We start from the raw sequence: 57,671 nt of genomic DNA, 5'->3' as shown, positions 1-57,671 counted from the left end.
GGCGTGCTCGACAGCGTCAACGACCTGCCCGGTGCGCTCGCGCTGATCCGCCGCGTGCTGCGACCCGACGGGCTGTTCCTGGGCGCGTTCACCGGCGCGGGATCGCTGCCCGCATTGCGCGCCGCGCTGCGCGCCGCCGAACCCGATCGCCCGGCGCCGCGCCTACATCCGCAGGTTGAGGTGCGCGCGGCGGGCGACTTGCTGATGCGCGCGGGCTTTGCGCTGCCGGTCGCCGATGTCGAGCCGCTGGCGGTGCGCTATCGCGACCTCGGCCGCCTGCTCGAAGATCTGCGCGCGATGGCCGCGACCAACATCCTGCGCGATCGGCGCGCGCTGGCGCCAGCCGCGTTGGCCCGCGCCGCAGCCGCCTTTGCCCAGGCGGCCGACGCGGACGGGCGGACGACCGAAACCTTCAACCTCGTCTATCTGACCGGCTGGGCACCCGATCCCTCGCAACCGCGTCCGGCGCGCCGGGGCAGCGCGTCGCGCTCGCTCGCCGATGCGCTGCGCCCGCCCGGAGCACCGACCGAATGAACCCGATCTATGCCGCTATGCCGACGACCGTGTTCGAGGCGATGTCCGCCCGCGCGCGTGCCGCCGGCGCGATCAATTTGGGCCAGGGCTTTCCCGACGGAAACGGGCCGGACGCGGTGCGCGCCGCCGCCGCACGCGCGCTCGACCACCGGTCGAACCAGTATCCGCCGATGGCCGGCATCCCCGAACTGCGCCAGGCAGTCGCCGACTTCTATCGCGACACGCAACAGCTCGACCTCGACCCCGGCGAAGTCATCGTTACTTCGGGGGCGACCGAGGCGCTGGCGGCGGCGCTGCTCGCGCTGATCGCGCCGGGCGACGAGGTGCTGATGTGCCAGCCGCTCTACGATGCCTACCTGCCGCTGGTGCGGCGCGCCGGCGGCGTGGCACGGCTGGTGCGGCTGACGCCCCCCGACTGGCGGATCGACCCTGCCGCCCTGGCCGCTGCCGCCGGGCCGCGCACGCGGCTCCTGCTGCTCAACAACCCGCTCAATCCGTCCGGATCAATGCTGGGGACAGACGCGCTGGCGGCGATTGCGCGCTTCTGTGTCGAACGCGACGTCGTCGCGATCTGCGACGAGGTGTGGGAGCAGGTGGTGTTCGACGGTGCGGTGCATGTTCCGCTGATGGCGCTGCCGGGGATGCGCGACCGGACGATCAAGATCGGATCGGCGGGCAAGATGTTCGCACTCACGGGCTGGAAGGTCGGATGGATGTGCGCGGCGCCGCCGATTGCATCCGTGCTGGCCAAGGCGCATCAGTTCCTGACCTTCACCACCCCGCCCAACCTGCAATATGCGGTGGCGGAGGGGCTGGCGACGCAGCGCGACTGGATCAGCGCCCAGAGCGCGGCGTTCGAGCGATCGCGCGACCGGCTCGCCAGCGGGCTGAACGCGATCGGGCTTGCCACCGTGCCGAGCGCAGCAACCTATTTCCTGTCGGTCGATCTCGAACGATCGGGGATCGCGATCGACGATGTGGCCTTCTGCGACTGGATCATCGACCATGCCGGGGTCGCCGCCATCCCGATTTCCGCCTTCTACGCCGAAGATCCGGTGCGGCACCTGGTGCGATTCTGCTTTGCCAAGGTCGACGCGACGCTGGATGAAGCGGTCGCGCGGCTTGGCCGCGCCGTGCCCGCACTGAAGGCTACAGCCGGCTGAGCACGCCCCGCTCGGTGATGTAACCGGTCACGAGCCGTGCGGGCGTGACGTCGAACGCGGGGTTGTACGCCGGTGAATCGGTCACCCGCACCGTCGCCATGCCATCGCCCGTCGGGCCGGTCAGCAGGCGCAGCTCGTCGGGATCGCGGTCCTCGATCGGGATCGATGCGCCATCAGCGGTGACGGGATCGAACGTCGTGTAGGGAAGCGCGACATAGAAGGGTACCGCGTTGTCCGCCGCCGCCAGCGCCTTCAGATAGGTGCCGATCTTGTTGCAGACATCGCCATTGGCGGTCACCCGGTCGGTGCCGACGATCACCGCGTCGACCTGACCCCGCGCCATAAGCAGCCCGCCGGCATTGTCGGCGATGACGGTATGCGGCACGCCATGATTGGCAAGCTCGAACGCGGTCAGCAGCGCCCCCTGATTGCGTGGCCGGGTCTCGTCCACCCAGACGTGCAGCGCGATGCCGGCATCATGCGCGAGATAGATCGGTGCGGTCGCGGTGCCGTAGTCGACGGTCGCGAGCCACCCGGCGTTGCAATGCGTCAGGAGGTTGAGCGGCGCACCGCCCTTCGCCACCGCCAGCTCGCGCAGCAGCGCCAGGCCATGCTCGCCGATCGCGCGGCACAGCGCGACATCCTCGTCACAGATCGCGTCGGAGCGTGCGAAGGCGGCCGCCGCACGATCGGCAGGGGCGAGCGGCGCGACAGCCTCGCGTACCCGATCGAGCGCCCAGCGCAGATTGACCGCGGTCGGCCGCGTCTCGAGCAGCATTGCATAGGCAGCGGCGAGCCCGTCGTCGCTCGCGTCGACCGCCAGCGCCATGGCGAGGCCATAGGCGGCGGTCGCCCCGATCATCGGCGCGCCGCGCGTCCACATCTCGCGGATCGCCCGCGCGGCGGTGTCGGCGTCGCGCAGCTCCACCCAGCGAATTTCCCAGGGCAGCAGCCGCTGGTCGAGGATGCGCGCGCCGCGCCCATCGGCGGTACGCTGGATCGACCGGGTCGCTTCGCCGGCGAGAATCATGTCGCGAGTACCTCGTCCAGGCTGGCGATGTCGGCGTCGGTGCCGCCCTCGCGGTCGATCCGCAGCGCCGAAAGCCCGGCGGCGCGTGCGGCGTCGATCTCCGCGGCAATGTCGGAAATGAACAGGATATCGGACGGATGGGCATCGATCGCGCGGGCGATCGCCGCATAGGAGGCCGCGTCGCGCTTGGCCCCGATCCGGGTGTCGAAATGCCCGGCGAGAAAGGGCGTCAGGTCGCCCGCGAGGCTGTGCGCGAACAACAGCCGCTGGGCTTCCTCCGACCCGGAGGAATAGATGAATATGCGCCGGCCCTGCGCCTGCCAGCGGGCAAGCGCGCGCGGCGTATCGGGGTAGACATGCCCCGACAGGCTGCCATCGGCATAACCCTCGGCCCAGATCATTCCCTGCAGCGTCTTGAGCGGGGTCGCCTTGCGATCCTCGTCGATCCACTGGATCAGGGTGGCGACCGGATCCCCCGGTGCGACCGCGGCGACCTCCGCCAGGATCGGTGCGCACCGCGCGGCGTTGGCGGCAACGAACGCGCGAAGGCGCGCGCGGGCATAGGGGAACAGCGTCTCGGCGACGAACGCGATGCTGCTCGTCGTGCCCTCGATATCGAGCAGGATGGGGCCGGCGTTCGGCATGAAGGGCAGCGTCAGGCCGCGGCCGGCTCGTGGCGGGGAAAGCGCGACGCAATCGGATCGCCGGTGAATTTCGCCACCCAGCCGTCGGGATTGGTGAAGAGACGTATCGCGGTAAAGCGCGGCGCGGGCCCCATGTCGAACCAGTGGCGCATCCCCGCGGGCACCGAAACCAGATCGCCAGCGGTGCACAGCAGCGCATGAACGCGGTCGTCGGTGCGCAGGCAGAACAGCCCCTCGCCCGCGACGAAGAAACGCACTTCGTCCTCGGCATGCCGGTGCTCGTCCAGAAACTTGGCACGCAGCGCGACCCGATCGGGATGGTCGGGGGTCAGCGCGACGATGTCGACCGATCGATAGCCGCCCTGTGCCTTGAGCCGGTCGATCTCGGGTGCGTAGGCGGCGAGGATGGCATCCGCCGGCATGTCTGCGACGTCGCGCAACGGCCATTGCTCGAACCGCACGCCGATCCCGGCCAAATCTTCGGCAATCCGGACCGGATCGACCGTCTCGACGATCAGTGCGCCATCGGCGGCACCGCGAATGGTCAGGCGCGTCATGATCCTTGCGCCTCCCGCGTTGCGTGCCACTGGCGTTCGGCAATCTCCGCGGCGACCAGCCACTCGACGGCCTCGCTCACCCGCTCAGCCTCGGCGACGTCGACGCCCCAGGCATAGGCCCCATGGCCGCGGATCAGGAACACGGGCGCGCGTTCCGATCCGTGCAGCCGGGGGCGGATCGCCGCGTCGATCACCGCCATGTCCTGGCTGTTGTCGACGATCGGGACGATCCGTCGCGTCGCGTGGGTATCGACGCCCGGAAAGGCTTTCAGCATCTCATGCCCCTCGATCACCCACTCTTCCGAGTCGACGGCGCGCGACAGCGCGACCGCTGACGGCGAGTGCCAGTGAAGGATCGCCCCTGCGTGCGGGAAATGCTCGTAGAGCATGAGGTGCAGCGCGGCCTCTGCCGAGGGTCGTCCCGCCTCTAGCGCCACGCCCTCGGGCGACAGCGCCATGAAATCCGAACGGGTCAGCCGCCCCTTGTGCCGCCCCGATCGCGTAACCAGCACATTGCCGTCGGCCAGCCGCGCCGAATAATTACCCGACGTCGCCGCCGCCAAGCCGCGCGCATCCAGCCGCGCCCCGGCAGCGATCAGCATATCGACGACCAGCACCGTGGGATCGCCATGGACGGGCGGCGGGGAAATGGGGGCGATATGCATCGTCACAGTTTAACCAATTCGCACGATATGGCCATCGGGTTGCAGGCAGATGACCCGGCGCGATCAGCCGCGTCCGCCGGTCATCCGCTGGAGCACCCCGTCGCGAAGCAGGAAGCCGTGACGCAGCGCGGCAACGATGTGGCCCGCAGCCAGGATGGCAATGGCGATCCCCAGCACTTCATGCCCCTCGTGCATCAGGTCGGCCAGCGCGCTTTCCCGCTCGATCGGGAGTTTCGGCACAGTGACCAGGCCGAACCAGGACAGCGGATATTTGCCCGCCGAACTCATCGCATAACCCGTAAACGGCACCAGGATCATCAGCGCATAGAGCACGCCGTGCATGATCGCGGCGAGACGCCGTTCGTTGCGGCCGGTATGTGCGGGCAGCGGCGGCGGCGGATTGGCGATGCGCCAGCCGAGGCGCAGCAACGAAAGCACCAGCACGGTCAGACCGATCGACTTGTGCAGCGGGAACGGGCTGCTTCCCACCGCTTCCTCGATCGCGTCACCAAGCAGACCGATTGCGACATTGGCGATGATCAGGATGGCGATCACCCAATGCAGCGTACGCGCAATTGCGTTGTATCTGAGGGCCCCGCCCAGATCGCTCGTCACGCTCGTCTCCTCGTCCCAGTGCCGTCACGCCGGTGTCAGGCGCAATCGGCGCCCCGCCCGTTGCCGGGCGAGGCGCCCGTCGCTTATTTCAGCGTCTTGAGATAAGCGATGATCGCCTTGCGCTTCGCCGGGTCGGGCTGGCCGGGATAGGCCATCTTGGTGCCCTTAACATAGGCCTGCGGCTTGGTCAGGTAGGTGTCGAGTGCAGCTTCGGTCCACACGCCACCCTTGGCCTTCATCGCCGGGGAATAGGTGTAGCCGGGATAGGTGCCGACCTTGCGGCCGACGATCTGGTGCAGGCTCGGCCCGATCTTGTTCGTCTTGGGCGTCACCGCATGGCAGACGGAGCAGGGTGCGAACGCGGCCTTGTTCGGCGCGCCCTGGCCCGACGCCTGCGACGCGATCGCCGTCAGCCCGATCACGACTGCTGCACTCAAACTCGTCTTCACGACCTTCAGCATCTTGAACCACTCCTTGCGCTTCTCGTGGGCATCCACTGCCGCCGATTAGCCTGTTGCGGGGCGGGCAGACAAGGTGGTCCGGAAGGCCAGGTGCCGATATTGCTGCGGCATGTGCCCTGGCCGCCCCGATTGCCTTCAAACGCGCATGATTTCGGGCAGTGCGGCGGCGTATCGCTGCACGTCCTCGATCCGGCCGGTGCTGACGCGCGACCATTGCGTCCATTTGCCGTAACTGCCGCGAATCATCACGCTGCGCGCGGCCATCGCCTTTTGCACGGTATTCGCGTCAGGCACGTTCACGAACACGAAATTGGTCTGGCTGGGGAGCGCGGTGAGCCCCGCCGCCTTGACCGCATCCATGATCATGCCGCGCCCCTCGACGATCCGCGCCTTGGAATAATTGAGGAACGCCATATCGTCATAGGAACCGATCGCCGCCGCCAGCCCGGCGCTGTTGCCGCCGAAGCTCATCAGGTGATCGCTCACCCGCTTCGCAACCTCCGGCCGCGCCAGCGCATAGCCGACGCGCAGGCCCGCCATGCCGTAGATCTTCGAGAAGGTCCGGCAGACGACGACATTCTCGCCCGCCTTGACGAGATCGGCGACCGAATGGTGCTCGGGCCGGTCGGTCAGCTCGTTATAGGCTTCGTCGACCAGCACGGTTGCCTTCGGCCCGACCTTGCGGACAAAGGCGCGGACCTGGTCGCCGTCGATCAGCATGCCGGTCGGGTTGTTGGGATTGCACAGATGGACGAGCGCGATGTCCGGCGTGACCGCTGCCGCCATCGCGTCGAGGTCGACGCCCATGTCGGCGGCGAGCGGAACGCGCAGCACCTTAGCGCCCTGGCGCTCGGCATATTGGACCGTCGTGTCCCAGAACAGGTCCGCACCCAGGATCGCGCCCTTGTCCTTGTATGCGAGCGCGATGGCGGAAAGCACTTCGGTCGATCCGTTGCCGATGACGACGTGATCGCGCGACACCGCGAATCGCTCGGCGATCATGTCGGTCAGGCGACGCAGCCCGCCATCGGAATAATAGCACCCCTTCCCCGCCGCGTCGGCCATGGCGCGGATGGCGCTGGGCGCCGGGCCGAACGGATTTTCGTTGCGCGACAGCAGCGCGACGCCGGGCGCGGGACCGAACACCGGCGGTTCGGCCGACGGAAAGGCATAGGCGCTGCGCGTGGCGGCGATCGCCCCACCCCCGGCGACGGCGGCGGCGCCCAGCCAGGCGCGTCTGGAAAGCTCGATCGACATGGCGGTTTCTCCCCTTGGTTGCAGTCTCAGTCTCTCATCCGATGATCCCGTTGCGGATCATCACGACGCCCACGAACAACAGGTAGATGCCAAAGGCGCGACGGAGCAGCGCCGGGCTCAACCGATGCGCCGCCGCCACCCCCCAGGGTGCCGTGACGATCGACATCGATGTGACGATCAGCGCGCTCGGCACGTTGACGAAGCCGAGCGATCCCCAGGGCAGGTCGGGCACGCCAAGGCCGATCGCGACGAAGCCGATCATGCCGGGCAGCGCGATGATCACGCCGATCCCCGATGCGGTCGCGACCGCACGATGGATCGACTTGCCGCACAATGTCATCACGATGATTGCGATCGTGCCGCCGCCGATGCCGAGCAGCGACGAAAAAGCGCCCAGCCCGCCGGCAATCCCGGCACGGGTCAGGCCGCCGGGCATGTCCGTCGCCAGGTGCCGGTCGGCCAGCAGCGGGAACAGGAAATGCAGCGACATCAGCGCCACGCCCGCGCCGAAAATCAATGCCAGCCCATCGCTGCTCAGCCGCGCGGCGAGCACCACGCCGATGCCGACACCCAACACGATCCATGGCGCCCACGCCCTGAGCATGTCGAAGTCGACGGCACCGCGGCGCGCGTGCGCCTGAACCGAGCGCAGCGATGTCGTGACGATCGTCGCCAGCGACGTGCCGATCGCGACGTGCGCCAGCTCGGCCGGATTGCCGCCGAGCAGCGGCAGCAGCACGAAGAGCGCGGGCACGACGACGAACCCGCCCCCTATTCCGAACAGCCCGCCCGCAAAGCCGGCGAACAGCCCCGCGGCGAGCATCGCCAGCAGCGGCAGCAGCCAGTGCACGGCGCCCGCCGCGCTCAATGGCCTTCGGAGGGCGCGGCCGCCCTCGCATCCGGTGCGGCGGCCGCCTCGGCGGCGCGCAGCACGCGCAGCAGGTTGCCCGACCAGATCTTGGCGATGTCGCGCTCGCTATAGCCGGCCTTCAGCAGCGCGTCGGTGATCCGGGGCAAGGCGGTGATGTCGCGCATTCCGACCGTGCCGCCGCCGCCGTCCCAGTCGAGCCCGATCCCGACATGGTCGGGGCCAACGACCTTGAGCGCATGGAGCAGGTGCGCCATGAAATCCTCGAACGTCGCCGGGTCGGTTTCGGGATACAGGCGATCGATTTCGCGCCGCTTGGCCAGCATCGCCTCGCGCTGCGCGGCGGTCATCGCGCCCGCAGGCCGATCGGCATTCAGCGCGCGGAGCGCCTGTTCGCGCGCCGGGTTGGGCTTGAGCGCGCGCAGATAGCCGCCATAGGCGTTCATCTGGATGACACCGCCCTTCGCCGCAAGCGCGCGCAGCCGGGCGTCATCGACATTGCGCGGGTGGTCATAGATCGCCTTGCACCCCGAATGGGTGAGCACCAGCGGCGTCTTGGACAGCGCCAGCGCGTCGTCGAGCGCCGCATCCGAACTGTGCGACAGGTCGGGGACGATGCCCAGCCGGTTCATTTCGACCAGCAGGTCGCGTCCCAGCGGGCTCAGCCCCTGCCAGCGCGGCGTCTTCGACGGGTCGGTCGAGCTGTCGGCGAACTGGTTGTGGGCAAAGTGGGTAAAGCCGATCATCCGCACGCCCATGCGATGAAAGAGCGTGATCAGCCCGATATCCTCGCCCAGCGGATAGGCGTTTTCCATCGACAGATAGACGATGCGCTTGCCCGTCGCAGCGATGCGGGCGGCGTCCGCGGCGGTCAGCGCCAATTCGAACTGGTCGGGCGCGGCGGCGATCATCTTGTGGATGGACACGCCGCGCATCACCGCGAAATCGCGCGCCGCACGATAACCTGCGGGATCGAGCGGTCCCTGCGCCGTGTAGATCGCCCACATGCCGCCATCGAGCCCGCCGGCCTTCATCCGGGGCAGGTCGACCTGGGTATAGTCTTGCGTGGCGTCGTGACGTTCGAGGATCGACCAGCCGGGCAAGTCGAGCGACGCCGGGGTGTCGAGGTGCGAGTCGAGCGTGATCAGCCGGTCATGAAGGCGCTTGGTCGCCGCAGGGACGGCCGGCACATCCTGCGCCACGGACGGTCCCGTCGCCACGGCGAGCAACGCCGCGCCGAGCAGGTAGCCCATCGCACGCGACCGGCGCGACGATTTTCTGGAAGATGTGAACGGACCGGCATGGTTCATCGACACGGAAAGCCCCCGCTTTTGCGATCGCTGTTCGGGCCTCCCCCGGTCGTTCGCGTTCAGACGCGCGCGCCGGTTTCCGGCTGTCAGCGCAACTGGGCGACCTGGATCGACACCCGCACGGGCAATGTCGTTACCAGCGCACGGGCCACGACGACACAACCCGCAACCACCAAGCTAGCGTCGCGAACGAAAGAAATGCAAGCAGCTTCGTGCCGTCCCGTCATGAACATGAAAAGGGCCGCGCAATCCGGGCGATCACGCGGCCTTGATCCCGTGGAGCTGTGACGTGGCCTAGAGCGCGCCCTGCAGCCACGCCTTGAGCGCGCTTTTCGGCTCGGCACCGACCTTGACCGCGCTCGGCTCGCCGTTCTTGAACAGGATCATCGTCGGGATCCCGCGCACGCCGTAGCGCCCGGGCGCGTCGGGATTGTCGTCGATGTTGAGCTTGGCGATCGTCACCTGCTCGCCCAGTTCGTCGGAAATTTCCTCCAGCGACGGGCCGATGATCTTGCACGGGCCGCACCATTCCGCCCAGAAATCGACGAGCACGGGCTTTTCGGCTTCGAGCACGTCGCTCTGGAAGCTGGCATCGGTCACGGCTTTGGTCGCCATATTCTGTCTCCTTGACTGTGCCCAACAATCTAGGCGGTGCGCCCGCGCGCCTCAAGCGTCGCCGCTCAACCTTAACTGCGCGGGGTCATAGCCGGGCTTGTGCCGAGCCAGCAGCGCAGCGGGCAGCGTGTGCAGGACGGGTCCGGACGTGTAGAGCAACGACGCCTCGATCGTGCGGCCGGGAAAGATCACCGCGAGTGCGGCGGCATAGGAGGCCATCTGGCGCAGATGATATTCGGGCACGTCGGCCAGGGTCGCCGGTGCGATGCGCCCGGTCTTGAAATCGACGACCTGCACCCGATCCTCCTCGACGCGCAACCGATCGACCGTACCGGAAATGACGAGGCCGTCGACGACCGCCGCGATCGGCGCCTCGGCGAGCGCGTCGATGCCGAACAGTCCGGCGAAGCGCGGGTCGTCGATTACCCTGAGTGCGTCATCGACCAGCGCGGTCGCCAGCGCCATGTCAGTCACCCCGGCGGCCTGCATCAGCCAGCGCAACGCCGCATCGCGCCGTTCAGCGGGGGCCACGGCCGGCAGCCGCTCGAACAGCCGATGGAGCAGCTGACCGCGAACCGCCGCCGCGCGCGCTTTCGGGGGAAGCGGGGGGTCGGCGATCGCGTCGTCGCCGATTGCCGAGGGCGCGAGCGGACGGGGTGGACGCGCTTCGGCGGGCGCGGGCGCGCGCAGCCAGTCGGGCAGATCGACCGCGTCATGCTGCGGTGGCCGCTCGGCCCGTGCAGCGCCCCCGCCAGCATGCGTCACGCCGACCCCGGTAAAGTCCCGATCACCGCCGGCATCGGCTTCGGCGACGCCGAGTCGGTCGAAAGCGCGGGCGGCGGCGGCATACCAGCTTTGTTCAGGCGGGCTGCCATTTGCCCTGGGTCCTAGCGCACCGCCGATCACCAGCCAGCGTTCGGCGCGTGTCGCGGCCACGTAGAACAGCCGCCAATGCTCCTCCATCTCGCGCGCGTCGCTCGCATCGAGCAACGCCTCCAGCGCGGCGCTGCGTTCGTCACGGCGCGGCCGGATCAGGGGCAGCGCCGGTTCGCGATCGCCGAACACCGGCCAGTCGAGCAGGTCGCGCCGGTTGCGCGTCGGGTCGACCGTCGCGTCGGCCAGGATGACCAGCGGCGCCTGCAGCCCCTTGGCACCGTGTGCGGTCATCACGCGGACCGCGCTCGCCGCCTGCGACGGGTCGCGCTTGATGTCGACATCGCCGCGATCGAACCAGTCGATGAAGCGTTGCAGCGACGGCGTCGCCAGCCGTTCGAAACCCAGCGCCGCGGTAAGGAGTTCCTCGATCGGGTCGCGCGCCTCCGCACCGAGCCGCCGGATCAGCTTGCGCCGCCCGTCGAGCGCGCCGCTCAGCAGGTCCTCCAGAAAACGATAGGGCGTGGTGAAATCGGCCTGCGCCAGCATCGCATAGAGCGGCGCCAGCCGGTCGTCCGGCTGCGTCGCGCGCAGGTGACGCCACAGGCTGCCGCGCTCGCGCACCGCGGCGGCCATCAGCTCGTCCTGGCTCCACCCGATCAGCGGCGAGACGAGCAGGCTGGCGAGCGACAGGTCGTCGTCGGGCTGGAGTGCGAAGCGGATCGCGGCGAGCAGGTCCTGCACCGCCAGCGGTGCGTTGAGGCGCAGCCGGTCGACACCGGCGACCGGCACCCCGGCCGCATAGAGGCGCGCGACGATCAGCGCCGCCAGCTCGCCGCGCCGCTTGACCAGAATCATCACCTCCCCCGGCGTGATCCGACCCTGATCGATCCACGCGGCGACCTCGGTCGCGATCCGGGTCGCCATGCCGCGCGCGGCATCGTCGGCCCAGCCCTCGGCGTCCTCGTCGCTGCCGCCTTCGATCACCGGTGCCCACAGGGTCACCCGCCCCGGCCCCGGCACGTTGCTGCCATGCGGCTCGACCGTGCTGTGCGCGCCCAGCGCATCGTCGGGCAGCGCCGCGATCGCGGCATCGACAAAGGTCAGGATTGGCTCGGTCGACCGGAAGCTGTCGGTGAGCGAAAGCGTCGTGAACGGCTGATCGGGCCCGGCGAGCTGTTCGAACATCCGGTGCGCGAGCGCGAAATTATAGGGGTCTGTGCCCTGAAAGCCGAAAATCGCCTGTTTATAGTCGCCGACGGTGAACAGCGTGCGCAGCCGGTCGCCTTTCGCGCCTTCACCGGCAAAGAACTCGTCGGCGATGCGGCGGACGATTTCCCATTGCGGCCAGTTGGTGTCCTGCGCCTCGTCGATCAGGATATGCTCGGTCACCTGGTCCAGCTTGTAGCGCACCCAGTCGCCGATGCCGGGCAGCGCAAGGAGCCTGGCGGTCTCGCGGATCAGGTCGTTGAAATCGACCGCGCCGATGCGCCGCTTCGACGCCGCATAGGTTTCGGCATAAGCGCGTCCGGCGGTCAGCCCCTGCGCAAGCAGGTCGGCAAAGCCGGCACGGGCGCGCAGCCCGACCAGCTCGCCGCACCAGCCGTGAAAGCGCGTCGCCAGATCGGCATAGTCGGCGACCAGTGGCGCCTGACCTTTGGCGAACGATCGGAGGTCCCCGTCCGCCTTTGCCCAGACAAGGTGCAGTTCGCCCAGTCCCGCGGCGCGCCCGCCCGGATCGCGGCTGAGCCAATGCGCGATCGCATCCGCCCGCGCCAGGCCGTTCTTGGTCCCCCACCCCGCGTTCATCGCCGCGACGGCGCGCAGCCCGGCAATGTCGCACGCATCATCCGCGCACGCCGCAGCGATCGCCGCCTCGACATCGCCAGGGGGCAGATCGAGACAGTCGCGGACGAAGGGCTGTATCAGTCCGGGCAGCCGCGCCATTGCGTCGGGGCGGGCGGCACAGGCGCGCAGAAAGGCCTCCGCCCGCCCCTCGCCCATGCGCAGGCTGAGCGCCCGTACCGCATCGAGCACGTCGGAACCGTGCAGCGATTCCTGCGCAACCAGCAGTTCCGCCAGCGCCTCGCGCGCCAGCACCTGTTCCTCACGCCCCTCAAGCGGGCGGAAGCCGGGAAGCAGGCCGGCCTCGAGCGGAAACGCGGCGAGCAGGCTCTGGCAAAAGCTGTGGATCGTCTGAATGCGGATGCCGCCGCCGGGCGCGTCGAGCACCCGCGCAAAGAGCGTGCGCGCGCGCGCCACCACAGCGGGATCGAGATGATTCTCGCCAAGCGCAAACAGCTCCTTGCGCAGATCGGGCTCGGGCATCCGCACCCAGCGCGCGAGCCGGCCATTGATCCGTCCGGCCATCTCGCTCGCACCCGCCTTCGTAAAGGTGAGGCACAAGACCGCAGCGGGGTCGACTCCGCGCAGCAACAGGCGATAGACGCGCGCGGTCAGCACCTGTGTCTTGCCGGTCCCCGCCGACGCCGACAGCCAGACATGGCCTTCCGGGTCGCTCGCGCGCGCCTGATCGCCCTTCAGCCTGGGCAGGAGGCTGCCGGCCTTACTCACGGCCCCACCATTCGTCGCGGCGCATCAGCTGGTCATAGTCGCCATAGGGCGCGTAGAGCGGGTTTAGCTTGGCGGTGAAGGGCGCGTCGCCGGTGAGCCATGCTGCGGTGGCCTCCATGAAATTGTGCGCAGCAATTTCGACAAAGCGGTTGGCAGGTATTGGATCCTTCCTCTTGGGATCGACGGGTGAGGCGACGAAGCCGAAACCGCCCTGGCGGTTGCGCGCCAGCGACCAGTATTCGAACGCGGTCGCGGTGCCCTGGATCCCCTCGAACCCGCCGCGCTCGGCGATCAGTCCGAGCAGTCCCAGCTGCAGGCTGAACCCCTCACGCACCGCGCGTGTCGAGGGCGGCTGGCCGGACTTGTAGTCCACGATCGCTAGCGTTTCGTCCGCATTGCGGTCGATCCGGTCATATTTGCCCTTGAGCGTGACGCCGGCGATCTCGATCCGCCCCTCCCGCTCGACATCGATCAGCTGCCTGCCGCCTGCGCGCAACTCGACCAGCTGGCTCGCAATCCAGTCGACCGCCTCCATCAGTCGCGGCTGCCACAGCGCGCGCATCAGCGGATGGGTGCGATCATCGCGCATCAGCGCCAGCGCGTGATCGGCCAGCCGCTCGGGACGATCGCGATCCTCCCGCGCCCAGCGTTCAAACACGGCGTGGATCGCGGTGCCGCGCCATGCCGCACTCGCGTCCGCATCGACCGGGTCGAGGGGGGTCAGCTTGAGCATTCGCCGCGCATAGAAGGCGAAGGGGTCGGCCTTGAGCCGATCGACCTCCGTCACCGAAATGATGCGCGGCCGCGCAGTGACGGGCGGACGGGGCGCGGGCTGCGCCGACGGCGCGTGCTCGCGCGGATTGTCGATGTCGGCGCACCACCGCGCCAGGTCATCGGCGGCGTGCAGTTGCTCGCCCGCCAGCGCCTGCAGGCGCAGCCAGAAGCGCGAAGCGATCGTCGGCGCGCTCGCGTCGCGCTCGGCCCTCGTCATCAACACGTCGCGCGCGCCCATTGCCCCGGCCAGGTCATGCGCCGACAGCCCGATCCGCCGTTCAAGCCCCGGCAGGCCGAGTTCGCTGCGGATGCGCGGCGCCAGCCACGGGTCGGGGGCGGGCAATCCCGGCCAGACGCCCTCGTTCAATCCGCCCAGCACCATCAGGTCGGCGGTCTGCAGCCGCGCCTCCAGCAAGCCGTAAATCGCGAGGCGCGGATGCCCGCCCTGCGGCGGCCGGATTGCAATTTCATCCATCAGCGTGCGCAGCATCACGGGCAATGCCGCCGGAGCGATCCGGGCCGGGCCGGGCGCCGCGTTCGCCTCCAGCCCCGCGAGCAGGTCCGCCGCCGCCCGCCCCTCCTGTCGCGCCCAGGCGGCGTCGCCGGCCAACGCATCCGCCGACTCGCGCAGCACCGCGACCAGATCGACGAGCGGTGCGGCATCGCGTCCGAAGATCGCGGCGATCGGCCGTAGCAACGCCTGGGCATGCTTCCAGAACGCGATGGCGGGTCGACGACGATGCGCATCCGCGGCGTCGGAATCGGACAAATGCCGCGCGATGCCCTCAAGTCCCGCAGCCGGACGTGGCCCGCGCAGCGCCAGGTCGAGCGACCGCACGCCGTCCAACCATTCGATGCGCGCATCGCCCGATCGCACCAGCGGATGCTTGAGCAGCGCGAGCAACGGCACCGGCGCGAATCCGGCGGCGGCGGCTTCCGCGATGGCGAGCAGCAAGGTGCCGGGCGCAAGCGTCGACAGCGGCGCGCCCGCGCTGTCGTCGATCGCGATCCCCCAGCGGCGGCAATGCGCGGCGACGCGGATGGCGAGTGCGCGGTCCGGGGTCACCAGCGCGGCGGTCCGCCCCGGCGCCTCGAGCGCCTCGCGCAGCGCGATCGCGATCGCCTGCGCTTCTTCGGCTGGGGTCGCGACGGCGAGCATCGCGACGCCGGTCAACCGACGCTCGCGCGCCGGTACCTCGTTCCAGCCATAAGTGAACTGGGCGGGTGCCAGAGCGGTGGCGATCGCCTTGCCGCGCGCGGGTGCGGCATCATGGTCGCTGCCGTGCCGCCACGCCATCACCTCGCCGCGCGCCACCCCCATGCGATCGAGAAGGAGCTTCAGGTGAAATTGCGGGTGCGTTTCAATCGATGGCGGGCGCTTCCCGGTCACGGCGTCGCGCGGGTGCGGCCCGAGCGCATCCCACTGGTCGTCGGGCATGTCGGTCGCGACGCCCGGCAACACCACCAGCCCCTGCGGGAGTTCGGCGACGCGGCGGAGCAGCCGCGCGACGCTGGGGGCCGCGCTCGTCACGCCGGCGGCGCAGATGAAGCCCGCGGATGTCCCCGTGCGCCATTGGTCCGCAGCACGACGCATCAGCCGCGACCGTCGTTCGGCGAGGTCGATGCACCCCAGCCGCGCAAGCTCCGCCGGCCAGCGATCGAGCAGGATGCGAAACACCTCCAGCGCCCGCTGCCAATGCTCGGACGGCTGCTCCGCAAGCTCGAGCGCGGCGAGCGCGCGCGGCGTGACATCCTCGACCAGCAACTGGTCCAGGGTACGCGCAAGGTCGCCCGCCAGCCGCAGCGCCTCCGCGGCATCGACCGGTGCACCGGCTGCTGCGCGCTCGGCCTCGATCAGGCGCGACAGGATCAATCGGCGCGCGAGTGGATCGACCGCCGGCGGTACCGGGTCGGCGGCATCCGCGGGATCGAACATCGCGCCGGCGGCCTCGTCCAGCTCCGGATCGCCGATCGCAACGATGCGCGGCAGCAGCAGCCCGCTTCCGCTCGCGCGGACGAACGCATCCGTGATCGCCCGACGGGCGCGATGGTTGGGAACCAGGATGGTGCCGCGGGCCAGGGCGAGTGGCTCGCCGCCATGCTGGCGGATCAACCCTGTCGCCAGCGCGTCGGCGAACGCGCGATGAACCGGGATGGTGTAGACGCGCAGGCGGGCGCGATCAGGCATCCGCGAGCAAGGCTTCGGTTTCGACGATTGCGCGCGGCGTGCCGACGTCGAACCACAATCCCTGATGCGGCAGGCCCCAGGCACGCCCGGCCTCGATCGCGCGCTGCCAGAACAGGTTGGTCGAAAACGGTCCATCCGGCCAGTCCGCGATCACGCGCGGCGACAGGATCTGGACGCCGGTGAAGACGAACGGCGCGACGCGTCCCGGCGCACGGCGCCCCGTGATCCGGCCGAAGCTGTCGAGATGGAAATCGCCGCGCCCGCCATGGCTGTTGGCGCGAGCCAGCGGCACCATCAGCAGCAACGCGTCCATGCGGGCATCGTCCCAGTGCTGGGCCAGCAGCCGGATCGCGTCGATCGGCCCGTCGATCCACAGATTGTCGCTGTTGACGCACAGGAACGGGCGATCGCCGAGCAGCGCGCGCGCCTGAACCAGCCCGCCCCCGGTTTCCATCAGCTGCCGCCGCTCGTCCGAGATGACGATATCGATGCCCTTCACCCGGTGGTGCAGATGCGCTTCGAGCGTGTCGGCGAGATAATGGACGTTGACGACCGCCCTGCGCACGCCAGCCGCGCGCAGGCGGTCGAACACATGATCGATCAGCGCGCGACCGCCCACCTCGACCAGCGGCTTGGGGCGGGTCGCGGTGAGCGGGCGCATCCGCTTGCCCAGGCCCGCCGCCATCACCATCGCGATTTCAGGCACCGGCGCGTCCGGATTGGGGCGCAGCGCCAGCGTGTGCGCGGTCGTCATTCGCCGGCGATCACGATCGGGTCGCCGCGCCGGGCCGCGGGGATATTGGCATCGAACCAGGCGCGCACCGGTGCCAGTGCCGGATGCGCCAGATCGCGCTCCAGATAACGCCAGACGCGTGGGCAAAGCCCGGGATAACGCGGCTTGCCGTCACGTTTCCACAGCCGCGTGAAGATGCCGATGATCTTCGCATTCCGCTGCGCGCCCAGCACATGATAGGCGGCGTCGAACCCTTCATCCGCGCCCGTCGTGCGCCGATAGCGGTCGAGCATCTGCGCCTCGAGCTCGGGGGCGACGTCACGCCGCGCGTCCTGAAGCAGCGAGACGAGGTCATATGCGGCGTGGCCGGTCAGCGCGTCCTGGAAATCGAGCAGGCCCAGCGTCTCGCGACCCTCGATCAGCATGATGTTCTCGGCATGATAGTCGCGCAGCACCGTGACCGGAGGCGCGGGCTCGACATGATCGAGCACCGCGTCCCACGCGGCGCGATAGGCCACGACATCGGGTTCGATCCCCACCGCCGGACAATACCATTCGGTGAGCAGCCCGGCCTCGCGCTGATATTCTGCACGATCATAGCCGCGCAACGGTGCCGCATCCTCGCGATGGAGCCGTACCAGCAGGTCGACCGCCTCGCCATAGAGCCGAAGCTCGCTCTCCGGCGCTGCATCGACGGTCTCGCGCATGCGGGCGTCGCCGAAATCCTCGATCAGCACCAGGCCGGCGACCGCGTCCTCGCCCAGGATCGCCGGCGCGGCGAACCCGCGATCGCCCAGCCAGCGCGCGATGGCCAGGAACGGGCGCGCGTCCTCATGCGGCGGCGGCGCATCCATCAGCACCGCGGAGCGCCCCGGCGCGACCGCGCGGAAATAGCGGCGAAACGACGCGTCGCCCGCCAGCGGCAGCAATTCGGCATCGCCCCAGCCATTTGCCGCCAGAAATTCCGCGGCGGCGGGGGGTGGATTCATATCAGCGACCATCGCTGCCTCCATGCCTCCGGCACCATCGCTGTCAAGCGCCGCACGCCATCGCTTTCGATCAACAGGGTCAGCCGCAGGGCGTCCACCCAGGTCAGCTCGGGCAGGCGTTCGGGCCATTCGACGACCAGCAGCGAATCGTGGCGTGCCTCCCACAAGCCGAGCTCGACCGCTTCCTCTGCGTCCTCGATCCGGTACAGGTCGACATGCAGCACCGGAAACTGCACCTCGGGCGGCGCATAAGGCTGGACGATGGCGTAGCTCGGCGACGGTGCCTCGCCCTCTAGCCCGAGTTCGTTCAGCAGGCCGCGCGCGATGCTGGTCTTGCCCGCGCCCAGCGGTCCGCTGAGCGTGACGACGTCGCCCGGACGCGCGACACGCGCGATCCGCGCGCCAAGCGCCAGCGAGTCGTCGATCGACCAGAGCAGGTTGGCGCTCATTTTCGCGGCAGCGTGGCGGTCAGGATGGTGCCGTGGCCCAGCTCGGACACCAGCGACAATTCCCCGCCATGAACTTCGATGAATTGCTTCGCGAGCGGCAGGTCGAGCCCGAGATGGCGATCGCCGGGCCGCGCCACCGCGGGCTGTGCGAAGCGATCGAATGCACGCGCCTGCGCGCTCGGGCTCATCCCCGCCCCGTCGTCGGACACAACCACGCGCGCCGCTTCACGCGTCCCGTCGACGTGCAGCAGCACGCGATTGCCCTCGTCCAGCGTGCAGAGCGCGTGGCGCAGCATATGCTCGATCGCCTGGCGCAGGCGGCGCGGATCGCCCTGGACCGTGCCTGACGACCGCTGGACGTCGATGGCGAGTTCGATCCCGCGCTCCCGGGCCAGAGACACCAGATGCTCGGCCGCGGCGCGTGCGGTCGCATCCAGATCGACCGGCTGGACATCGAGCGCCGCCGCTTCGGTCGCAGTCAGGTCGAGCACATCGTCGACCAGGCCACCCAGGCGTTCGACCGATTCCAAAATGGCGCCGACATAGCTGCTCCCGGAATCGCTCAATTCGCCTGCATATCCGGCGTGCAGCATCTCCGCGAAACCCTTGATCGACGTGAGCGGGGTGCGCAGCTCATAGCTCATGTTCGCGACGAACGCGGTCTTCACCCGGTCCGCCGCCTCCAGCGCATCGTTGCGGTCGCGCAGCGCCTGTTCGATGCGCCGGCTGTCGGAAATGTCGATCATGGTCAGCAATGCGTTGCCGTCGGGCAGCGGCACGGCACCGAATTCATAGTGCCGGCCATCGGCAAAGGCGACGCGGCCGCCGCGCTGCTGGCGCTCGTTGGCGGCGGAGCGGACGAGGTCGGGGATCAGCGACGAGCGCGCCGGATTGGCGAGACGCGGCGCCACTTCCTCTGCCAACAGATCGACGCGGGGATGCGTGCTGAGGAAACTCTCTTCGAGCGCCCAGACCTGCCGGAACTTGGCGTTCCAGATCTGCAACCGGCCATCGGCGGAAAACACGCCGAGCGCCTCGAACAGATTGTCGAAGGTCGCGGTGCGCACCCGCAGCAGCGTGTCGCGCGCGCTCGCCAGCTGGACCTGTTCGGTGCGATCCTCGAAGATCATCAGCAAGCCGCCTTCGGGCAGCGGCTGCGCCACGACGCGCAAATGGACCGAACCCGGCAGGTGCCAATTTTCCTCGATCTCGTCCTGCGTCGCGTGGAACCATGCGCGGCGCTCGGCTTTCCAGCCCGGAAAGTCACGGACTTCGGGCAGGCGGTTGGCCTCGCGCATCCGCTCCAGCACCCGGTCGAACTCCGGCCGGTCGGCGAGCCATTCGGGCCGCATCGCAAAGATACGCTGGAAGGGCTGATTGCAGAAGACGAGCGTGCGGTCGGCACCGAACTGGGCGACCGCGGACGACAGCCGGTCGAGCATCGACCGCTGCGCATCGGCAAAACGCTTGATCCCCGCGCGCGCCTGTTCGAGCTCCTCGATATCGATCGCGTAGCCGGCGGTCCCGCCGTCGGGCATGGGCACGTCGTGAAAGCGCAGCATCCGGCGTGCCCCGCCGATCGTCGCGGGCAGCGCGGTCACCTGCGCGCGGCCGCTGTCGCGCGCTTCGGCCGCGTTGACGATCGGACCCAGATGTCCGGCGGTTTCGACCAGCTCGACCTGGCGCGCGATGACCCCGGCCGCGTCGGACATTTCGACCGCCTGGACATAGGCGCTGTTGACCATCGCGAGCCTGAGGTCGGGGCCGCGATACCACATCGGCATCGGCGCGGCTTCGATCAGCCCGGTCAGCGATTCGAACGCGGCACGCAGCCGGTCGGCCTCACTTTCGGCGCGGTCGAGCTCGGTCTGGATGTCGGTTGCGTCAAAGAACCAGACGATGACGGTGCCGGCCGGTCCCAGCGTTTCGGGCGCGCGATCGCCGATCGCAATCAACCGCCGTGCCGAACCCGGCGGGCGCAGCGCGAGGCGAAACGGCCGCGCGGCGCTTTGCGCCTCGATGATCGCGGCCACCAGCCGCGCACCGTCGGGAAATTCGGTTTCAGCGACCACGCCCGGTTCGTTGCGCAATTCCTCAAGCCGCTCCGGCGCACGGCCGAAGCCCAGCCGGTCGACGAGCGCGAGGGGCAAGGATACGCGCTGATCCGGATCGACGCGCATCGCCATCGCCGGCGAATGGCCGATCAGGGCGTGCGCGCGCTCGGCCTCGGCACGCTGAACCCGCGCGATGCGCGCGCCCTGGACGCTCCGGTAGAAGGCATAGGCCGCCAGCGCGACAAGGATCGCCAGGACCGCGCCGAGGACAAGGAGTGCAATCGGCTCAGCGATCGTCATTGAGGATGGGCCAGATACGCACGCATGGCCAACGGGTAGCCATCACTGCGCCCAAGCGAAACCCCCTTGATGCCGCGGGGCACCAAGGGGGCTGAAGCCACGCTGAGCGACCCGCCCGCTTGCGCGAGCGGATCACCTCAGCTTTCGCGAGCCGCGATCAAAACCGCGCCTGCGCGCCGATGAACGCGACGCGACCAATGCCGCTGACCGGATAGGCCGAGCTCGACAGATAGGGACGCGCATCGGTCAGGTTGTTGACACCGGCGTTGAGCGAGAACGACTCCGTCACGTCGTAATTGACCGCGACGTTATGGACGAAATACTCCCGCGCCAGACCCGCCGGACCGAATTCCCGGTCCACCCGTTCGATCTGCACAGCCGACGCCACGGCTTGCTCGCCGATATACTGGACGGTGTAATTGAAGCCGAGGCCCTTATAGCCATAGGTGAACGTGCCGAGCCCCGACCATTCCGGCGCGCCCGTTTCGCGCAGGCCCGGATTGACCAGCGTGGTGTCAATCGGATCGAAGAAACGATCGACCTTTTCGGTCCAGTTGCCGCTGACCCGCAAACCGAAATCATGGTCGCCGATGTCGAATTGATAGGCGGCGGTGAAGTCGATGCCCGAAGTCTCGATGCGTCCGAAGTTGATCTGGGTCTGGCGCAGGAAATTAAAGCCGAACGTCGTCGGCCCCGATCCGGGACCATTGCGACTGATCAGATCGCAGAACTGGTTCGGAAAGGTCGTGTTGTCATAGCACGTATTAACGATGTCCTGCGATGTCACCGCGGCGATCGCATCCTCGATTTCGATCGAGTAATAGTCCGCGGTCAGGGTCAGCCCGGGAATGAATCGCGGCTGGATCACGCCGCCCACCGTCCATGTGGTCGCGGTTTCCTCGGACAGGTTGGGGTTGCCGCCACTCGTGCCCGAAAAACGCGCGGTCAGCGGATCGCTGTAGCTTGCAATAAAGCTCGCAGCATTGGGGATGTTGAGCGCGGTTGCCGCGGCGATACAGTTGGCAAGGCGGTTCGGTGTCGCGTTCTGGTTGAGCACATCGCACGGATCCGAAGGACGGAACGTCGCGCCCTGCGCGGGTTCAAACAGTTCCGCGATGTTCGGGGCACGGATTGCGCGCGCATACGTGCCACGGAACCGGATATCCTGGACCGGCGCCCACACGCCGTTGACGTTCCAGGTGAACGCGCCACCGACCGTGGAGTAATCGGCATAGCGCCCGGCGGCGCCGAGTGTCAGCTCGTAGAAAAAGGGCGTGTCCTTGAGGATCGGCAGCGAGATTTCGCCGAACACTTCCTTCACGTCGAACGACCCGCCGGTGTTGAACGTGCGGGTCTGTGCGTCGAAAACCAGCTGCTGGTTGTCCGAGACGTCGCCGATGAAGGTGCCGGCGGGACCGGCGGGCGACCCCTCCGGCAGCAGGCCGAGCTCGAGATCGCTGAACCGCGAGCTCGAACGCTCCTCGCGATACTCGCCGCCGACCGCGAATTTGACCGCGCCGCCGGGCAGATTGAAGAACCCGCCGGTATCGCCCGTGATGATCCCGTTGACGACGAACTGCTGGAGCACGAACCGATTGGTGGTCGGCGTCGTAATGAACGCGACCGCTTCGGGGCTCAGCGAGTTTTCCCCCGCCAGGATGTTGCCCGGGCGGCACTGGCCGTCACCGGGGCGGAAGGTGAAGAAGCCGGGCGCGATCACGGGAAACACTTCGCTGCCCGGATGCGGCACGGAGCTGATGTCCGAACGGCAGATCGGCTGCCCATTGGGACCGGTGACCACGTCGATCGATGCGAACAGGCGGTCATAACGCACGCGGTTGGACTGGGTGACCGAACTCTCGGTCCGGCCGTAATTGCCCGAAACCTCATAGTTCAAATGGCTGTCGATCGCGCCGCGCACGCCGCCGACGATGCGATAGGTATCGCGATTGGCCTCCTGCGTGTTCGGGCCAAGGTCGAGGAAGTCGCGGCTGACCCGCAGACCGCCTGCGTCATCCGCATCGGCCTGAAGCACATCCGGGATGAAGGGATTGTCGGGGAAGATCAGCAGGCTGTCATAGAAGGTGTTGTAATTGTTGCGCGACAGCGTGTTGTTGCGGGCATATTTCGCGTCGACGAAGACTTCTGCGGCGGGCGAAAATTCGTAGTTCGCGCGCAGATTGGCATAGATGCGCTCGCTCCGCGGAATGAGCGACGTCTGGTTCGTCCGCTCCACCGCGCCATCGCCGCCGAACTGGTTCTGGCTGGTCGAAATGACGCCGTCCTCGAAAATCTTGACGCCGCCACCCGGCGTCGAGATGTAGCAGCCGCCGCCGCCGAAGCCGGTCAGGCCGATATAGCTTTCTTCGCAGTCGTTGACGCCGTTATTGTTGATGTCCGCGTTGAAGAACCCAAAATCATTGCGGAAGATCAACCCCGAGCCGGAGCTGATCGCGAACCGGGGATCGGCACCGATCACGAACAGTGGCGCGTTGGCCGCACGGTCGATCAGGGCCTGTTCGGCCGCGGTTGGCGTACGTCCAGGGAAGAAGGTCGAAAATTGCTGGGCGGTCGGAATCGCGAAACCGATCGGGAAACGGCCGGCAGCGTTCGAGAACCGCTGGGCGAAGTTCGGCGTTGCGGCCGCGCTGATGTCCCCGCGCTGGAAACGGCGCAGCGGATTGGCGTAGGTGGTGCTGTTGTTGCCACGTCCGTTGTCACGCGTGAACGGACGATCGCCCAGCAGCACTTCCTGATCATTGGTGTAGCCTGCGGACAAGGTGATGTTGCCGCGGCCGCCGCCGAAGTTGCGCCCGTAAGTCCCATCGATCGATTGCGACGAGCCATTGCCCGACGTCGCAATGCTCGACCGGCCATTGAGCTGAAAACCCTCGAAATCCTTGCGCAGGATATAGTTGACCACGCCGGTAACGGCGTCGGCACCATAGACGGCCGACGCGCCGCCCGTCAGCACTTCGACGCTCTGGATCAGCGCGGTCGGAATGGTCGACACGTCGACCGTCTGCGCGCCCGCAACGCCCGACACGTGGCGATACCCATCGACCAGAACCAGCGTGCGGTTGGATCCGAGCTGGCGGAGATTGAGGGTTGCCTGGCCAATACCGACATCCGCATCGCCGCGTTCGATCGAGTCCGCCACCGTCGTGGACGCCAAAAGGGCCGGAATCTGGCGAAGCGCCTGGCTCGCGTCAGTCGCACCGGTCGCCAAAATGTCAGCCGACGACACGGCGCTTACCGGCGCGGGTCCGGTGGCATTCGGATCGCGAGTCAGGCGCGATCCGGTGACGACGATGTCTTCTCCGCTCGCTTCCGCTTGACCGGTGGGCGCATCGACCGGCGCCGAATCCTGGGCGAACGCCGCCGTCGACAGGACAAGCGAAAGGCCGCTGCCGATCATCAGACCAGCGCGCCCGGCAATGTGATTGAAACGCATTAGGAAATCCCCGCTTAACAATAAGTTGCCTGTCATCAGGATCAGGCGACCAGCCGGGGCTCCTCCAACCCCGGACTTATTGCGCGGGTCGAGCCTATCCAGGCTCGTCCGCCGCGCAAGTTGTGCAGCGCGGAAATGATGCCTCAGGATCAGCCAATGTCAACTTAGTGTTACGAAAAAACCGGCTCCGGCGTAATGTTGTGACAAAAATGGTGCGCAAAGGCAGCCGCCGGTCACGGCAAGGCATCGCAAGCCCGTTCGCCGCATACAAAAAGAGAGCGCCGCGAACGGCGCTCTCCCGAAACGTCACTGGCAACAAATCCCGATCAATAGCGGTAATGATCCGGCTTGAACGGGCCCTCGACCGGCACGCCGATGTAGCTCGCCTGCTTCTCGGTCAGCTTGGACAGCTTGACGCCCAGCTTTTCGAGGTGGAGCGCGGCGACCTTCTCATCGAGATGCTTGGGCAGGACGTACACCTCGTTCTGGTACGCGCTGGTGTTGGTCCACAGCTCGATCTGCGCCAGCACCTGGTTGGTGAAGCTCGACGACATGACGAAGCTGGGATGACCCGTCGCATTGCCCAAATTGACCAGGCGGCCCTTGGACAGGACGATGATCTTCTTGCCGTCGGGGAACTCGACCTCGTCGACCTGCGGCTTGATCTCGGTCCACTTGTAGTTGTTGAGCGCGGCGATCTGGATCTCGCTGTCGAAATGGCCGATGTTGCACACGATCGCCATGTTCTTCATGTCGCGCATGTGATCGAGCGTGATGACGTCGGCATTGCCCGTCGCGGTCACGAAGATGTCGGCGCGCTTGGCCGCTTCCTCCATCGTCACGACCTCATAGCCCTCCATCGCCGCCTGCAGCGCGCAGATCGGATCGACTTCGGTGACAATGACGCGCGCGCCGCCGTTGCGCAGCGACGCCGCCGAACCCTTGCCGACATCGCCGAAGCCGGCGACGACCGCGACCTTGCCGGCGAGCATCACGTCGGTCGCGCGGCGGATCGCATCGACCAGCGATTCCTTGCAGCCATAAAGATTGTCGAACTTCGACTTGGTCACGCTGTCGTTGACGTTGATCGCCGGGAAGGGAAGCTTGCCCTTCTTGGCGAGTTCATACAGGCGGTGAACACCGGTGGTGGTCTCTTCCGACACGCCCTTGATGCTCTGGACGGTCTTGGTGAGGTAGCCGGGACGCTCGGCCAGGAAACGCTTGAGCGTGGCGACGAAGATTTCCTCTTCCTCGTTGCCGGGCACGAACAGTTCCTCGCCCGCTTCGACCCGCGCGCCCCACAGCGCGAACATCGTCGCGTCGCCGCCATCGTCAAGGATCATGTTGCAGGTCGTGTCCTGGCCCCAGTCGAAGATGCGCACGACATAGTCCCAATATTCCTCCAGCGTCTCGCCCTTGACGGCGAACACCGGAATGCCGCGCGCGGCGATCGCGGCAGCCGCGTGGTCCTGCGTCGAATAGATGTTGCACGACGCCCAGCGGATTTCGGCGCCCAGCTCGATCAGCGTCTCGATCAGCACCGCGGTCTGGATCGTCATGTGCAGCGACCCGGTGATGCGCGCGCCCTTCAGCGGCTTGGTCGCGCCAAATTCGCCGCGCAGCGCCATCAGGCCGGGCATTTCGGTCTCGGCGATCTCGATCTCCTTGCGGCCGAAAGCGGCAAGTTCGATGTCCTTGATCACATAATCCTGGGCGGGGGCGAGCGTCGCGGTGGCCACGTCAAATCTCCTGGGCAAGTTGGGTGCCGTCGCGGGCGATGCGCCCGCGCGATCCTGCCCGCGCCTTTACCGGCAAGCCCCTTGCAACGCAAATGCTATATAAAGATATCTTTATATGCGGTCCCAAAGCATATGCGATGCCAAAGCGATCAGGCGCGCCCGGCGCTGCTCGCCAGCAGCCGGGGATCGATGCCGGCGCCGGAAAATGCCCGCTCCCACCGCGACCGCGCCGGGACGTCATAGAGCAGCGCCAGCTCGCCGGGCGTGCTGAACCAGCCGTGTCGGGTCATTTCGCCGTCCAGCTGCCCCTCGCCCCACCCGGCATAGCCCAGCGCGACCAGCCAGCGCGACGGCCCGGTGCCCTCCGCAATGGCGCGCAGCACGTCGATCGTGCCCGACAGGTTCCAGCGCCCGGCGACCTCGATCGTGTCCTGTCCGCCCCAGTCGGTCGAATGGAGCACGAAACCGCGCATCGGCTCGACGGGGCCGCCGGCATGAACCGGGGCATCGGGCGCAGCGCCGGGCGCGATATCAAACTGACCCAGCAGCTCGTGCAGCCCCAGCCCCTCGATCTCGCTGCCGATGCCGATGCCGAGCGCGCCATTTTCATCATGCGCGCACATCGCGATGACCGAACGCTCGAAACGCGGATCGCCAATCCCGGGCATCGCAAGCAGGAACTGGCCGGTCAGGAACGCAGGCGTCGACATGGTTTACAGCATAACGTCGATCGCCGCCCGCGACCATGCTTGAAAACCGGCGCGTTCGGCACAACTAGGCGCTGCAGGCGTTGATGTTGATGCACGCCACCGAGGGAGAATGACATGACGATCCAAGTGGGCGACCGCCTGCCCAAGACCACGCTGATCCGCGTGACCAACCAGGGCCCCGACGCGACCGACAGCGAGAGCTACTTCGCGGGCCGCCGTGTGGCGCTGTTTTCGGTGCCGGGTGCCTTTACGCCGACCTGCTCGGCCAAGCACCTGCCCGGGTTCGTCGAGCATGCCGACGCCATCCTGGCCAAGGGGATCGACGAAATCGCCTGCACCGCCGTCAACGACGCCTTTGTCATGGCGGCGTGGGGCAAGGCGTCGGGCGTCAACGACAAGGTGACGATGCTGGCCGACGGCAATGGCGAATTCGCCGTCGCCACCGGGCTCAGCATGGACGGCAGCAAGTTCGGCATGGGCACACGCGGCCAGCGTTATACGATGGTGGTCAATGACGGCGTCGTCGAGCATCTGTTCGTCGAGGCACCGGGCGAATTCAAGGTCAGCAGCGCCGAATATCTGCTCGACCGGTTGTGAGCCCTTCCGGCCCCGGCGGCGCCGATGCGCGTCCGGGGCCGGCTGACTTGCCAGCGTAACGACACCGTCCTAACCACGGTCGATGACTCAAGCAGCTGCAATCGTCGCGGAGCTCGACCGGCTCTATCGCGCCTCCGTGTCCCGCCTCCAGGAGGCACTTGAACGCTATCTGGCGGACCGCACCCCGCCGCCTGTCGCGATGCGCGGCGATGGCAGCTTCGCCTATCCCGAGATCCGGCTGCGCTATGCCGGCGGGCCGGACCGGCCCGCACCGCTCCGGTCGTTCGGACGGCTGGTCACCGCGGGTGAATATCGCATCAGCGTGACCAAGCCCGCCATTTTCGCCGACTATCTGACCGAACAGCTCGAACTGCTGATCGAGGATTATGACGTCGTGGTCGACGCGGTGCCGGGGCGGCAGGAAATCCCGTTTCCCTATGTGCTCGATCCCGGCCATGCGCTGAGCCTCGACGAGGTGTCCGCCTCCGAGCTGGCGCGCCATTTCCCGGCGACCGAGCTCGCCCATATCGGCGACGAGATCGCGGATGGCGTCTGGTCCGATCATGAAGGCGTGCGGCCGCTCGCGCTGTTCGATGGCCTGCGCACCGACTTCTCGCTCGCGCGCCTGCGCCATTACACCGGCACCCCGCCCGAGCATGTCCAGCGTTACGTGCTGTTCACCAACTATCACCGCTATGTCGACGAATTCGTCCGCTGGGGGTGCCAGCAGCTGGAGGGTGACGGGCCGTACACCGCGCTGTCGGGCGCGGGCGGCGTCGTCATCCGCGCGGGCGACGATCCCGAACGGCTGGTGACCGACAGCGCGTGGCGGCGGCACCAGATGCCCGCCTATCACTTGATCGCGCCCAACCGCGCCGGGATCACGCTGGTCAATATCGGCGTCGGGCCCAGCAACGCCAAGACGATCTGCGATCACCTGGCGGTGATGCGGCCCGAGGCGTGGCTGATGATCGGCCATTGCGGCGGCCTGCGCCCCAGCCAGCGGATCGGGGACTATGTGCTCGCCCACGCCTATCTGCGCGACGACCATGTGCTCGACGACGTGCTGCCCCCCGAAATCCCGGTGCCGGCGATCGCGGAAGTGCAACAGGCGCTCGCCCGCGCCGCGGAAACGGTCAGCGGCCAGTCGGGCGAGGAGCTGAAGCGCCGCCTGCGCACCGGCACGATCGTCACCACCGACGATCGCAACTGGGAATTGCGCTACTCACAGTCGGCGCTGCGCTTCTCCTTGAGCCGCGCGGTCGGGATCGACATGGAGTCGGCCACCATCGCCGCGCAAGGCTATCGCTTCCGCGTGCCCTACGGAACGCTGCTGTGCGTGTCCGACAAGCCGCTCCACGGCGAGCTCAAGCTGCCCGGCCAGGCCAACCGCTTCTACGAACGCGCGATCAACGAACATATGCGCATCGGCATCGCCACCGTCGAGGAACTGATCCGCGAAGGCCCCCGCCTCCACAGCCGCAAGCTGCGCGCGTTCAACGAACCGCCGTTTCGGTGAGACAACACAGTTGAACAAGCTAGTAAATTTGCTCTTTGCTGCGGCAGCGGTTGCGATGCCATCCCCGACTCTTGCGGAGACAAACGAAAGCACAAATGCGCGAGCTACGACTAAGTCATCAAGCTCTCAATCACAGAAAAGTCGTTCAAGAGATCGGAAGACTGGGTCATCAGCAAGGGACTTATTGTGCGCTAACTCCAAATTAGCTTCCGATAGCCAACTTTGCGCAGAATGGAAATCGGCTGATGCCGCACAGCTTTCTGCAAAATACTCCCGGGAGCAAACTCGAATTGCTTGGCTTTCGTTTGCATTAAGCATAGCCACTACGGTCGCGGCCGTTTTTGCTGCGATATTTACGGGAATCAGCGTTCGAGTAATTAGAAAACAAGCTCAAGACGGCGAAAAGGCCTTAGAGTTTTCAAGAAAGAGTGCCGAGATTTCATCAAGACACGCCGAACAATCACTTCGCGCAACAGTCTCGCAACTAAGGCCTTGGGTCGAAGTAGAGATTTATGAAAACTCAATTAAGGCAGCGCATGACAAATCAAGAGCGGTCACGTTACATCTGAGAATAAAGAACCATGGCGCAACCCCGGCATTTAATTTGAAATGTCGAATGTTTTTTGGTTTAATTTGCTCTGGGACTGATGTTGATCTCACCTCAAATATATATCAAGATATCGGCATGAACCTCTATTCCGGTGAGGCTCGGGAAACATCTTTCGGAAGGTCTTTCAGCCTTCAAGAAGTTGAATGCATCACAAATACTGCGCAACTAAATAGCGAAATGCCGCTAGTGGTCTGTAATTTGCAACTTAATTATTCTACAAGCCTGACTGATGATGAACGTTTTGTAAAGTTAAGATACGTCATCGCAGGAAATCACGGCGATATTGAATGGTTGCGACGCGAGCCAGTGACTGGAATTGGGATAACCCGTCGATCTTGGCGCGACCCCCGGTTTGATGAGGTTACCTAACTTCCGCTCCTAATTCTTGTTACCACCCCGTCGGCTTGCCTTGGTTCTGTTCGTCCAGCCACGCCTTCAGCGGCGCGAAATATTCGACCATGGCCTTGCCGGACATTTCCCGGCTCCCGGTGAACGCCTCGAGCGCGTCCGGCCAGGGCTTTGACTTGCCAAGTTCCAGCATCGCGTTCAGCTTCGCGCCGACTTCCTTGTTGCCATAGAAGGAACAGCGGTGGAGCGGCCCGGTCCATCCCGCCTGGTCGCACGCCGCCTTGTAGAACTGGAACTGGAGCAACCGCGCCAGGAAGTAGCGGGTATAGGGCACGTGCGCCGGAATATGATATTTGGCACCCGCGTCGAACCGCGTCTCGTCGCGCGCGACCGGCGGGGCGACGCCTTGATATTGCAGGCGCAGCGCATCCCATGCGCCCTGATAGCCGGTTGCCGGGATCTGTCCCGCAAACACGCCCCAGCGCCATTTGTCGATCAGCAGCCCGAACGGCAGGAATGCGACCTTGTCCATCGCCTGGCGCAGCAGCAGGCCGATATCCTTGTCCGCGCTCGGCACCTTCGCCTGGTCGAGCAGCCCGATGCTGACCAGATAGTCGGGGGTGATCGACAGCGCGACGAAGTCGCCGATCGCTTCGTGGAAGCCGTCATTGGCCCCGTCGCGATAGAGCAGCGACTGGCCCTTATAGGCGCGCTGATAGTAATTATGGCCGAGCTCGTGGTGAATGACGACGAAATCGTCGGCGTTCACCTTGATGCACATCTTGATGCGGATGTCGTCCTTGTCGTCCAGGTCCCACGCCGAGGCATGACACTGCACTTCGCGGTCCTGCGGCTTCACGAATTGCGACCGCGTCCAGAAGGTTTCCGGCAGCGGATCGAAACCGAGCGACGAATAAAAGCCCTCGCCCACCTTCACCATCTTGATCGGGTCATAGCCCTTGGCCGTCAGCAGCTCGGTGACGTCATAGCCGACATCGCCCGCCCCCGGCGGCGCGACCAGCTCGTAGATGTTGCCCCATTCCTGGGCCCACATATTGCCGAGCAGGTCGGCACGGATCGGGCCGGTCCCGGGCTGGACCGCGTCGCCATATTTCTCGTTGAGCTTCCAGCGGACATAGGTGTGCAGCGACTGGTAGAGCGGCTTGACCTCGTTCCACAGCTTGTCGGTCAGCTTGGCGAACTCCTCGGGCGGCATGTCGTAGTTCGACCGCCACATCGTGCCGACGTCCTTGAAGCCCAGTTCGCGCGCGCCCTCGTTGCTGATGCCGATGGTACGGGCATAATCCTGGCGGATCGGCGCGCCGACATTGTCGTGCCAGCTGACCCACATTTCCTTCAGACGATCGGGATCGCGCTCGGTGCCCATCGCGGCTTCGATGTCGCTGCCGCTGATCGGCTGGCCATTCAGCGTCCCCTTGCCCTTGCCATAGGTCGACGACATCCGCGTCGAGATCGTCGCCAGTGTCGCCGCCGCGCCTTCGCGGGTCGGCGCGGGGAGCGTCAGGCCGCTGCGCATGAAATTGAGCTTGCGCAGCGTGTCGGGCGACAGCGCGGTCGCCCTGGCGAACTTGGCGGACTCGATCGCATAATCGACCGACTTCTGCGTCCCCTCCGCCGAGACCTGCGCGACAAGCGCGTCGGTATCGTCGGTGATATAGGTCGCGTTGATCCAGGCGACCTTGGCCGCGGTCTGGTTGAATTCGTACAGGTCGGCCTCGACCTTGGCGACGAAGGCATCGGCGGCCGCGGCGTTCGGCGCGGACTGGGCAAAAGCGGCCGGCGCGAGCATGGTCGACAGGGCGAGCGCGGAGATACCGGTGCGGAGCATTGAAATTCCCGACAAATGATTTGATGCGTCAAAGACTGGCGGATCGACCGCCCCGCGGTCAAGCGGCGAGAAAGTCGGCGATCGCCGCGCCCAGTTCGGGCCGCGTCACCGCGCTCATGTGATTGCCCGGCACCTCGACCAGCGTTGCGTTCGGCAGCGCGGCGGCAAGTTCGGCATGGCTGCCATTGTCGGCATCGTCGACGCCGGAGACGACCAGCGCCGGCTGGACGATCCGCGCCAGCGCCGCCGGCTCGGTATCGACAAAGGTGTCGAGGATGCGCAGCAGCGCCACGGGGTCGCCGCCGGTGGTCTTCAGGAACGCCTCTGCCATCCATTCCGGCGAGCCTCGCGCGAAGCTGCCCAGCCCGGTGAGCACGCGGCGGAAATGACCCGCACGCGCGCCGGTATCGACGACACCCGCAAGCCCCATGCCCGACAGGACGACGCGGCGCGGCGACGCCCCGCGCGCCATCATCCGGATGACGGTGCGTGCGCCGAGCGAATAGCCGCCGAGGTCATAATCACTGAGCCCGAGCGCCGCGATCAGCGCCTCGCCATCCATCGCCAGCGCATCGCGCGGATAGGCGGCCGGATCGTGCGGCCGCGCGCTGATGCCATGCGCGCGCAGGTCGGGCATGATGACGCGGAATCCCCGCGACGCAATCGCTTCGGCGTGGCCGTATTTGATCCAGTTGGTCGCGGCGTCGGAGAAATAGCCATGGATCAGGACGACCGGACGCCCCTGCCCCAGCTCGGTCCAGCCAAGGTCGGCGCCGTCGAAACCCGCAAAACGGTGATGGGTCGTCGCTGCCATGCCGCCTTGCCTCAGCGCTCGATCAGGCCGGCGGTCTGCATCCGCCACAGCGCCAGATCGATGCGATCCTGGCCGAAAAACGGCTCGCCGTTGAACACCAGCGTCGGGACGCCCCAATGGCCCGCCGCCTCCAGCGCGGCCTGGTTGCCCGCAATCTCGGCCTCCAGCTGGTCGACCTCGGATGCGACCTCGCGCTCGAGTTCGGCAAGGTCGAGACCTGCGCGCGCCGCCGCTCCGGCCAGGTGGTCGCCGGTATTCCAGCCATCGACGCCGCCCCACACGATGCGCCCGACCTCATCGGCAAAGTCGAGCCCGCGTCCCCGCCGCGCAGCTGCCTGACCCAGGCGGACGAGGCGGAAGATGTGCGGCTGCTCCTCCGCGACGCGCTTGGTCGCCATGTTCTGGACGACCGGATCGGGGCGCGGCGGCCCGAATGGAATGCCGTGGAACTGCGCGACGCGCACCACGTCGATCAGCGTGTAGCGCAGCCAGTTTGGGTGATTGCGCTCGAAAAAGTCGGGCTGGCGGATCGCCAGCGGATAGACCGGGCGTAGCGCGATCTCGAGGTCGTATTTCTCGACCAGCCGCCGATAGCGCGCGGTGGCGAGATAGCTGTAGGGGCTGCGAAACGACCAGTAGAGGTCGGCATGAAAGGTCATGCGGTCACGATCCCCGACGACATCCTCCCCGCCACCCGGCAACAGTGACCGCCAACGGTCCAGCCACGCAAAACCGTGATCGCCGGCGGCGAAACGATCTGGATGCGGTGCGGTGACATCCACGGATGATGTCACCTTGCTCGCAGCCGCTCAAGCCGCCTTTTTGAGATGCCTGCGCCCGAGCAGCTCGGCGATCTGGACGGCGTTCAACGCCGCGCCCTTGCGCAGATTGTCGCTGACGCACCACAGCGAAAGGCCGCTGTCGACGGTCGGATCCTCGCGCACGCGGCTGACATAGGTCGCATATTCGCCGACGCATTCGATCGGGGTCACGTAGCCGCCGTCCTCGCGCTTGTCGACCAGCATGACGCCGGGCGCCTCCCGAAGAATCCGCTGCGCCTGTTCGGCCGACAGCTCGTCCTCGAACTCGACGTTGATCGCTTCGGAATGGCCGACGAACACCGGCACGCGCACGCAGGTCGCGGTCACCTTGATCCGCGGATCGAGGATCTTCTTGGTCTCGACCACCATCTTCCATTCTTCCTTGGTCGATCCGTCGTCGAGGAAGCTGTCGATGTGCGGAATTACGTTGAACGCGATCTGCTTGGTGAACTTCTTGGGCTCGGCCTGGTCGCCGACAAAGATGTTGCGCGACTGCTCGAACAGCTCGTCCATCCCCGCCTTGCCCGCGCCGGACACCGATTGATAGGTCGCCACCACGACCCGCTTGATCCGCGCGGCGTCGTGCAGCGGCTTCAGCGCCACGACCATCTGCGCGGTCGAGCAATTGGGGTTCGCGATGATGTTGCGCGCGGTGTAGCCGTCGATTGCCTCCGGGTTCACCTCGGGCACGATCAGCGGCACGTCGGGGTCCATGCGATAGAGCGACGAATTGTCGATCACGGTGCAGCCGGCCTCGGCAAAACGCGGCGCGTGGACTTTCGTCGCCTCGCTGCCGATCGCGAACAATGCCATGTCCCAACCGGCCGGATCGAAATGGTCGATATTCTGGACGCGGTACTGCTTGCCCGTTTCGCCATAGTCGACCATGTCGCCGGTCGAGCGTGACGACGCCACCACCGCAAGCTCCTCGACGGGAAACTCCCGTTCCGCCAGGATATTGAGCATTTCGCGTCCGACATTGCCGGTCGCACCCGCCACGACGATGCGGTAACCCATGAAGCTTGTGTCCCGTTCTGAATGATCGATCGGCCGCATGACCGCCCGCGCCGTCATTTACGCATCCAGCGCCAGATTGAAAGGTGCGTCAGCTACCTTCACGCCGGGAGCGCGTTTTTCGGATATTGCGCTTCTTGTCGAATGGACGCCGAATTTCACGCGAATTGCTGTTTTGATTTCGTAGCGTGTGCTACGCTGAATGCGGTGCGGCGATACGAGCACCGGGGGAAGACATGCACGCAGGAGCGGAGGCCTCCACACGGCATCATGGCCGCACCGGTGCGGCGGGCTACGACGCGGTGGGTTTTTCCGCACCGCCCGTCGCCGATCTGATCTTTCACGAGCGCAGCGGCATTTCGGCGATCCGCCATTTCGGGCTGCACGGCTCGGGCACCTGCCATGCGGCCAGCCACAAGCTGGACATCGCCACCTTGACGCTCGATCTCGGCGCCGTCGGCACCTGTGCAGCGACCATCGACGGACAACGCTACCGCAAGCCGTTCCGTCGAAACCAGTTCAGCTTTATCCCGGCCGGCCTGCCGCTTGAACTGGAGTTTCCGGCCGAGCACAGCTGCGTAGGGCTTTACGTGCCCGACCATCTGCTCGCCGCAACCGCAGGAGCAGCCGACCGCCTTGCCGAGCCGGTGCTGTGCCAGCCCGACGATCGTGCCGCCGATCTGTTCCGGATGCTCACCCGCGAGATCGCAGCCCCCGGCTTCGCCTCGGACCTTGCGCTCGACCGCCTGCTGGCGTCGCTGGTCCACATGGTGACCCGACAGCCGCGCGTCCGCCGCGGACAGCCGGACCGCCTCTATATCGCGCCGGCGGCGTTGCGCCGGGTTCGTGAGTATATCGACGCGTACCTCGCCCGGCCGCTCACCCTCAACGAACTGGCCGACGTGGCAGGGCTTTCGCCCTATTATTTCTGCCGGATGTTCAAGCTCGCCACCGGCTATTCGCCCTATCACTATGTCGCCTGGCAACGGCTGACGCGCGCCGCGCGCCTGTTGAGCGAGACGGCGACACCGCTCGACGCGGTTGCCCAATCCTGCGGGTTCGCCAATGTCTCGCACTTCACGACCGCGTTCCGGCGCGAAATCGGCGTATCGCCCGGCCGATACCGCCGTGCGCACCGGGACATCTATTAAGCAACGTCAGGCCGCGTCGGCGGGGCGCGTCGTCCAGCCGAGGCGCGGGATCGCAATCGATCGCTTGCCCGACAGGTCGGTGCGGCACACGAACAGCTCGCGCCCCTCGATATAGGCGATCAACCGTTTAACTCGGCCGAGCGAGCTGGTGCCATAGACATGCGCGATATCGGCATCGGTCGGGCACGGCTCCCCGTCTCGGGCCGCGCGGGCGACGAGCAGGAACGGGCCGAGCATATCGTCGGGCAGCTCGCGCGCCGCATCGAAGGCGGGAGCCCAGTCGCCGTCGATGCCCTCGACAATCCCCGCACGCGCCGCCGACAGCCGGCGGGCGAATTGGGCGAGGTCGAGCGGGGGCTGAGCCAGCCCCAGCATCCGGCATCGGACCTGGAAATCCTGGAAAAGCACCGCCGCCGACCGGGTCGATGATCCCGCCTCATCGACGATGGCGCGCAGCACCTGCGCGACGACCGCTTCCGCCTCGGTCGCGCTCAATCCAGGCCGATCGACCGCAACATCGCGGGGCGTCGCCACGGGCGCGGCGATGTCGGCGATGACGCGTTCGACAGGCACCGGTGCCGGTGCTGGCGGCGGCGTAAACAGCGGCAGGTCGTCGGTCGTATCGAGCAGCAGCTCCTTCAGGTCGCCGCTCGGTACTTCGGGCAGCGGCATCAGCTTGGGGCTGCCGCTGCGCGCGGACGTCTCCACCGCGCCGATCGTGACCGCGACGGGACGCCGCGACACCGCCGGCCCGAGCGCCAGGAAGGTGCCGCGCGCCAGATCGCGGATTGCCTCGGCCTGCCGCCGCTCCATGCCGAGCAGGTCGGCGGCGCGCGCCATGTCGATGTCCAGGAAGGTCCGACCCATCAGGAAGTTGGACGCCTCCGCCGCGACATTTTTCGCCAGCTTGGCCAGCCGCTGCGTCGCGATCACGCCGGCAAGGCCACGCTTGCGCCCCCGGCACATCAGGTTGGTCATCGCAGACAGCGACGCGCGCCGGACCTCCTCCGCCACTTCGCCGCCGCCCGCCGGCGCGAACAGTTGCGCTTCGTCGACCACGACCAGTGCCGGATACCAATGCTCGCGCGGCGCATCGAACAGCGCGTTGAGGAACGCTGCGGCGCATTTCATCTGCCCCTCTGCTTCCAGCCCCTCCAGGCTGAGCACCACCGACGCGCGGTGTTCGCGGATGCGGGTGGCAAAGCGGGCGACCTCACGCTCCGAATAGTCGCCCGCCTCGATCACGACATGACCATAGGCGTCGGAAAGCGTGACGAAATCGCCCTCGGGGTCGATCACCACTTGCTGCACGCGGCCCGCGCTGCGTTCGAGCAGGCGGCGGAGCAGGTGCGACTTGCCCGAGCCCGAATTGCCCTGGACGAGCAATCGCGTGGCGAGCAGTTCCTCAAGGTCCATCGCCACCGGCTTGCCCGTGACGTCGACCCCCATTTCCACCTGAACCGTCATGCCCGCGCTATTGCGGCTTCACGACCCGCCTGTCGAGGAAGTCGAGGATGGTTGTCCACAGATGTTCGCTGACCCCCGGCCCACCGACCCGGTGCGTCTGGCCGGGATACAGCATCAGCTCGAACGGCACCGCCCCGCCCTGAAGCTTCGACATCATCACGGTCGAATGCTCGAGCACGACATTGTCGTCCGCCATGCCGTGAATGAGCAGCAGCGGATCGCGGATCTTCAGCGCATCGGCCACCGTGTTCGACGTCGCATAGGCCTCCGGCACGCGGCGCGGGTCCCCCATGTAGCGTTCGGTATAATGGGTGTCGTACAGTTCCCACTTGCTGACCGGGGCACCGGCAATGCCGGCCGCATAGAGCCCGGGGTCCGCCTCCAGCATTTTGAGCGTCATATAGCCGCCATAGGACCAGCCATAAGTGACGATGCGGTCGCCATCCACGAACGCTTGCTGCTTCAGCCACTCGGCCCCGGCGCGTTGATCGGCGACCTCGACTGATCCCATCGCCTGGAACAAATGGTCCTCGAACGCCTTGCCGCGATTGGCCGCGCCGCGATTGTCGAGCTGGAACCAGATATAGCCGCGGTCGACCAGATATTGCTGGAGCGCGCCCGCCCATTGCCGGCTGACCGTCTGGGCATGCGGGCCGCCATAATGCTCGAAGAACACCGGATATTTCCGGCCCGGCTCCAGCTTTGGCGTGATCATCTCCCAATGCAGCACGGTGCCGTCGGCGGCCTTGATCGTCCCGAACTTCTTGGGCTCGTGGCTCGCCATGAACGGCGCGTAGGGATGATCGCCGGCAACCTTGTTTTCGTTGACCCAGCTGGTACGTCGGCCCGTCGCATCCGCCAGATAGACCTGCGGCGGCTGATCCGGACTGGAGCGCGTGACGATCATCCGGCTGGCGTCGCGATTCGCGGTCGCACCATGCCACCAGCCCGGCTCGGACAAGCGGGTCACGGCACCCGGCTTCGCCAGGTCGACGGCGTAAAGATGACGCTCGAGCACGCCGTCCTTGTTGCCGAGGAAGGTAATCCGGCCCTTGGCCTCGTCAACGCCGACGATCCCGGCGACTTCCCACTCGCCCTTGGTCAGCTGGGTCCAGCGCCCGCCCTTCCAGCGATAGAGGTGGCCATGGCCATCACGCTCCGACCACCAGACCAGCGACCCGTCGCGCATCGGCCGCAGCGCGTTGTGGAGGTTGATCCAGCTTCGCTCGCCCGCGCGCTCGGTGAACAGCAGCTTCGACGCGCCGGTTGCGGGATCGACCTGCAAAAGGTCGAGCGTGCGCTGGTCGCGGCTCTGGCGCTGGACGAGCAGCGCGCGGCCGTCGGGCGTCCAGTCCACACGGGCCAGATAGATGTCGGGGTCGGTGCCCAGATCGACCTTGACCCGTCCCGATCCGTCCGGCGCCATGACATAGAGGTCGACCCGGGCATTGTCCGTCCCCGCCCTGGGGTAACGCTGGTCATAGACGCGGGTACCCTCGGCACCGATGGCCGCGCGGCTGACGATCCCGACCGTCGCTTCGTCGAAGCGTTCGACCGCGATCCGGGTGTCGTCGGGCGACCACCAATAGCCGTCCGAACGGTCCATCTCCTCCTGCGCGACAAACTCTGCCTCGCCCCAATGCACCGTGCCCGTGCCGTCGGGGGTGATGCGGCGCGCGTCGCCGCCCGCGATCGGCTGGACGTACAGATTCTGGTCGCGCACGAAGCTCAAATAGCGCCCCGCCGGGCTGATTGCGGGATTGAGCTCGCCGGCAGTGCTCTCCGTCAGGCGGCGCACCTGCCCGTCGAGCGTGGCGAGAAACAGGTCGCCGTCGAGCGGCACCAAGATCGCCGATCCATCGGGCGTCCAGTCATAGGCGATGATGCCCCGCGTGCCGCCGATGCGCGCGCGCTCGCGCTGCATCTTCTCGGCTTCGGACAGCTCTGCACCGGTGCCGATCTTCCGGCTGTCGACCAGCATGCGCCATTCGCCCGTTGCGGTATCCATCGCCCACAGGTCGAACCGCTCGCGCTCGTCGGCCCGGTTGCGCAGCAGCGTCAACAGCTTGCCGTCCGGGGAAAGTTTCAACTGGCGCGGCGTCGTTCCCGACAGGTCGGGGCTGGCGAACACCCGCTGCAGCGTCAGGTCGCCGGCACGGGCAGCGGCTGCGTTCGCCTGCGGCGTCTGGGCATCAGCATCCATGGTGATCAGCATTCCTGCACTCAACAGAGAGGCGACGAGCCCCGATTTCACGAACAGGGCCGTAGCCGCCCATTTCGACATCCTCATTCTCTCCGCTAAAGGCACCCCGACGAACGCGAGGGCTGGCGCGACCGTTATTGCGGCTCGGCTGCGCGCGGTAAAGGGCTGCCGGCGGGCGGGGATGTCGTGAAATCGATGCGTCCGGACGCAAAACGGGCGTGGAAGCGGATGCTTCCACGCCCGTAAGATCGTCGCGAAGTCGCCGAATTATTCGGCGGCTTCGGTCTTGGCGGGGCGCATGTCGCGGCGCTCGGCGATACGCGCCGACTTGCCGGTGCGGCCGCGCAGATAATAGAGCTTCGCACGGCGCACGACGCCGCGGCGCACGACCTCGATCGACTCGACGTTGGGCGAATAGAGCGGAAAGACGCGCTCTACGCCCTCGCCGAACGAAATCTTGCGGACGGTGAAGTTGCTGCCCATGCCCTTGTTCGAGCGTGCGATGCACACGCCTTCGAAATTCTGGACGCGGGTGCGCTCGCCTTCGACCACCTTCACACCGACCTTCAGCGTGTCGCCGGGGCGGAATTCGGGGATCTTCTTGGCGGCGGTGAACTTGGCAATCTGTTCCGCCTCGATCGTCTGAATGAGGTTCATGTCGTCTCGTCCTGTTCTCGTCGCTGCGCGCCAGAGGGAGTACCGACCCGAACGCCGTCATGGCGCTCCCAAAGGTCCGGCCTCCTTAGCCGTGTATCGGCCGCTGCCTGTTGCTTGCGCCAGGCCGCGATCCTCGCATGATCCCCCGATCGCAGCACTTCGGGGATCGTGCGCCCTTCCCATTCGACAGGTCGGGTATATTGCGGATATTCGAGCAGCCCCGTTTCGAAGCTCTCGTCCTCCCCGCTCAAGGTCGCGCCCATTACGCCGGGAATCAGCCGAATGCAAGCATCGAGCAGCACCAAAGCCGCCATCTCGCCGCCGGACAGCACATAGTCGCCGATCGACACCTGTTCGATCGGGCGCGCGTCGAACAGCCGCTCGTCAAACCCCTCGAACCGACCGCACAGGATCGACACGCCCGGACCCGCCGCCAGCTCGCGCACCCGCGCCTGGGTCAGCGGCCGCCCGCGCGGTGTCATCGCCAGCATCGGCCGGCCATAGCCGACCGCATCGCACGCCGCCGCCAGCACGTCCGCCTTCAGCACCATGCCCGCACCGCCGCCCGCCGGGGTGTCATCGACCGTGCGGTGCTTGTCGGTGGCGAAGTTGCGGAAGTTGCGGGCATCGCACGACCAGAGTCCTTCCGCCAGCGCCCGCCCCGCCAGCGAATGGCCGAGCGGGCCCGGAAACATGTCCGGGTAGAGGGTGAGGATGGTCGCGGCGAAGGTCACACGATTGTCCAGTTCTCAAGCCGCAGTCCCGGGACGTCCGCGAAGTCGGCTTCGTTGTTGGTAACGATCGTCGCGCCGAGGCTCAGCGCGTGCGCGGCGAGCAGGCGGTCGAAACGGGCGCGCTTAAAGGGCAAACGGGCGTAAGCGTGGGCCGCTACCTCGTCAAAAGACAGGATCGGCACAACCCTGATGAAGGCGGAAAGAACCTCAGGACTTGGCGGCTTGCCGACATAGCTTCCCACCGCGATCTCGGCAAAGCTGATGACGGAAATGGCGACGTCGCCCGGATAACAATCGGCCAACCTCTCATTCAAAGCTGAGTGCCGCTCCGCCATCGCGTAGATGGCGGAGTCAGCATCAATGAGATACTTGGTCACTTCTCAGTGGCGGCCAATCGGCGCGCGATGGCACTCGGCCGCTCGTCAAAATCGCCATGCGGTATCAGTCTTGCACCGGGTGCTTTTCCCGCGAAACCGCTGATGTCGATCTTGCGCCTCGGCGCATCGACCGGCTCCACCCGAAATGTCATCGGTGCCTCCTTGACCACGCGCACCTCAGTACCTTCCGGAATGCCGAGTCCCTTGGGCAGGCGCAGCGCGACCGAGTTGCCCGACTTGAAGGTCTTGCCCGCCCACTCCGCACGTTCCTCGCTCATCGCCGCCTCCGTATATACGGTATGTATATACTATTCGGCAAAGCGCGCGTCAATCACGAGCCTTGCGTCGTCCCATTCGGGCACCGCCGCGGACGTCATTGGCACCATGAAGCGCCGGCCGTCGGGACGTTCGATTTCGAGCACATCACCTGCGCCGAAATTGTCGATCGCGGCGACCGTGCCGATCGATGCGCCGGCATGGTCGACCACCGGCAGGCCGAGCAGATCGACATGGTAATATTCGCCCTCGCCGAGCGGGGGCAGCGCCGATCGCGGCACCGTCAGCTCGGTCCCCCGCAGCGCCTCGGCAGCGTTGCGGTCCGTGACCTCGGCGAAACGGGCAATGGCACCATTCGAGCCAGGACGCAGTGATTTCAGCGTCAAGGTGCCGGCGTTGAAAGCGCCAAAGGTCTCGAGCCGTTCGGCGAAGACCTTCAGGCGAACCTCGCCCGTCACGCCGTGCGCGCCGATGACGACGGCAAGCGTGACGGGGCGGTCGGACGGCAAGGCGATCAGCCCTCGGCCTGTTCCTCGGCAGCTTCGGCAGCCGGGATCTCTTCGGCAGCGGGAGCTTCTTCGGCGGCGGCTTCCTCAGCGGGTGCCGCTTCCTCGACTGCGGGTGCGGCAGCCGCGGCTGCCGCCGCTTCTTCAGCCGCCTTCAGCTTCTCCGCCCGCTCTTCGGCGCGCTCGGTGGCCTTTTCACCCGGCTTGCCCTTGTTCGGATTGTTGCGCGCGGGACGCTCCTTGATCCCGGCGGCGTCGAGGAAGCGCGCGACGCGATCGGTCGGCTGCGCGCCCATCTTGAGCCAGTGCGCGGCGCGATCATTGTCGAGCTTGATACGATCGGGCGAATCCTTCGCGAGCAGCGGATTATAGGTGCCGATCTTTTCGATGAACTTGCCGTCGCGCGGCGCGCGCGAATCCGCGACCACAATCCGGTAATAAGGCCGCTTCTTCGATCCGCCGCGCGACAGACGCATGCTGGTTGCCATTTGATCTTTCTTCCTTCTGCAATTCGTCACCCCGGCGAAGGCCGGGGTCTCGTGGTGGTCATGGGTTGCCGTTGCCGCACAAGACCCCAGCCTTCGCTGGGGTGACGGCAACGGCAGGTTAAGTCACTTCTTCTTCAACAAATTCTCGAACCCCGGCGGCAGGTTGGGCATGTTGCCCCCCGGCCCGCCAAGGCCAGGCAGGCCCGCGCCCGCCTTGCCCATCATGTCACCCAGCTGCGGACCGCCCAGCGCATTGCCGATGCCACCCATGCCGCCGCCGGGCCCGCCCTTGCCGAGCATCGCCAGCATCCCCTTGATCCCGCCCATCTTCTTGATCTTCTTCATGGCGGTGGACATTTCCTGGTGCATCTTGAGCAGCCGGTTGACGTCCTGCACGGTGGTGCCCGACCCCTTGGCGACGCGGATCTTGCGCTTGGCGTTGAGCAGTTCGGGCTTGGCCCGCTCCTTGGGCGTCATCGAGGTGATCATTGCGTCCATGCGCAGCAGGATTTTCTCATCCACCGCGCCCGACGCCATGGCCTGTTGCGCCTTCTTCATGCCGGGCATCATGCCGGCCAGCGCGCCAAGGCCGCCCATGCGGCGCATCTGCTGCAACTGGCTGCGCAGGTCGTTCATGTCGAACTGGCCCTTGGCGAGCCGCTGCGCCATTTTCTCGGCATCTTCGACCTGAATCGCTTCGGCGGCGCGCTCGACCAGCGAGACGACGTCGCCCATGCCCAGGATGCGGCCCGCAACGCGCTTGGGATGAAACGCCTCGATCTGGTCGAGCTTCTCGCCCATGCCGGCGAACTTGATCGGCTTGCCGGTGACCGAGCGCATCGACAGCGCCGCGCCGCCGCGCGCATCGCCGTCCATCCGGGTCAAGATCACACCGGTCAGCGGCACCTGTTCGGAAAAGTTCTGCGCGACGTTCACCGCGTCCTGGCCGGTCAGCGAGTCGACGACGAGCAGGATTTCATTGGGCCGGCTGATGTCGGCGACCGCCTTCATCTCGTCCATCAGCGCCTGGTCGACGTGCAGTCGCCCGGCGGTGTCGAGCATCAGCACGTCATAGCCCTGAAGCTTTGCCGCCTGCAGCGCGCGCCGCGCGATATCGACCGGCTGCTGGCCGGGAACGATCGGCAGCGTCGCGACCTCGGTCTGCTGGCCGAGCACCGCGAGCTGTTCCTGCGCGGCCGGGCGGTTGACGTCGAGCGACGCCATCAGGACCTTCTTGCGCTCCTTGCCCGACAGCAGCTTGGCGAGCTTGGCGGTCGTCGTCGTCTTGCCCGACCCCTGAAGGCCTACCAGCATGATGACGGCGGGCGGGGTGACGCCGATCTCGAGTTCCGCCGTATCCGGCCCGAGCATGTCGACCAGGGCGTCATGGACGATCTTGACGACCTGCTGCCCGGGCGTGACCGACCGCAGCACCTGCTGGCCGACGGCCTGCTCGGTCGCCTTGTCGACAAATTCGCGCGCGACCGGCAAAGCGACATCGGCTTCGAGCAACGCGATCCGCACCTCGCGCATCGCGGCGCGCACGTCCGCCTCGGTCAGGGCACCGCGGCCCTTCAACCGATCGAAGACGCTGCCAAGCCGGTCGCTCAGACTGTCGAACATGCCAACTCCACTTCCGTCGATCCCAAACGCAAAATGAGCCGGCGAACGAAACCTCGTCGGCCGGCCTCATCCCCGCTGGGGACGTCGATATCGCATTCCGTCGGGACTGCTTGGCGCGGCACATAGCCGCAGGGCGCGGATTCCGCAAGCCGGCACCGGTTTAACCTGATCTATACCTGCCGCGCCGATAGCTTGGCCGTTCCGCCACGGAGAAGCATGAATGCGTTCGCAGCAGGTTCCGACAGCACACCGGCGATCATCGCAGCGCGACACGACGCGCATCGCCATTTCGGTCGCGTCGATCCTGTTGTTCGTCGGGATCGCCAGCACCGTGCTGGCCCAGATCGCCTCGGCCTATTTCGGCAACGCCGCGCAACCCGACCGGGTGATGACCGTGGCGCTGATCCTGAACGTCGCGCTCATCCTGTTCGGATGGCGTCGCAACAGCGGTTCGCGCAGCCTGTCGCCGCTGGCGGGCATCAGTGCCGAACGCGCCGCGCTGCTGGTGGCGCAGGACATGCTCACCGGATTCCTGAACCGCCGCAGCTTCGTGGAGGATGCGACGGTGATGTTCGTGCGCGCCCAGAAGCAGCACAAGGCGGTCGCGATGGTGATCGTCGATCTGGACGGGTTCAAGCATGTCAACGACATGCACGGGCATCAGATCGGCGACGCGTTGCTGCGCCGCATCGCCACCGAAATCTCCGACATCGCACCGTCGGGCGCGCTGCTGGCGCGATTTGCCGGCGACGAATTCGGCTGCGCCTTCGTCTTCGACCCGTCGCATCACGATCCGGTCGAACGCTTTGCCGACCGGCTGCTGACCCGGATCAGCCAGCCGATCGATGCGGACGGCGTCATCTGTCACGTCGGCGCGTCGGCGGGCATGGCGCGATCCGACTTCGACTCCGCCTCGGTCGATTCGCTGATCCGCGCCGCGGACATCGCCATGGCCAGCGCGAAGCGCGCGGGTGGCGGGCGCGCGACGTGGTTCGACCGGTCGATGGAGCGCGAGCTGAAGATCCGCAACGAGCTGGAAAACGGTCTGCGCTCGGCGATCCCGGCACAGGAGATCGTGCCCTATTTCGAACCGCAGGTGGAGCTCGAAACCGGCAAGCTGATCGGCTTCGAGGTGCTCGCGCGGTGGGAGCACGCGACGCAGGGCGTGATCGGCCCCGACCGTTTCATCTCGATCGCCGAGGATTCGGGCCTGATCAACGACCTGTCGCTGTCGGTGATGCGCCAGGCGTTCGGCATCGCGCGCGACTGGGACCCGGCGCTCGTCTTGTCGATCAACATCTCGCCCTGGCAGCTGCGCGACGCGTGGCTGGCGCAGAAGATCATCAAGAGCCTGACCGAAAGCGGTTTCCCCGCCAGCCGGCTGGAGATCGAGGTCACCGAAAGCGCGTTGTTCGACAATCTGGCGCTCGCCCAGTCGATCATCGGCAGTCTGAAGAACCAGGGCATCCGCATCGCGCTCGACGATTTCGGCACGGGCTATTCGTCGCTCGCCCATTTGCGCGCGCTGCCGTTCGACCGGATCAAGATCGACCGCAGCTTCGTCAGCTCGATCATCGAAAATCCGGATTCGGCCGCGATCGTCAATGCGATCGTCCGGCTGGGCGAAAGCCTGAACCTGCCGGTCACCGCGGAGGGGATCGAGAACGAGGCGATCGCCGACCGCCTGCGTGCGATCGGCTGCGCCAAGGGCCAGGGCTGGCATTATGGCAAGCCGCTGGGCGCCGCGGGCGTGCGCCGCATGCTGGCAGAGCGCCGGCTGCTGCTCGGGTCGAGCCGCGGCGGCGACGATGCGGGCGAACTCGGCGAGCACCGCCTGGCGGGCTGATCGCACCGCTGGCGTCCGGCCCGGGACATCCGCGCCCGGCGGCCGATGTGACAAAAGGGCGACAAAGCCGTCAGCCATGCCTATATGCCGCGCCAACCAGCACGCGCGGCGAGTATCCATGTTGACGACCAATCCATTCGACGACGACAAACTGCGCGAGGAATGCGGCATTTTCGGCGTATCGAACGCCGATGGTGCCGCCGCGCTGGTGGCGCTCGGGCTCCACGCGCTCCAGCATCGCGGCCAGGAGGCGGCGGGCATTTCGAGCTTCGACGGCGCGCTGTTCCACACCCATCGAGCGATGGGGCATGTCGCGGGCAATTTCGACCGTCCGGAGGTGATCGAGGCGCTGCCGGGACGAGTCGCCGCCGGCCATGTGCGCTATTCGACCACCGGCGAGACCGCGCTGCGCAACGTGCAGCCGCTCTATGCCGACCTCGCCACCGGCGGCTTTGCGATCGCGCACAACGGCAACATCTCCAATGCGGCGCATCTGCGGCGCGAGTTGGTCCGGTCGGGTTCGATCTTTCAGTCGACGTCGGACACCGAGACGATCATCCACCTGGTCGCGACGTCGAGCTACCGCACGCTGCTCGACCGGTTCATCGATGCGCTGAAGCAGGTCGAGGGGGCGTATTCGCTGATCTGCTTGACCGAAAGCGGCATGATCGCGTGTCGCGACCCGCTGGGCATCCGTCCGCTGGTCATGGGGCGGCTGGGCGACTCGGTGATCTTCGCGTCGGAAACCGTCGCGCTCGACGTCGTCGGGGCGGAGTTCGTCCGCTCGGTTGATCCCGGCGAGCTGGTGATCGTCGAGGGCGACAAGGTGACGTCGGTGCGCCCCTTCGCGCCGGTCGCGGCGCGGCCGTGCATCTTTGAATGGGTCTATTTCTCGCGCCCCGATTCGATCGCGGAGGACCGATCGGTCTATTCGGTGCGCAAGGCGATCGGCGCACAGCTGGCCGACGAAAGCCCGGTCGACGCCGACCTGGTCATTCCGGTGCCCGACAGCGGCACCCCCGCCGCGCTGGGCTATGCGCAGCGATCGGGCATCCCGTTCGAGCTGGGCATCATCCGCTCGCACTATGTCGGACGCACCTTCATCCAGCCAGGCGACAAGGTCCGTCACCTGGGCGTCAAGCTGAAGCACAATGCCAACCGCGCGCTGATCCAGGGCAAGCGCGTCGTCCTGATCGACGATTCGATCGTGCGCGGCACGACCAGCCTGAAGATCGTTCAGATGATGCGCGAAGCCGGCGCAGCGGAGGTGCACATGCGCATCGCCAGCCCGCCGACGCGCCACAGCTGCTTCTACGGCGTCGACACGCCCGAGCGCGCCAAGCTGCTAGCCGCGCAGCTCGACGTCGGCGGCATGACCGATTTCATCCATGCCGACAGCCTCGCGTTCATCTCGATCGACGGGCTCTACAAGGCGCTGGGCGAGGCCGGGCGGGCGGCCGTGCGACCGCGCTATTGCGACGCCTGTTTCACCGGCGATTATCCCACCCCGCTGACCGATTGCGACGAACGCGCGGCCGGGCAGCTCGAACTGCTGGCGGAGTGAGCGACGCGATGACCGACCCTGCAAAGCCGCTCGCCGGCCGGACCGCGCTGATCACAGGCGCAAGCCGCGGCATCGGCGCCGCGACCGCCCGCGCGCTCGCAACCGCGGGCGCGCACGTCATCCTGACCGCGCGGACGACCGGCGGGCTCGAGGAAGTCGAGGAAGCGATCCACGCCGCCGGCGGCACGTCGACCATCGCGCCGCTCGACCTGGCGCAGACCGACGGCGTGGCCCGGCTGGGCAGCGCGATCGCCGGGCGCTGGCCGACGCTCGACCTTCTCGTGCTCAACGCCGCGACCCTGGGGTCGCTGGCGGCGGTGCCGGCGTTCGATGCCAAGGAAGTCTCGAGCGTATTCACACTGAACGTCAGCGCGCAGGCGGCGCTGCTGACTTCGTTCGACCCGCTGCTGCGCGCGGCACCCGCCGGCCGGATCATCGGCCTGACCTCCAGCGTGGCGCGGCAGCCGCGCGCCTATTGGGGGCTCTATGGCGCGTCCAAGGCCGCGTTCGAGAATCTGCTGCTCGCCTATGCCGAGGAAGTGCGCAACGTCAGCAAGGTTCGCGTCGCGATCGTCGATCCCGGCGCCACGCGCACCAAGATGCGCGCGCGCGCCTATCCCGGCGAGGACCCCGCCAGCGTCAAGCCGCCGGAGACGGTGGCGGAACGGATCGTGGCGCTGGCCGCAAGCGATTTCGAGACCGGGCACTTCGAACGCGTGGGGTGAGGCTGCGCTGCGTCCTTCGATGCGCCGCTTCGACAAGATCGGCGGCTACTCAGGATGAGCGGTCCCTCTTGAGATAAAACATCATATAGCCCCGCTCATCCTGGGTAGCGGCTGAGCGGCGGCGAAGGCGCGTATCGAAAGACGCAGCGACAACCCCGACCCTACTCCACCGCCGCCAGCACCTTCGCGACGAACGCCAGCCGCTGGGCGGAGAGATCACGCCCAGTCGCGCTCGGCCAGGACGAGGTGATCGCGATCACGGTGCGGGTCGCGGGGTCGATGACGATGCCCTGGCCGAAAATCCCCTGCGCACCGAAGCGCCCGCCGGGATAGGTCCACCATTGATAGCCATAGCCGAAGCCCGGCGCGCCGATGCTGGCGAGTGGCGCGGTCGCGGTCTTGAACCAGTCGGGCGGCACCTGGCCCGCCCCGCCTTCGAGCGCGAACAGCCCCATGCGGGCATAGTCGCGCAGCGTGACCGACAGGCAGCAACCGCTGATTTCCTGACCCGAGGGATCGACCATCCAAAAGGCATCGCGCTGCATGCCCGTGGGTTTCCAGACCTTCTCGCTCAGATAGTTGGCGAGCGGCCGTCCGGTCGCGCGGGTGACGAGTACGCCGATCAGGTTCGTCTCTCCGGTCTTGTAGACCCACTTCCTGCCCGGTTCAGCCTCGCGCACCAGCGTTCGCATATAGGCGACCGTCGGGTCGACGCCGGGCGGCGCGGGCTTCGCATAAAGCCGGGCGACGTCCGAGTTCGGGTCGGTATAATTCTCGTTCCACTTGACGCCGGAGGTCATGGTGAGGAGCTGCGCCACCGTCACGCCGTCATAGCCGCTGCCGGCCAGTTCGGGGATGTAGCGCGTGACGGGATCGTCGACCGACTTGATCGCACCGTCACGAATAGCCGCGCCGACCAGGGTCGAGGTGAACGACTTGGCGACTGAAAAGCTGGTCCAGCGCTGGTCCGGCCCGAAACCGCGCGCATAGCGTTCCAGCCGGACGCGGCCGTCCTGAACCACGATCAGCCCGGTCACATTCTGCGCCGCCATGAACGCATCCACGTCGGCGGCGGGCAGCGGCAGCGGCTCGCCGGCGGGCAGCGCGCGGACCTTGCCGCCCGCCTTGACGATATGGCCCGGGAACAAGGTCTCCATCGCCATGAAATTGCGGTCGCGCTCGGCCTGCGACCAGAACAGCACGCGTGCACCGACCTGGCGCAGACCGTCGGCATTTTCGGGCGTCAGCGCGACCTGTGGCGAAGGGATGGCGGCATCCGTCGCCACGCGCGTGCCCTGCGTCGTCGCGCCGCATCCGCCCAGCGCCAGCGCGAGCGCACCTGCACAGGCCAGTCTCGTCCAAACGGTCATGTCTTCCCTCCCTTGACCAGCGTGACTTGAACCACATCGATGCCGCCACCCGCGAAGCCGCCCTCGCAATACATCAGATAGTAGCGCCACAGGTCGACAAAGCCGCGATCGAGATCGGCCGGCAGGCGCTGTTCGGCAACCGCGCGGTCGAGCGCGTGCCGCCATTCGCGCAGCGTGCGGGCGTAGTCCGGGCCGAATGCGTGCGGATCGCGCCATGCAAGCCCGTGGCGTTCGGCCAGCGCACGAAAGCGTGACGTTGACAGCAGCATCCCGCCGGGAAAGATATAGGTCTGGATGAAATCGACATTGGCGGCATAGGCGTCGAAAATCGCGTCGTCGATCGCGATATACTGGATCGCCGCGCGGCCGCCGGGCTTCAGCACGCGCGCGATCGTCGCCAGATAGTCGGACCAATAGGCCTGGCCGACCGCCTCGACCATCTCGATGCTGGCGACCGCGTCATATTCCCCATCGACATCGCGATAGTCGGTGATCGCCACCGTCACCCCGTCGAGCCCCGCGTTGCGCGCAATCGCCGCTTCGGCCTGATGTTCGGACAGGGTAATCGCATGAACCCGTCGACCGGCACGCGCCGCGCGTTCGGCAAACGAGCCCCAGCCACAGCCGATTTCCAGGATGCGCTCGCCCGGCTTCGTTCCGGTGCGCGCCAGGATGGCGTCGAGCTTGCGCGCCTGTGCCGCCGCCAGATCGTCGCTCGTGTCGAACAGCGCGCTCGAATAGGTCAGGCTCGGGTCGAGCCACAGCCGGTAGAAATCATTGCCCAGGTCATAATGGTAACGGATGTTGCGCCGCGCACCCGCCCGATCGTTGTGGTGAAGCCAGTGCAGCCATCGCTTGACCGCGCGCGTCGGGCCGCTGGCGCGCGCGAGATTGCCGAGCGGCACGCGGTTGCGCATGAACAGGTCGAACAGCGGCACCGGATCGGCGCTGCTCCACTCCCCCTCCGCCCAGGCTTCATACCATCCCGCCGAACCGCCGGTGACGAGGCGCAGCAGCGCCCGCCAGCTGTGTACCCGCACTTCCGCCACCGGGCCGGGCGATCGCGCGCCCAGAAAGCGGGTGGTCCCGTCGGGCAACGACGCCTCGATCGTGCCCGCCGCCAGCCCGCGGTCGAGCCGGTCGAGCAAGCGGTGAAACGCCGGCGCGAGCCAGCGCAGCGTGCCCCGCCCCGCGACCGGCGAGTGGGTTTTGCGGCCGGTGCGGCGTCCCCGATTGCGTGAGGGTGCGTTCATCGCGCCCCTCAATGCACGCGACGATGACGGCTGCAAGTCGCAACCGCGCCGTTCAGGCGATTGCCTTCACCGCCGCCAGCGCCCGTTCGCGCGCGGCGCGGTGCGCGATGATCTTGCGCGGATAGTCCGACGGGCGCTCGCCGGCCGCTTCCGGATCATGGATCGCATCGCCGCGCACCCCGGCCAGCTCCGGCACCCAATGGCGGATATAGGCGCCGGCATCGAACTTTTCCGACTGGCCGAGCGGCGCCATAATCCGCACGAACATGTTGGAATCGATGCCGGTCCCCGACACCCATTGCCAGTTGGTCGCGTTCGACCCGTAATCGGCATCGACCAGCGTGTCCCAGAACCAGCGTTCGCCCTCGCGCCAGTCGATCAGCAGATGCTTGATCAGGAAGCTGGCCGCGATCATCCGGACGCGATTGTGCATCCAGCCGGTGGCCCACAGCTGGCGCATCCCGGCATCGACGATCGGATAGCCCGTCTGCCCGCGCGTCCAGGCTTCGAAATCCCGCTTCACCGCCGCATCGCCAAGCGCGCGCCATTCCAGCGCGTCGAACTTGTCGCGCGCGTTGCGCGAGGCATAGTCGGGAAATTGCAGGATGACGTTCTGGGCATAATCGCGCCAGCCAAGCTCGCCCAGAAAGGTCTCGACCGATCCGCCGCGATCCATCGTGCGGTGCCAGACATAGCCGGGCGAGACCTCGCCGAAATGCAAATGCGGGGACAGGCGCGACGTCCCCTCGACGCTGGGCAGGTTTCGCGCATCGCCATAGGCCGACGCACGGTCGAGGAACGAGTCGATGCGCGCCCGCGCACCCGCCTCGCCGGGGGTCCATTCGGCCTCGAAGCCGGTCGCCCAGTTGGGTCGGGTGGGGCGCAGGCCCCAGTCGTCGAGCCGCTCGCTCTTCGGCCATCGCGCGGGCGAGGGAATTTCGCGCGGACGCTTGGCGGGCGCGGGCGGCGGCATATGATCCTGCAGCGCGCGCCAGAACGGGGTGTAGATCTTGTAGGGCTGACCGCTGCCGGTCGTCACCGATCCGGGCGGGACCAGATAGTTGCCGTCATGGCAGACCAGCTCGACCCGCTTCGCCAGCGCGCGTTCGGCATTGCGCCACCAGGGCTCGTAATGGCGCAGCGCATGGACCCGCGTCGCGCCGGTTTCCTCGGCCAGCCTGGCCAGCACATCGTCGACGCGGCCCCGGCGCAGAATCAGCCGCGAGCCCTTTTCGTGGAGGGTGGCGTCGAGTGCGGCCAGGCTGTGGTGCAGCCACCAGCGCGACGCCCCGCCCATTTTGCGGTGCTTGGGCGTCTCGTCGTCGAGCACATAGACGGGGATCACCGGGCCTTCCGACGCGGCGGCGGCAAGCGCGGCCTGATCCGACAGGCGAAGGTCACGGCGGAACCAGACGATGGTGGGCGCGGTCAAAATAGTCTTCCTGTCAGGCGGCGGTGGCGTGCGATGCCGGCATGTGCGCGGCGTAGGTGGTGGCGAGCGTCAACAGCGAGGCGACATGGCGGTCGGCGACTTCCATGGCGTCATGGCCGTAACCGCCGCCGAGCGCGCTCGCCAGCGGTACCCCGCGCGCAGCAAGGGTCCGCGCAATCCAGGTGTCGCGCGCGACCAGCCCCTCCCGGCTGAGCGCCAGCCGCCCGAGCCGATCGCCCGCGAACGGATCGACCCCGGCCTGATAGAGCACGAGGTCGGGCGCGAAATCGTCGAGCAGGGGCATGAGCGTCGTCGCGAGCGCATCGAGATATTCGGCGTCGCCGACCCCGTCGGGCAAGGCGACGTCGAGGGTCGAGCGCGCCTTGCGCACCGGAAAATTCTTTTCCGCATGGATCGAATAGGTGGCAATGCCCGGCCGCCCGGCGGTGAGCGCGGCGGTCCCGTCGCCCTGATGCACGTCGCAATCGACGATCAGCACGCGGCGCGCATCGCCCGCCTCGACCAGCCGGACCGCGGCGATCGCCAGATCGTTGAACACGCAGAATCCGGCGCCGGTGTCGGCCAGCGCATGATGGCTGCCCCCCGCGGTGTTGGCGGCGAAACCGTGCGATTGAGCCAGACGCGCGGCGAGCCAGGTGCCGCCCGGCACCTTCTGCGCGCGCGCGGCGACGGTCGGGGTCACGGGAAAGCCGATGCGGCGTTCCTTCTCGGGCGGCACGCGCGCGGCGAGCACCTGATCGACATACTCGGCATCGTGCACCGCCTCCAGCCAGTCACGCGGCATCGCCTCGGGCGCGTGCCAGACGATCGCCTCGTCCCGGGCGCGCAACAGGTCGCGAACCAGGCCGTTCTTGTTCCACTCATAGGCACTGCGCGCGGGCGCGGCGGCGACATAGTCGGGATGGTGGACGATGTGGATCACCGCACCTAGGTAGAGCCGGGCCCGCCCGCTTCCAACCGTGCCGAAGGACCATCCGGTGAACGACGTCTCCACCCTGCCCTATCGCCCCTGCGCCGGCGTGATGCTGATCAATCGCGACGGCCATGTGTTTGTCGGCCAGCGCATGGATTCGACACTGGAGGCGTGGCAGATGCCGCAGGGCGGGATCGACCCGGGCGAAGACGCGCTGACCGCGGCGATCCGCGAACTGGGCGAGGAAACCGGCGTGACGCCGCATCTCGTCGAGCTGATCGCGCAGGCCCCCGACGAGCTGTGGTACGACCTGCCCGACGCGCTGATCGGCAAGGTGTGGCAGGGCAAGTGGCGTGGCCAGCGTCAAATGTGGTTCGCCTTTCGCTTCCTGGGCGAGGACCACGACATCGACATCGCAACGGCGCATCAGGAATTTCGCGCCTGGCGCTGGGCCGACCCGCGCGAGCTGCCCGCCATCGTCGTCGACTTCAAGCGCGCGCTCTATGAGGACGTGCTCGCCGCGTTCGCGCCGTGGGTCAGCGCGGGCCCTACGGATCGGGGTGCGCCCGGACAAGCTGGATGACCTGAAGCATTGCAATCAGCGACCGGGCACGGGCTTCGTTGACATGCGCGATTACGACCGCCAGTCCGGCCCCAGCCATGCCTCCGCCGATCGCCGACGGATATTGTTCGAAAATCCGCGCCAGCCACGCGGGCGACATCTGGGCGGCGAGTGCAAAGACGGTCAGCGGAACGGTCACATAGGCGAGCAGCAGCAGCCGCGCGAAATAGGTCTGGCGGTCCTGGTTGATCTGCGCCAACGCCAGCAGCGATGCCACCTCGGCATCGCTGCGCGATGCTACGATCGCCACAACGCGCGCAAAGCCGCGATTTCGCATCAAGCCCGAAATCGAGTCGAACGGCGTGCGGCTGGCAAAGCTCGCCGCGCCGACCTGAGGCACCAGCAGGCGCCATGCCGGAAGGCAGGCAAGCAAGGCACGCCAGTGCGACAGCAGGACGCGCTCGTGCATCTCGATCATGCGATACCGGCCCCTGTTCCACCCAGGCCCTCCTTAGAAGTCCGTGCCGGCGGGTCCAGTCGTTCAGCTCTCGCGCACGCCGGAACGCGCGCGGATTGCGGGTGGATTGCTTTGATCTTGCCCTATTCCGCGCTTAGGTTAGCGCGCGTGCGCCCGTCCCTCCCCTTGTTCGCCGCCGCTCTGACTTCGTTCGCGATCGCCGACGCGAGCGCACAGGGGCGCCAGGATGCCCCGCTGTCGCCCGACCTTACGCGGATGCTCGAAGCCGCGTTGGCCAGCGGCAACGAGGCGGAGGTCGAGGTGATCGCCAAATATGCGCGCACGATCAGCCCGGAAAGCACCGATGCGATCAACGCGCTTGCCAATCGGTGGAAGGAGGAACGCCGCGAAGAAGCCGTCCAGCGCATCCGCGACGCAACTTTCTGGGAACTGGTCGAAGGGCGGATCGAGCTGGGCGGGTTCCAGACCACCGGCAACACCGACAATATTGGTGCGCACGCGATCCTGGACGTGAAGCGCGAAGGGCTGGTGTGGCGGCACAAGCTGCGCGGCATGATCGAATATCAGGAAAGCAACGGCGTGCCGACGCGCGAACATTACCTGTTCGCCTATGAACCCAACTACAAGATCAGCGACCGCCTCTACGCTTATGGTGCCGCACAGTTCGAAAGCGACCGGTTCTTCGGCTATTCCTCGCGCTATTCGACTTCGCTGGGGGTTGGCTACAACGCGATCCGGCGGCCCCGGCTGACGCTGGATCTCGAGCTTGGCCCGGCCTATCGCGCGACCGACTTCACCAATTCGCCCGACGAGAACAACGTCGCCGCGCGCGGTTCGCTCGACCTGATGTGGAAGGCGACGGCAGGTCTGACGCTGACGCAGAACGCATCGGCCTATCTGCAAAGCGCCAACAGCACGGTGTCGAGCGTGAGCGCGATCAACGCGCGGCTGATCGGGCCGCTGTCGGGGCGCTTTTCCTATACGGTGCAGTATGAAAGCGACCCGCCCGCCGGCCGGCAGACCACCGACACGACCAGCCGGGCGTCGCTCGTCTATCAGTTCTGAGCACGCCGAGCCGGGTTCCGTTGCGTCGCCGAACCGGCTAGGGGACGCGGCATGAGCGGATTGAGCGCGATCGAGCGCGACCTTGTCGACCATGTCCGCGCCGCACCGATGCTGGCGCGGACCGAACGCTGGGTGGCGATCAACAGCGGCACGCGCAACCTGGCGGGGGTCGCGGCGATGGGCGCGACACTCGCCGACGCATTCGCCGCACTGCCCGGCGACGTCGCGCTCGTCGCACCCGATGCAGTCGACAGCGTGAGCACGGAGGGCGAGGTGCGCGCGATCGGCCATGGCCACCACCTGCACCTGACCGTCCGCCCCGATGCGCCGGTGCAACTGCTGTTTACCGGCCACATGGATACCGTGTTCGGCGCGGATCACCCGTTTCAGCAGGCGCGGTGGCTGGATGACGGGACGCTCAACGCGCCGGGAGCCGCCGACATGAAGGGCGGGCTGGCGCTGATGCTCGCCGCGCTCGAAGCGGTGGAGGCGAGCCCGGTCGCCGATCGCTTCGGCTATGAGGTCGTCATCAATTCGGACGAGGAAACCGGGTCGCTGTCGTCCGCCGGCCTGATTGCGCGCGCGGCGGCTGGAAAGCGCGCGGCGCTGACCTACGAGCCCGCGCTGCCCGACGGGACGCTGGCGGGCGCGCGGGGCGGCACCGGCAATTTCTCGATCGTCGTGCGGGGGCGCAGCGCCCATGCGGGGCGCAACCCCGACGACGGCCGCAATGCGATCGTCGCGGCGGCGGCGCTGGCGGTGCGGCTGGCGGCGGGGAAGGATGACGGCCTGTCGGTCAATCCGGCGCGCATCGACGGCGGCGGACCGAACAACGTCGTCCCCGACCTGGCCATCCTGCGCGTCAATTTCCGCCCGCGCAGCGTCGACGCGATCGCGCGTGCCGACACGCTGCTCGACGAAGCGATCGCCGCGGTTACCGCGGCGCATGACGTGGCGATCGCGCGCCACGGCAGCTTCAACCGCCCGCCCAAGCCGATCGATCCCGGCGCGGAGCGGCTGTTCGCGCTCGTCGCCGCGGCCGGGTCGGACCTGGGCATCCCGGTCAGCTGGCGCGCGACTGGCGGCGTGTGCGACGGCAACAATATCGCGGCGTGCGGCGTGCCGGTCATCGACACGATGGGCGCGCGTGGCGGTGCCATCCATTCCGCCGACGAGTTTCTGATCCCCGACAGCCTGCCCGAGCGCGCGGCGTTGAGCGCGGTGACGATCCACCGGCTGGTCACACAGGGGCTTTCATGACGTTCGTGATCCGCGCCGCCACCGACGGCGACCTCAAGCATCTTTATGAAATGGCCAAGCTGACCGGCGGCGGCTTCACCAACCTGCCGCCCGACCGCCCGTCGCTGGAGGCGAAGCTAGCGCGCAGCCACGCGGCCTTCGCACGCGACGAAGGCAGCCTGGCCGACGAGTTGTTCGTCATGGTGCTGGAAAACGCCGCGACCGGCGAAGTGCGCGGGACGTGCCAGATCTTCAGTCAGGTGGGTCAGCGCTGGCCGTTCTATAGCTATCGACTGGGCACCGTCACCAAGCATAGCGAGGCGCTCAATCGCACGTTCCGCGCCGAATTGCTGTCGCTGGTCAACGATCTGGAGGGGGCGAGCGAGGTCGGCGGGCTGTTCCTGCACCCCGGCGAGCGTGCCGGCGGGCTGGGGCTGCTGCTGGCGCGCAGCCGCTACCTGTTCATCGCCGCGCATCGCGAACGTTTCGCCGACCGCATCCTGGCCGAGCTGCGCGGCGTGATCGACGAAGCGGGCGGGTCGCCCTTCTGGGACGGCGTGGCTGGCCGCTTCTTCGGCATGAGTTTCCAGGAAGCCGACCAGTTCAATGCGATCCACGGCAACCAGTTCATCGCCGACCTGATGCCCAAGCACCCGGTCTATACCGCGATGCTGCCCGAAACCGCGCGCCAGGTGATCGGCCGCCCGCACCCCAGCGGCCGCGCCGCGATGCGGATGCTGGAGAATGAGGGCTTCGCGTTCGAGAATTATGTCGACATCTTTGACGGCGGGCCGACGATGATCGCGCGCACCGATCAGGTGCAGAGCATTCGTTCGGCGCGCCAGTCGGAGGTCACCGGGCTGAGCGATGCCGGCGAACCGGCGCTGATCGCGACCGGAAGGCTGGGCAGCTTCCGCGCGACCCAGGGCTGCGTCCAGCCGCAGCATGACGGCGTGCTGATCGACGAGCGCAGCGCGGAATTGCTGGGCATCGCGACCGGCGACGTCATCCACCACGTCGCGCGCTGAAACAGGGGACCCTCATGCTGCGGGAAATCAATTTCGACGGGCTGATCGGCCCCAGCCACAATTATGCCGGGTTGAGCCCGGGGAATCTGGCGGCGACCCGCAACTCCGGCAATATTTCCGCGCCACGCGCCGCCGCGCTGCAGGGGATCGAGAAGATGCGCGCCAATCTGCGCCTGGGGCTGGCGCAGGGCATCTTCTATCCGCTCGCACGCCCCGACCACGCATGGCTGGCGTCGCTGGGCACGCGCTACGCCGACGCGCCGCGGCATTTGCAGGCCCAGGCCCTGTCGGCATCCGCGATGTGGGCCGCCAATGCCGCGACCGTGTCGCCCGCCCCCGACACCGCCGACGGCAAGTGCCATTTGAGCGTCGCCAATCTGGTGACGATGAAGCATCGCAGCCATGAATGGCCGGGCACGCTCGCGCAGCTGCGCGTGGCGTTTGCGGATCCAGCGTTCGTCGTCGACGCCCCCGTCCCGCCGCCGTTCGGCGACGAGGGCGCGGCCAACCATATGCGGCTGACCCGCACGCATGACGCGGCGGGGCTGGAGGTGTTCGTCTATGG

General features: G+C 67.1%; 52 protein-coding genes (1 of these 52 running past the window's edge). 15 read left to right on the top strand and 37 right to left on the bottom strand.

All coding sequences use genetic code 11. The features are described from left to right. Positions 1–534 carry the 3' portion of a class I SAM-dependent methyltransferase gene (locus AX709_RS12700; protein WP_197418970.1) on the top strand. Its footprint begins 318 nt before the window's first position, so 534 of the gene's 852 nt are visible here — the last part of the coding sequence; its start codon lies off the left edge, out of view; its stop codon occupies positions 532–534. Next, positions 531–1,697 carry an aminotransferase gene (locus AX709_RS12695; protein WP_066549763.1) on the top strand — a complete coding sequence of 389 codons (1,167 nt, stop codon included), beginning with the start codon at positions 531–533 and terminating at the stop codon, positions 1,695–1,697. The genes AX709_RS12700 and AX709_RS12695 overlap by 4 nt, the downstream gene beginning before the upstream one ends. Here AX709_RS12695 and mtnA read toward each other — a convergent pair. From mtnA to AX709_RS12600, 19 genes are all read right to left on the bottom strand, one after another. Next, a complete protein-coding gene (gene mtnA, locus AX709_RS12690; RefSeq protein WP_066549760.1) occupies positions 1,684–2,727 on the bottom strand; it encodes an S-methyl-5-thioribose-1-phosphate isomerase in 1,044 nt (347 codons plus the stop codon). The two genes, AX709_RS12695 and mtnA, sit on opposite strands and share 14 nt — an antisense overlap. Next, the gene (gene mtnC / locus AX709_RS12685) at positions 2,724–3,371 is read right to left on the bottom strand and encodes an acireductone synthase (protein WP_066549758.1); all 648 of its coding nucleotides are present in this window, start codon (positions 3,369–3,371) and stop codon (positions 2,724–2,726) included. The genes mtnA and mtnC overlap by 4 nt, the downstream gene beginning before the upstream one ends. A gap of 11 nt (positions 3,372–3,382) precedes the next feature. Beyond that, on the bottom strand, positions 3,383–3,928 hold the full coding sequence (locus AX709_RS12680; protein WP_066549749.1) for a 1,2-dihydroxy-3-keto-5-methylthiopentene dioxygenase: 546 nt from the start codon (positions 3,926–3,928) through the stop codon (positions 3,383–3,385). Next, positions 3,925–4,593: a methylthioribulose 1-phosphate dehydratase gene (mtnB, locus tag AX709_RS12675; RefSeq protein WP_231727522.1), complete on the bottom strand. Its 669-nt coding sequence runs from the start codon at positions 4,591–4,593 to the stop codon at positions 3,925–3,927. The genes AX709_RS12680 and mtnB overlap by 4 nt, the downstream gene beginning before the upstream one ends. A 63-nt stretch (positions 4,594–4,656) precedes the next feature. Further along, complete coding sequence (locus AX709_RS12670; protein ID WP_231725992.1) at positions 4,657–5,208, bottom strand: cytochrome b; 552 nt, start codon at positions 5,206–5,208, stop codon at positions 4,657–4,659. Between the two features lie 83 nt (positions 5,209–5,291). Then, positions 5,292–5,669, bottom strand: coding sequence for a c-type cytochrome (locus AX709_RS12665; protein ID WP_066480116.1), 378 nt, complete (start codon positions 5,667–5,669; stop codon positions 5,292–5,294). Positions 5,670–5,804: 135 nt separating this feature from the next. Beyond that, a complete protein-coding gene (locus AX709_RS12660) occupies positions 5,805–6,926 on the bottom strand; it encodes a pyridoxal phosphate-dependent aminotransferase (RefSeq protein ID WP_066549748.1) in 1,122 nt (373 codons plus the stop codon). A 34-nt stretch (positions 6,927–6,960) separates the two neighbouring features. Next, positions 6,961–7,749, bottom strand: coding sequence for a sulfite exporter TauE/SafE family protein (locus AX709_RS12655; protein WP_066549800.1), 789 nt, complete (start codon positions 7,747–7,749; stop codon positions 6,961–6,963). A gap of 41 nt (positions 7,750–7,790) precedes the next feature. Next, on the bottom strand, positions 7,791–9,047 hold the full coding sequence (locus tag AX709_RS12650) for a dipeptidase (protein ID WP_066549746.1): 1,257 nt from the start codon (positions 9,045–9,047) through the stop codon (positions 7,791–7,793). A 351-nt stretch (positions 9,048–9,398) separates the two neighbouring features. Further along, the gene (gene trxA / locus AX709_RS12645) at positions 9,399–9,719 is read right to left on the bottom strand and encodes a thioredoxin (protein WP_066479555.1); all 321 of its coding nucleotides are present in this window, start codon (positions 9,717–9,719) and stop codon (positions 9,399–9,401) included. A gap of 51 nt (positions 9,720–9,770) precedes the next feature. Next, complete coding sequence (gene addA, locus AX709_RS12640; protein WP_066549743.1) at positions 9,771–13,166, bottom strand: double-strand break repair helicase AddA; 3,396 nt, start codon at positions 13,164–13,166, stop codon at positions 9,771–9,773. Further along, complete coding sequence (gene addB, locus AX709_RS12635; protein WP_066549740.1) at positions 13,159–16,128, bottom strand: double-strand break repair protein AddB; 2,970 nt, start codon at positions 16,126–16,128, stop codon at positions 13,159–13,161. The genes addA and addB overlap by 8 nt, the downstream gene beginning before the upstream one ends. Continuing rightward, entirely contained in the window at positions 16,121–16,882 is a 762-nt protein-coding gene (locus AX709_RS12630; RefSeq protein WP_066479565.1) for a nucleotidyltransferase family protein, read from the bottom strand. The genes addB and AX709_RS12630 overlap by 8 nt, the downstream gene beginning before the upstream one ends. Next, entirely contained in the window at positions 16,879–17,862 is a 984-nt protein-coding gene (locus tag AX709_RS12625) for an aminoglycoside phosphotransferase family protein (protein WP_066549797.1), read from the bottom strand. The genes AX709_RS12630 and AX709_RS12625 overlap by 4 nt, the downstream gene beginning before the upstream one ends. Then, positions 17,847–18,299, bottom strand: coding sequence for a tRNA (adenosine(37)-N6)-threonylcarbamoyltransferase complex ATPase subunit type 1 TsaE (tsaE, locus tag AX709_RS12620; protein WP_066549738.1), 453 nt, complete (start codon positions 18,297–18,299; stop codon positions 17,847–17,849). The genes AX709_RS12625 and tsaE overlap by 16 nt, the downstream gene beginning before the upstream one ends. Continuing rightward, complete coding sequence (locus AX709_RS12615) at positions 18,296–20,653, bottom strand: sensor histidine kinase (protein WP_066549735.1); 2,358 nt, start codon at positions 20,651–20,653, stop codon at positions 18,296–18,298. Before AX709_RS12615 ends, tsaE begins: the two co-directional genes overlap by 4 nt. Before the next feature lie 157 nt (positions 20,654–20,810). Next, positions 20,811–24,107, bottom strand: a complete 3,297-nt coding sequence (locus tag AX709_RS12610) for a TonB-dependent receptor domain-containing protein (protein WP_066479576.1) — start codon at positions 24,105–24,107, stop codon at positions 20,811–20,813. 326 nt (positions 24,108–24,433) lie between these two features. Further along, positions 24,434–25,846: an adenosylhomocysteinase gene (gene ahcY / locus AX709_RS12605; protein WP_066549733.1), complete on the bottom strand. Its 1,413-nt coding sequence runs from the start codon at positions 25,844–25,846 to the stop codon at positions 24,434–24,436. A gap of 149 nt (positions 25,847–25,995) precedes the next feature. Next, positions 25,996–26,556 carry a YqgE/AlgH family protein gene (locus AX709_RS12600; RefSeq protein ID WP_066549731.1) on the bottom strand — a complete coding sequence of 187 codons (561 nt, stop codon included), beginning with the start codon at positions 26,554–26,556 and terminating at the stop codon, positions 25,996–25,998. Between the two features lie 114 nt (positions 26,557–26,670). Here AX709_RS12600 and AX709_RS12595 point away from each other — a divergent pair, with 114 nt between their 5' ends. The 3 genes from AX709_RS12595 to AX709_RS18670 all read left to right on the top strand — a co-directional run bounded on the left by AX709_RS12595 (position 26,671) and on the right by AX709_RS18670 (position 29,651). Beyond that, a complete protein-coding gene (locus AX709_RS12595) occupies positions 26,671–27,153 on the top strand; it encodes a peroxiredoxin (protein ID WP_066549728.1) in 483 nt (160 codons plus the stop codon). A gap of 82 nt (positions 27,154–27,235) precedes the next feature. Then, positions 27,236–28,672: an AMP nucleosidase gene (locus tag AX709_RS12590; RefSeq protein ID WP_066549727.1), complete on the top strand. Its 1,437-nt coding sequence runs from the start codon at positions 27,236–27,238 to the stop codon at positions 28,670–28,672. A gap of 10 nt (positions 28,673–28,682) precedes the next feature. Beyond that, positions 28,683–29,651: a hypothetical protein gene (locus AX709_RS18670; RefSeq protein ID WP_156454264.1), complete on the top strand. Its 969-nt coding sequence runs from the start codon at positions 28,683–28,685 to the stop codon at positions 29,649–29,651. Positions 29,652–29,670: 19 nt separating this feature from the next. On the opposite strand, the gene AX709_RS12585 is transcribed toward AX709_RS18670, so the two are convergent. The 4 genes from AX709_RS12585 to AX709_RS12570 form a co-directional block, all read right to left on the bottom strand. Continuing rightward, a complete protein-coding gene (locus AX709_RS12585) occupies positions 29,671–31,479 on the bottom strand; it encodes a M2 family metallopeptidase (protein WP_066549719.1) in 1,809 nt (602 codons plus the stop codon). Between the two features lie 58 nt (positions 31,480–31,537). Further along, a complete protein-coding gene (locus tag AX709_RS12580) occupies positions 31,538–32,293 on the bottom strand; it encodes an alpha/beta fold hydrolase (protein WP_066549715.1) in 756 nt (251 codons plus the stop codon). An 11-nt stretch (positions 32,294–32,304) separates the two neighbouring features. Then, complete coding sequence (locus tag AX709_RS12575) at positions 32,305–32,952, bottom strand: 2-hydroxychromene-2-carboxylate isomerase (protein ID WP_066549795.1); 648 nt, start codon at positions 32,950–32,952, stop codon at positions 32,305–32,307. Positions 32,953–33,102: 150 nt separating this feature from the next. Further along, positions 33,103–34,131 (bottom strand): aspartate-semialdehyde dehydrogenase, encoded by a 1,029-nt coding sequence (locus tag AX709_RS12570; protein ID WP_066549793.1) that lies wholly within the window; start codon positions 34,129–34,131, stop codon positions 33,103–33,105. A gap of 37 nt (positions 34,132–34,168) precedes the next feature. Here AX709_RS12570 and AX709_RS18665 point away from each other — a divergent pair, with 37 nt between their 5' ends. Next, the gene (locus AX709_RS18665; RefSeq protein WP_156454263.1) at positions 34,169–34,315 is read left to right on the top strand and encodes a hypothetical protein; all 147 of its coding nucleotides are present in this window, start codon (positions 34,169–34,171) and stop codon (positions 34,313–34,315) included. Between the two features lie 49 nt (positions 34,316–34,364). After that, positions 34,365–35,279 (top strand): helix-turn-helix domain-containing protein, encoded by a 915-nt coding sequence (locus AX709_RS12565; RefSeq protein ID WP_066549713.1) that lies wholly within the window; start codon positions 34,365–34,367, stop codon positions 35,277–35,279. Positions 35,280–35,285: 6 nt separating this feature from the next. On the opposite strand, the gene AX709_RS12560 is transcribed toward AX709_RS12565, so the two are convergent. The 9 genes from AX709_RS12560 to ffh all read right to left on the bottom strand — a co-directional run bounded on the left by AX709_RS12560 (position 35,286) and on the right by ffh (position 43,610). Further along, the gene (locus AX709_RS12560) at positions 35,286–36,746 is read right to left on the bottom strand and encodes an ATP-binding protein (RefSeq protein WP_066549710.1); all 1,461 of its coding nucleotides are present in this window, start codon (positions 36,744–36,746) and stop codon (positions 35,286–35,288) included. Positions 36,747–36,753: 7 nt separating this feature from the next. Then, the gene (locus AX709_RS12555; protein ID WP_156454262.1) at positions 36,754–38,961 is read right to left on the bottom strand and encodes a S9 family peptidase; all 2,208 of its coding nucleotides are present in this window, start codon (positions 38,959–38,961) and stop codon (positions 36,754–36,756) included. Positions 38,962–39,216: 255 nt separating this feature from the next. Beyond that, positions 39,217–39,606 (bottom strand): 50S ribosomal protein L19, encoded by a 390-nt coding sequence (gene rplS / locus AX709_RS12550; RefSeq protein WP_066479600.1) that lies wholly within the window; start codon positions 39,604–39,606, stop codon positions 39,217–39,219. Continuing rightward, positions 39,603–40,340: a tRNA (guanosine(37)-N1)-methyltransferase TrmD gene (gene trmD / locus AX709_RS12545; protein WP_066549701.1), complete on the bottom strand. Its 738-nt coding sequence runs from the start codon at positions 40,338–40,340 to the stop codon at positions 39,603–39,605. Before trmD ends, rplS begins: the two co-directional genes overlap by 4 nt. Beyond that, the gene (locus tag AX709_RS12540; protein WP_082731774.1) at positions 40,337–40,717 is read right to left on the bottom strand and encodes a type II toxin-antitoxin system VapC family toxin; all 381 of its coding nucleotides are present in this window, start codon (positions 40,715–40,717) and stop codon (positions 40,337–40,339) included. The genes trmD and AX709_RS12540 overlap by 4 nt, the downstream gene beginning before the upstream one ends. Next, complete coding sequence (locus AX709_RS12535; protein ID WP_066479607.1) at positions 40,714–40,995, bottom strand: AbrB/MazE/SpoVT family DNA-binding domain-containing protein; 282 nt, start codon at positions 40,993–40,995, stop codon at positions 40,714–40,716. The genes AX709_RS12540 and AX709_RS12535 overlap by 4 nt, the downstream gene beginning before the upstream one ends. Positions 40,996–41,025: 30 nt before the next feature. Continuing rightward, positions 41,026–41,502 carry a ribosome maturation factor RimM gene (gene rimM / locus AX709_RS12530; RefSeq protein ID WP_066549699.1) on the bottom strand — a complete coding sequence of 159 codons (477 nt, stop codon included), beginning with the start codon at positions 41,500–41,502 and terminating at the stop codon, positions 41,026–41,028. Positions 41,503–41,507: 5 nt separating this feature from the next. Then, positions 41,508–41,987 carry a 30S ribosomal protein S16 gene (gene rpsP, locus AX709_RS12525; protein WP_066549690.1) on the bottom strand — a complete coding sequence of 160 codons (480 nt, stop codon included), beginning with the start codon at positions 41,985–41,987 and terminating at the stop codon, positions 41,508–41,510. 123 nt (positions 41,988–42,110) lie between these two features. Continuing rightward, a complete protein-coding gene (gene ffh, locus AX709_RS12520; protein ID WP_066549688.1) occupies positions 42,111–43,610 on the bottom strand; it encodes a signal recognition particle protein in 1,500 nt (499 codons plus the stop codon). A gap of 220 nt (positions 43,611–43,830) precedes the next feature. On the opposite strand from ffh, the gene AX709_RS12515 reads away from it, so the two are divergent. The 3 genes from AX709_RS12515 (at position 43,831) to AX709_RS12505 (ending at position 47,745) form a co-directional block, all read left to right on the top strand. After that, a complete protein-coding gene (locus tag AX709_RS12515; protein ID WP_066549680.1) occupies positions 43,831–45,456 on the top strand; it encodes a putative bifunctional diguanylate cyclase/phosphodiesterase in 1,626 nt (541 codons plus the stop codon). A 118-nt stretch (positions 45,457–45,574) separates the two neighbouring features. Then, entirely contained in the window at positions 45,575–47,020 is a 1,446-nt protein-coding gene (purF, locus tag AX709_RS12510) for an amidophosphoribosyltransferase (protein WP_066479618.1), read from the top strand. 8 nt (positions 47,021–47,028) lie between these two features. Then, the gene (locus AX709_RS12505; protein ID WP_066549785.1) at positions 47,029–47,745 is read left to right on the top strand and encodes an SDR family NAD(P)-dependent oxidoreductase; all 717 of its coding nucleotides are present in this window, start codon (positions 47,029–47,031) and stop codon (positions 47,743–47,745) included. 161 nt (positions 47,746–47,906) lie between these two features. Here AX709_RS12505 and AX709_RS12500 read toward each other — a convergent pair whose 3' ends face one another. From AX709_RS12500 to AX709_RS12485, 4 genes are read right to left on the bottom strand one after another with little or no spacing between them, the layout of a single operon-like run. Then, positions 47,907–49,115 (bottom strand): serine hydrolase domain-containing protein, encoded by a 1,209-nt coding sequence (locus tag AX709_RS12500; protein WP_066549679.1) that lies wholly within the window; start codon positions 49,113–49,115, stop codon positions 47,907–47,909. Continuing rightward, positions 49,112–50,368, bottom strand: coding sequence for an SAM-dependent methyltransferase (locus AX709_RS12495; RefSeq protein ID WP_066549678.1), 1,257 nt, complete (start codon positions 50,366–50,368; stop codon positions 49,112–49,114). Before AX709_RS12495 ends, AX709_RS12500 begins: the two co-directional genes overlap by 4 nt. Before the next feature lie 52 nt (positions 50,369–50,420). After that, entirely contained in the window at positions 50,421–51,800 is a 1,380-nt protein-coding gene (locus AX709_RS12490) for a cryptochrome/photolyase family protein (protein ID WP_066549677.1), read from the bottom strand. Between the two features lie 13 nt (positions 51,801–51,813). Continuing rightward, a complete protein-coding gene (locus AX709_RS12485) occupies positions 51,814–52,743 on the bottom strand; it encodes a histone deacetylase family protein (protein WP_066549673.1) in 930 nt (309 codons plus the stop codon). A gap of 55 nt (positions 52,744–52,798) precedes the next feature. Here AX709_RS12485 and AX709_RS12480 point away from each other — a divergent pair, with 55 nt between their 5' ends. Then, a complete protein-coding gene (locus tag AX709_RS12480; protein ID WP_066549782.1) occupies positions 52,799–53,317 on the top strand; it encodes an RNA pyrophosphohydrolase in 519 nt (172 codons plus the stop codon). On the opposite strand, the gene AX709_RS19205 is transcribed toward AX709_RS12480, so the two are convergent. Beyond that, positions 53,283–53,774 carry a hypothetical protein gene (locus AX709_RS19205; protein WP_066549671.1) on the bottom strand — a complete coding sequence of 164 codons (492 nt, stop codon included), beginning with the start codon at positions 53,772–53,774 and terminating at the stop codon, positions 53,283–53,285. The two genes, AX709_RS12480 and AX709_RS19205, sit on opposite strands and share 35 nt — an antisense overlap. A gap of 147 nt (positions 53,775–53,921) precedes the next feature. Between AX709_RS19205 and AX709_RS19200 the strand changes: the two genes are divergently transcribed. The 4 genes from AX709_RS19200 to AX709_RS12455 form a co-directional block, all read left to right on the top strand. Continuing rightward, on the top strand, positions 53,922–54,839 hold the full coding sequence (locus tag AX709_RS19200) for a DUF481 domain-containing protein (protein WP_066479630.1): 918 nt from the start codon (positions 53,922–53,924) through the stop codon (positions 54,837–54,839). Between the two features lie 51 nt (positions 54,840–54,890). Then, positions 54,891–56,099 (top strand): hydrolase, encoded by a 1,209-nt coding sequence (locus AX709_RS12465; RefSeq protein WP_197432036.1) that lies wholly within the window; start codon positions 54,891–54,893, stop codon positions 56,097–56,099. Further along, positions 56,096–57,106, top strand: coding sequence for an arginine N-succinyltransferase (locus AX709_RS12460; protein ID WP_066549669.1), 1,011 nt, complete (start codon positions 56,096–56,098; stop codon positions 57,104–57,106). The genes AX709_RS12465 and AX709_RS12460 overlap by 4 nt, the downstream gene beginning before the upstream one ends. A 14-nt stretch (positions 57,107–57,120) precedes the next feature. Continuing rightward, positions 57,121–57,671 (top strand): N-succinylarginine dihydrolase (locus AX709_RS12455; protein WP_197432035.1); only part of this gene is annotated, 551 nt, incomplete at its 3' end.

Source organism: Sphingomonas sp. CCH15-F11, from assembly GCF_001557005.1.
In the GTDB taxonomy this organism is placed as follows: domain Bacteria; phylum Pseudomonadota; class Alphaproteobacteria; order Sphingomonadales; family Sphingomonadaceae; genus Sphingomonas.
This window is presented reverse-complemented; position numbering and strand designations above follow the sequence as displayed.

Excerpts from the sequence above, each read along its gene's own strand:
- AX709_RS12695 (WP_066549763.1), top strand. The coding sequence starts at position 531 with ATGAACCCGATCTATGCCGCTATGCCGACGACCGTGTTCGAGGCGATG.
- mtnA (WP_066549760.1), bottom strand. The coding sequence starts at position 2,727 with ATGATTCTCGCCGGCGAAGCGACCCGGTCGATCCAGCGTACCGCCGAT.
- mtnC (WP_066549758.1), bottom strand. The coding sequence starts at position 3,371 with ATGCCGAACGCCGGCCCCATCCTGCTCGATATCGAGGGCACGACGAGC.
- AX709_RS12680 (WP_066549749.1), bottom strand. The coding sequence starts at position 3,928 with ATGACGCGCCTGACCATTCGCGGTGCCGCCGATGGCGCACTGATCGTC.
- mtnB (WP_231727522.1), bottom strand. The coding sequence starts at position 4,593 with ATGCATATCGCCCCCATTTCCCCGCCGCCCGTCCATGGCGATCCCACG.
- AX709_RS12665 (WP_066480116.1), bottom strand. The coding sequence starts at position 5,669 with ATGCTGAAGGTCGTGAAGACGAGTTTGAGTGCAGCAGTCGTGATCGGG.
- AX709_RS12660 (WP_066549748.1), bottom strand. The coding sequence starts at position 6,926 with ATGTCGATCGAGCTTTCCAGACGCGCCTGGCTGGGCGCCGCCGCCGTC.
- AX709_RS12655 (WP_066549800.1), bottom strand. The coding sequence starts at position 7,749 with ATGCTCGCCGCGGGGCTGTTCGCCGGCTTTGCGGGCGGGCTGTTCGGA.
- AX709_RS12650 (WP_066549746.1), bottom strand. The coding sequence starts at position 9,047 with ATGGGCTACCTGCTCGGCGCGGCGTTGCTCGCCGTGGCGACGGGACCG.
- trxA (WP_066479555.1), bottom strand. The coding sequence starts at position 9,719 with ATGGCGACCAAAGCCGTGACCGATGCCAGCTTCCAGAGCGACGTGCTC.
- addB (WP_066549740.1), bottom strand. The coding sequence starts at position 16,128 with ATGCCTGATCGCGCCCGCCTGCGCGTCTACACCATCCCGGTTCATCGC.
- AX709_RS12630 (WP_066479565.1), bottom strand. The coding sequence starts at position 16,882 with ATGACGACCGCGCACACGCTGGCGCTGCGCCCCAATCCGGACGCGCCG.
- AX709_RS12625 (WP_066549797.1), bottom strand. The coding sequence starts at position 17,862 with ATGGTCGCTGATATGAATCCACCCCCCGCCGCCGCGGAATTTCTGGCG.
- tsaE (WP_066549738.1), bottom strand. The coding sequence starts at position 18,299 with ATGAGCGCCAACCTGCTCTGGTCGATCGACGACTCGCTGGCGCTTGGC.
- AX709_RS12615 (WP_066549735.1), bottom strand. The coding sequence starts at position 20,653 with ATGACGATCGCTGAGCCGATTGCACTCCTTGTCCTCGGCGCGGTCCTG.
- AX709_RS12610 (WP_066479576.1), bottom strand. The coding sequence starts at position 24,107 with ATGCGTTTCAATCACATTGCCGGGCGCGCTGGTCTGATGATCGGCAGC.
- AX709_RS12600 (WP_066549731.1), bottom strand. The coding sequence starts at position 26,556 with ATGTCGACGCCTGCGTTCCTGACCGGCCAGTTCCTGCTTGCGATGCCC.
- AX709_RS12595 (WP_066549728.1), top strand. The coding sequence starts at position 26,671 with ATGACGATCCAAGTGGGCGACCGCCTGCCCAAGACCACGCTGATCCGC.
- AX709_RS12590 (WP_066549727.1), top strand. The coding sequence starts at position 27,236 with ATGACTCAAGCAGCTGCAATCGTCGCGGAGCTCGACCGGCTCTATCGC.
- AX709_RS12585 (WP_066549719.1), bottom strand. The coding sequence starts at position 31,479 with ATGCTCCGCACCGGTATCTCCGCGCTCGCCCTGTCGACCATGCTCGCG.
- AX709_RS12580 (WP_066549715.1), bottom strand. The coding sequence starts at position 32,293 with ATGGCAGCGACGACCCATCACCGTTTTGCGGGTTTCGACGGCGCCGAC.
- AX709_RS12575 (WP_066549795.1), bottom strand. The coding sequence starts at position 32,952 with ATGACCTTTCATGCCGACCTCTACTGGTCGTTTCGCAGCCCCTACAGC.
- AX709_RS12570 (WP_066549793.1), bottom strand. The coding sequence starts at position 34,131 with ATGGGTTACCGCATCGTCGTGGCGGGTGCGACCGGCAATGTCGGACGC.
- AX709_RS18665 (WP_156454263.1), top strand. The coding sequence starts at position 34,169 with ATGACCGCCCGCGCCGTCATTTACGCATCCAGCGCCAGATTGAAAGGT.
- AX709_RS12565 (WP_066549713.1), top strand. The coding sequence starts at position 34,365 with ATGCACGCAGGAGCGGAGGCCTCCACACGGCATCATGGCCGCACCGGT.
- AX709_RS12560 (WP_066549710.1), bottom strand. The coding sequence starts at position 36,746 with ATGACGGTTCAGGTGGAAATGGGGGTCGACGTCACGGGCAAGCCGGTG.
- AX709_RS12555 (WP_156454262.1), bottom strand. The coding sequence starts at position 38,961 with ATGCTGATCACCATGGATGCTGATGCCCAGACGCCGCAGGCGAACGCA.
- rplS (WP_066479600.1), bottom strand. The coding sequence starts at position 39,606 with ATGAACCTCATTCAGACGATCGAGGCGGAACAGATTGCCAAGTTCACC.
- AX709_RS12535 (WP_066479607.1), bottom strand. The coding sequence starts at position 40,995 with ATGAGCGAGGAACGTGCGGAGTGGGCGGGCAAGACCTTCAAGTCGGGC.
- rpsP (WP_066549690.1), bottom strand. The coding sequence starts at position 41,987 with ATGGCAACCAGCATGCGTCTGTCGCGCGGCGGATCGAAGAAGCGGCCT.
- ffh (WP_066549688.1), bottom strand. The coding sequence starts at position 43,610 with ATGTTCGACAGTCTGAGCGACCGGCTTGGCAGCGTCTTCGATCGGTTG.
- AX709_RS12515 (WP_066549680.1), top strand. The coding sequence starts at position 43,831 with ATGCGTTCGCAGCAGGTTCCGACAGCACACCGGCGATCATCGCAGCGC.
- purF (WP_066479618.1), top strand. The coding sequence starts at position 45,575 with ATGTTGACGACCAATCCATTCGACGACGACAAACTGCGCGAGGAATGC.
- AX709_RS12505 (WP_066549785.1), top strand. The coding sequence starts at position 47,029 with ATGACCGACCCTGCAAAGCCGCTCGCCGGCCGGACCGCGCTGATCACA.
- AX709_RS12500 (WP_066549679.1), bottom strand. The coding sequence starts at position 49,115 with ATGACCGTTTGGACGAGACTGGCCTGTGCAGGTGCGCTCGCGCTGGCG.
- AX709_RS12495 (WP_066549678.1), bottom strand. The coding sequence starts at position 50,368 with ATGAACGCACCCTCACGCAATCGGGGACGCCGCACCGGCCGCAAAACC.
- AX709_RS19205 (WP_066549671.1), bottom strand. The coding sequence starts at position 53,774 with ATGATCGAGATGCACGAGCGCGTCCTGCTGTCGCACTGGCGTGCCTTG.
- AX709_RS12465 (WP_197432036.1), top strand. The coding sequence starts at position 54,891 with ATGAGCGGATTGAGCGCGATCGAGCGCGACCTTGTCGACCATGTCCGC.
- AX709_RS12460 (WP_066549669.1), top strand. The coding sequence starts at position 56,096 with ATGACGTTCGTGATCCGCGCCGCCACCGACGGCGACCTCAAGCATCTT.